Source organism: Nocardia higoensis NBRC 100133 (genome assembly GCF_000308595.1).
Classification (GTDB): Bacteria; Actinomycetota; Actinomycetes; order Mycobacteriales; family Mycobacteriaceae; genus Nocardia; species Nocardia higoensis.
Map to the genome: position 1 here is coordinate 1 of NZ_BAGA01000006.1, position 57,671 is coordinate 57,671.

The 57,671-nt window shown below is 69.8% G+C and carries 52 protein-coding genes, 1 tRNA gene and 1 pseudogene (1 of these 54 running past the window's edge); 31 read left to right on the top strand and 23 right to left on the bottom strand.

Annotated elements, in window-relative coordinates:
* The 5 genes from ON26_RS00960 to ON26_RS00980 all read left to right on the top strand — a co-directional run.
* Nucleotides 1–545: neutral zinc metallopeptidase (locus tag ON26_RS00960; RefSeq protein WP_040794013.1), on the top strand; the 545-nt coding region annotated here is incomplete at its 5' end.
* A gap of 72 nt (nt 546–617) precedes the next feature.
* On the top strand, nt 618–3,413 hold the full coding sequence (locus ON26_RS34005) for a DNA polymerase III subunit gamma and tau (RefSeq protein WP_040794014.1): 2,796 nt from the start codon (nt 618–620) through the stop codon (nt 3,411–3,413).
* A 256-nt stretch (nt 3,414–3,669) separates the two neighbouring features.
* On the top strand, nt 3,670–4,884 hold the full coding sequence (locus ON26_RS00970; protein WP_040794015.1) for an acetyl-CoA C-acetyltransferase: 1,215 nt from the start codon (nt 3,670–3,672) through the stop codon (nt 4,882–4,884).
* A 39-nt stretch (nt 4,885–4,923) separates the two neighbouring features.
* Nucleotides 4,924–7,077 (top strand): 3-hydroxyacyl-CoA dehydrogenase NAD-binding domain-containing protein, encoded by a 2,154-nt coding sequence (locus ON26_RS00975; RefSeq protein ID WP_040794016.1) that lies wholly within the window; start codon nt 4,924–4,926, stop codon nt 7,075–7,077.
* Nucleotides 7,078–7,268: 191 nt separating this feature from the next.
* Entirely contained in the window at nt 7,269–11,132 is a 3,864-nt protein-coding gene (locus ON26_RS00980; RefSeq protein ID WP_373280915.1) for a protein kinase domain-containing protein, read from the top strand.
* A gap of 14 nt (nt 11,133–11,146) precedes the next feature.
* Here the strand turns inward: ON26_RS00980 and ON26_RS00985 are convergent, their stop codons facing one another.
* Both ON26_RS00985 and ON26_RS00990 read right to left on the bottom strand, forming a co-directional pair.
* Nucleotides 11,147–12,463, bottom strand: coding sequence for a class I SAM-dependent methyltransferase (locus ON26_RS00985; RefSeq protein WP_040794017.1), 1,317 nt, complete (start codon nt 12,461–12,463; stop codon nt 11,147–11,149).
* The gene (locus ON26_RS00990) at nt 12,460–13,911 is read right to left on the bottom strand and encodes an FAD-binding oxidoreductase (protein WP_051026462.1); all 1,452 of its coding nucleotides are present in this window, start codon (nt 13,909–13,911) and stop codon (nt 12,460–12,462) included. Before ON26_RS00990 ends, ON26_RS00985 begins: the two co-directional genes overlap by 4 nt.
* Before the next feature lie 143 nt (nt 13,912–14,054).
* On the opposite strand from ON26_RS00990, the gene ON26_RS00995 reads away from it, so the two are divergent.
* Nucleotides 14,055–14,489, top strand: a complete 435-nt coding sequence (locus ON26_RS00995; RefSeq protein ID WP_040794018.1) for an SRPBCC family protein — start codon at nt 14,055–14,057, stop codon at nt 14,487–14,489.
* 71 nt (nt 14,490–14,560) lie between these two features.
* On the opposite strand, the gene ON26_RS01000 is transcribed toward ON26_RS00995, so the two are convergent.
* Nucleotides 14,561–14,911, bottom strand: coding sequence for a VOC family protein (locus ON26_RS01000; protein ID WP_040794019.1), 351 nt, complete (start codon nt 14,909–14,911; stop codon nt 14,561–14,563).
* Between the two features lie 65 nt (nt 14,912–14,976).
* Nucleotides 14,977–15,804 carry a MerR family transcriptional regulator gene (locus tag ON26_RS01005; protein ID WP_040794020.1) on the bottom strand — a complete coding sequence of 276 codons (828 nt, stop codon included), beginning with the start codon at nt 15,802–15,804 and terminating at the stop codon, nt 14,977–14,979.
* 145 nt (nt 15,805–15,949) lie between these two features.
* Here ON26_RS01005 and ON26_RS01010 point away from each other — a divergent pair, with 145 nt between their 5' ends.
* Nucleotides 15,950–16,282, top strand: a complete 333-nt coding sequence (locus ON26_RS01010; protein ID WP_040794021.1) for a YbaB/EbfC family nucleoid-associated protein — start codon at nt 15,950–15,952, stop codon at nt 16,280–16,282.
* Nucleotides 16,283–16,297: 15 nt separating this feature from the next.
* Nucleotides 16,298–16,906: a recombination mediator RecR gene (recR, locus tag ON26_RS01015; protein ID WP_040794022.1), complete on the top strand. Its 609-nt coding sequence runs from the start codon at nt 16,298–16,300 to the stop codon at nt 16,904–16,906.
* A gap of 12 nt (nt 16,907–16,918) precedes the next feature.
* On the opposite strand, the gene ON26_RS01020 is transcribed toward recR, so the two are convergent.
* The 6 genes from ON26_RS01020 to ON26_RS01050 form a co-directional block, all read right to left on the bottom strand.
* A complete protein-coding gene (locus ON26_RS01020) occupies nt 16,919–17,566 on the bottom strand; it encodes a hypothetical protein (protein ID WP_040794023.1) in 648 nt (215 codons plus the stop codon).
* Between the two features lie 62 nt (nt 17,567–17,628).
* Nucleotides 17,629–17,835 (bottom strand): hypothetical protein, encoded by a 207-nt coding sequence (locus ON26_RS01025; protein ID WP_040794024.1) that lies wholly within the window; start codon nt 17,833–17,835, stop codon nt 17,629–17,631.
* Nucleotides 17,836–18,119: 284 nt separating this feature from the next.
* Nucleotides 18,120–18,830, bottom strand: a complete 711-nt coding sequence (locus tag ON26_RS01035) for a type 1 glutamine amidotransferase (RefSeq protein ID WP_040794026.1) — start codon at nt 18,828–18,830, stop codon at nt 18,120–18,122.
* Between the two features lie 46 nt (nt 18,831–18,876).
* The gene (locus ON26_RS01040; RefSeq protein ID WP_040794027.1) at nt 18,877–20,109 is read right to left on the bottom strand and encodes a MurT ligase domain-containing protein; all 1,233 of its coding nucleotides are present in this window, start codon (nt 20,107–20,109) and stop codon (nt 18,877–18,879) included.
* 143 nt (nt 20,110–20,252) lie between these two features.
* Nucleotides 20,253–21,941 (bottom strand): hydroxysqualene dehydroxylase, encoded by a 1,689-nt coding sequence (locus ON26_RS01045; RefSeq protein WP_245545679.1) that lies wholly within the window; start codon nt 21,939–21,941, stop codon nt 20,253–20,255.
* 133 nt (nt 21,942–22,074) lie between these two features.
* A complete protein-coding gene (locus ON26_RS01050; protein WP_051026463.1) occupies nt 22,075–23,118 on the bottom strand; it encodes an EamA family transporter in 1,044 nt (347 codons plus the stop codon).
* Nucleotides 23,119–23,247: 129 nt separating this feature from the next.
* Between ON26_RS01050 and ON26_RS01055 the strand changes: the two genes are divergently transcribed.
* Nucleotides 23,248–24,144, top strand: a complete 897-nt coding sequence (locus tag ON26_RS01055) for a LysR family transcriptional regulator (RefSeq protein WP_040794029.1) — start codon at nt 23,248–23,250, stop codon at nt 24,142–24,144.
* Between the two features lie 132 nt (nt 24,145–24,276).
* Here the strand turns inward: ON26_RS01055 and ON26_RS01060 are convergent, their stop codons facing one another.
* Both ON26_RS01060 and leuA read right to left on the bottom strand, forming a co-directional pair.
* A complete protein-coding gene (locus tag ON26_RS01060; RefSeq protein ID WP_085998925.1) occupies nt 24,277–26,049 on the bottom strand; it encodes a MinD/ParA family ATP-binding protein in 1,773 nt (590 codons plus the stop codon).
* 218 nt (nt 26,050–26,267) lie between these two features.
* Nucleotides 26,268–28,061 carry a 2-isopropylmalate synthase gene (gene leuA, locus ON26_RS01065; RefSeq protein ID WP_040794030.1) on the bottom strand — a complete coding sequence of 598 codons (1,794 nt, stop codon included), beginning with the start codon at nt 28,059–28,061 and terminating at the stop codon, nt 26,268–26,270.
* A gap of 212 nt (nt 28,062–28,273) precedes the next feature.
* Between leuA and ON26_RS01070 the strand changes: the two genes are divergently transcribed.
* The 4 genes from ON26_RS01070 to ON26_RS01085 all read left to right on the top strand — a co-directional run bounded on the left by ON26_RS01070 (nt 28,274) and on the right by ON26_RS01085 (nt 33,618).
* Nucleotides 28,274–29,041, top strand: a complete 768-nt coding sequence (locus tag ON26_RS01070; protein WP_040794031.1) for a sulfite exporter TauE/SafE family protein — start codon at nt 28,274–28,276, stop codon at nt 29,039–29,041.
* A gap of 75 nt (nt 29,042–29,116) precedes the next feature.
* On the top strand, nt 29,117–30,928 hold the full coding sequence (locus tag ON26_RS01075) for an alpha/beta hydrolase (protein ID WP_245545680.1): 1,812 nt from the start codon (nt 29,117–29,119) through the stop codon (nt 30,926–30,928).
* A 91-nt stretch (nt 30,929–31,019) separates the two neighbouring features.
* Entirely contained in the window at nt 31,020–32,639 is a 1,620-nt protein-coding gene (locus tag ON26_RS01080; protein WP_040794033.1) for a GMC oxidoreductase, read from the top strand.
* Between the two features lie 94 nt (nt 32,640–32,733).
* Entirely contained in the window at nt 32,734–33,618 is an 885-nt protein-coding gene (locus ON26_RS01085) for a hypothetical protein (protein ID WP_051026478.1), read from the top strand.
* 13 nt (nt 33,619–33,631) lie between these two features.
* Here ON26_RS01085 and ON26_RS01090 read toward each other — a convergent pair whose 3' ends face one another.
* On the bottom strand, nt 33,632–34,087 hold the full coding sequence (locus ON26_RS01090; RefSeq protein WP_040794034.1) for an SRPBCC family protein: 456 nt from the start codon (nt 34,085–34,087) through the stop codon (nt 33,632–33,634).
* Between the two features lie 315 nt (nt 34,088–34,402).
* Nucleotides 34,403–34,816, bottom strand: coding sequence for a secondary thiamine-phosphate synthase enzyme YjbQ (locus ON26_RS01095; protein ID WP_040794069.1), 414 nt, complete (start codon nt 34,814–34,816; stop codon nt 34,403–34,405).
* Nucleotides 34,817–34,987: 171 nt separating this feature from the next.
* Between ON26_RS01095 and ON26_RS01100 the strand changes: the two genes are divergently transcribed.
* The 6 genes from ON26_RS01100 (at nt 34,988) to ON26_RS01125 (ending at nt 41,069) form a co-directional block, all read left to right on the top strand.
* On the top strand, nt 34,988–35,974 hold the full coding sequence (locus ON26_RS01100) for an alpha/beta hydrolase (protein ID WP_083883643.1): 987 nt from the start codon (nt 34,988–34,990) through the stop codon (nt 35,972–35,974).
* A 45-nt stretch (nt 35,975–36,019) separates the two neighbouring features.
* Nucleotides 36,020–36,847 (top strand): SDR family NAD(P)-dependent oxidoreductase, encoded by an 828-nt coding sequence (locus ON26_RS01105; RefSeq protein ID WP_040794035.1) that lies wholly within the window; start codon nt 36,020–36,022, stop codon nt 36,845–36,847.
* 45 nt (nt 36,848–36,892) lie between these two features.
* On the top strand, nt 36,893–37,651 hold the full coding sequence (locus ON26_RS01110; protein ID WP_040794036.1) for a hypothetical protein: 759 nt from the start codon (nt 36,893–36,895) through the stop codon (nt 37,649–37,651).
* 112 nt (nt 37,652–37,763) lie between these two features.
* A complete protein-coding gene (locus tag ON26_RS01115; RefSeq protein WP_040794037.1) occupies nt 37,764–39,029 on the top strand; it encodes an aspartate kinase in 1,266 nt (421 codons plus the stop codon).
* Nucleotides 39,030–39,032: 3 nt separating this feature from the next.
* On the top strand, nt 39,033–40,067 hold the full coding sequence (locus ON26_RS01120) for an aspartate-semialdehyde dehydrogenase (protein ID WP_040794038.1): 1,035 nt from the start codon (nt 39,033–39,035) through the stop codon (nt 40,065–40,067).
* Between the two features lie 87 nt (nt 40,068–40,154).
* The gene (locus ON26_RS01125; protein WP_040794039.1) at nt 40,155–41,069 is read left to right on the top strand and encodes an aminotransferase class IV; all 915 of its coding nucleotides are present in this window, start codon (nt 40,155–40,157) and stop codon (nt 41,067–41,069) included.
* A 115-nt stretch (nt 41,070–41,184) separates the two neighbouring features.
* Here ON26_RS01125 and ON26_RS01130 read toward each other — a convergent pair whose 3' ends face one another.
* Together ON26_RS01130 and ON26_RS01135 are read right to left on the bottom strand one after the other, a co-directional pair.
* Nucleotides 41,185–42,537, bottom strand: coding sequence for a serine hydrolase domain-containing protein (locus tag ON26_RS01130; RefSeq protein ID WP_040794040.1), 1,353 nt, complete (start codon nt 42,535–42,537; stop codon nt 41,185–41,187).
* A 94-nt stretch (nt 42,538–42,631) separates the two neighbouring features.
* A complete protein-coding gene (locus ON26_RS01135) occupies nt 42,632–43,906 on the bottom strand; it encodes an APC family permease (protein ID WP_040794041.1) in 1,275 nt (424 codons plus the stop codon).
* Nucleotides 43,907–44,221: 315 nt separating this feature from the next.
* On the opposite strand from ON26_RS01135, the gene ON26_RS01140 reads away from it, so the two are divergent.
* The 9 genes and pseudogenes from ON26_RS01140 (at nt 44,222) to ON26_RS01180 (ending at nt 48,888) form a co-directional block, all read left to right on the top strand.
* The gene (locus tag ON26_RS01140; RefSeq protein WP_040794042.1) at nt 44,222–44,653 is read left to right on the top strand and encodes a Fur family transcriptional regulator; all 432 of its coding nucleotides are present in this window, start codon (nt 44,222–44,224) and stop codon (nt 44,651–44,653) included.
* A gap of 458 nt (nt 44,654–45,111) precedes the next feature.
* Nucleotides 45,112–45,872, top strand: a pseudogene (locus tag ON26_RS35205) (DUF6670 family protein).
* Nucleotides 45,873–46,064: 192 nt separating this feature from the next.
* Complete coding sequence (locus tag ON26_RS01150) at nt 46,065–46,517, top strand: Asp23/Gls24 family envelope stress response protein (RefSeq protein WP_040794043.1); 453 nt, start codon at nt 46,065–46,067, stop codon at nt 46,515–46,517.
* Nucleotide 46,518: 1 nt separating this feature from the next.
* Entirely contained in the window at nt 46,519–46,845 is a 327-nt protein-coding gene (locus tag ON26_RS01155) for an Asp23/Gls24 family envelope stress response protein (protein ID WP_051026470.1), read from the top strand.
* Nucleotides 46,845–47,117: a hypothetical protein gene (locus ON26_RS01160; protein WP_040794072.1), complete on the top strand. Its 273-nt coding sequence runs from the start codon at nt 46,845–46,847 to the stop codon at nt 47,115–47,117. The genes ON26_RS01155 and ON26_RS01160 overlap by 1 nt, the downstream gene beginning before the upstream one ends.
* Nucleotides 47,118–47,141: 24 nt before the next feature.
* Nucleotides 47,142–47,321 (top strand): hypothetical protein, encoded by a 180-nt coding sequence (locus ON26_RS01165; protein WP_040794044.1) that lies wholly within the window; start codon nt 47,142–47,144, stop codon nt 47,319–47,321.
* Nucleotides 47,314–47,748, top strand: a complete 435-nt coding sequence (locus ON26_RS01170) for an Asp23/Gls24 family envelope stress response protein (RefSeq protein ID WP_157171740.1) — start codon at nt 47,314–47,316, stop codon at nt 47,746–47,748. The genes ON26_RS01165 and ON26_RS01170 overlap by 8 nt, the downstream gene beginning before the upstream one ends.
* Entirely contained in the window at nt 47,745–48,314 is a 570-nt protein-coding gene (locus ON26_RS01175; protein WP_040794045.1) for a DUF6286 domain-containing protein, read from the top strand. The genes ON26_RS01170 and ON26_RS01175 overlap by 4 nt, the downstream gene beginning before the upstream one ends.
* A gap of 1 nt (nt 48,315) precedes the next feature.
* Complete coding sequence (locus ON26_RS01180) at nt 48,316–48,888, top strand: hypothetical protein (protein WP_051026475.1); 573 nt, start codon at nt 48,316–48,318, stop codon at nt 48,886–48,888.
* Nucleotides 48,889–48,933: 45 nt separating this feature from the next.
* Here the strand turns inward: ON26_RS01180 and ON26_RS01185 are convergent, their stop codons facing one another.
* From ON26_RS01185 to ON26_RS01200, 4 genes are all read right to left on the bottom strand, one after another.
* Nucleotides 48,934–49,146 (bottom strand): DUF4287 domain-containing protein, encoded by a 213-nt coding sequence (locus ON26_RS01185; protein WP_040794046.1) that lies wholly within the window; start codon nt 49,144–49,146, stop codon nt 48,934–48,936.
* Nucleotides 49,147–49,288: 142 nt separating this feature from the next.
* Nucleotides 49,289–49,362: transfer RNA gene (locus tag ON26_RS01190), tRNA-Pro, on the bottom strand.
* A gap of 60 nt (nt 49,363–49,422) precedes the next feature.
* Nucleotides 49,423–50,355, bottom strand: coding sequence for a DUF8017 domain-containing protein (locus ON26_RS01195; protein ID WP_157171741.1), 933 nt, complete (start codon nt 50,353–50,355; stop codon nt 49,423–49,425).
* Nucleotides 50,356–50,505: 150 nt separating this feature from the next.
* Nucleotides 50,506–51,483: a metallophosphoesterase gene (locus ON26_RS01200; protein ID WP_040794048.1), complete on the bottom strand. Its 978-nt coding sequence runs from the start codon at nt 51,481–51,483 to the stop codon at nt 50,506–50,508.
* Nucleotides 51,484–51,677: 194 nt separating this feature from the next.
* Here ON26_RS01200 and ON26_RS01205 point away from each other — a divergent pair, with 194 nt between their 5' ends.
* On the top strand, nt 51,678–52,142 hold the full coding sequence (locus ON26_RS01205) for a GatB/YqeY domain-containing protein (protein ID WP_040794049.1): 465 nt from the start codon (nt 51,678–51,680) through the stop codon (nt 52,140–52,142).
* Between the two features lie 6 nt (nt 52,143–52,148).
* On the opposite strand, the gene ON26_RS01210 is transcribed toward ON26_RS01205, so the two are convergent.
* Nucleotides 52,149–54,506 (bottom strand): penicillin-binding protein, encoded by a 2,358-nt coding sequence (locus ON26_RS01210; protein WP_040794050.1) that lies wholly within the window; start codon nt 54,504–54,506, stop codon nt 52,149–52,151.
* Nucleotides 54,507–54,880: 374 nt separating this feature from the next.
* On the opposite strand from ON26_RS01210, the gene ON26_RS01215 reads away from it, so the two are divergent.
* Entirely contained in the window at nt 54,881–55,204 is a 324-nt protein-coding gene (locus ON26_RS01215) for a WhiB family transcriptional regulator (RefSeq protein ID WP_011206869.1), read from the top strand.
* Between the two features lie 83 nt (nt 55,205–55,287).
* Here the strand turns inward: ON26_RS01215 and bagB are convergent, their stop codons facing one another.
* Nucleotides 55,288–56,400, bottom strand: a complete 1,113-nt coding sequence (gene bagB, locus ON26_RS01220) for an ATPase BagB (protein WP_040794051.1) — start codon at nt 56,398–56,400, stop codon at nt 55,288–55,290.
* A complete protein-coding gene (gene bagA, locus ON26_RS01225; protein WP_040794052.1) occupies nt 56,397–57,434 on the bottom strand; it encodes an ATPase BagA in 1,038 nt (345 codons plus the stop codon). Before bagA ends, bagB begins: the two co-directional genes overlap by 4 nt.
* Before the next feature lie 106 nt (nt 57,435–57,540).
* Here bagA and sp36 point away from each other — a divergent pair, with 106 nt between their 5' ends.
* A protein-coding gene (sp36, locus tag ON26_RS32830) for a Sp36 family protein (RefSeq protein WP_085998926.1) crosses the window boundary here: on the top strand, nt 57,541–57,671 show its 5' portion. It continues 25 nt past the right edge of the window; the window shows 131 of its 156 coding nt (coding positions 1–131); its start codon is at nt 57,541–57,543; its stop codon lies off the right edge, out of view.

A 57,671-nucleotide genomic window follows, 5' to 3' on the forward strand; every position in this document is an offset into this window, starting at 1 on the left:
ATCTGTCGTTCGCGCCGCCCACACTGGAGGTCAGCGCGACCACCGCGGGCATCACCACCCCGTGCACCGGCACGACCACCAACTTCGCGGCCTTCTACTGCCCGGCGAACAAGACCATCTACATGCCGATCAGCCAGTTGCAGACCGACCTGTTCGGGGACAACTGGGTGGTGTACCTCTCGGTGTTCGCCCATGAGTACGGCCACCACGTCCAGGCCATGTCGGGGATCCTCACCAAGGCCAACCGCGAGCGGGTGGAGGCGGGCGCGCGCAGCGATCGCGGCCTCGAGCTCTCGCGCCGGATCGAGTTGCAGGCGCAGTGCTTCGACGGCATGTATCTCGGGTCGTCGCAGGAAGCCGGCGCGCTGAGCAGCTCGCAGATCAGCCTGGCGATCCGCGACGCGAACGGCCGCGGCGACGGGCCGACCGACTCGCCCGACCACGGCAGCTCGGAGAACAGCGGCAGCTGGTTCGAGATCGGTGTGGACCACAACCGCACCGCGCAGTGCAACACCTTCGCCGCCCCGGCCGAAGCCGTGAGCTGAGCAGCTGAGCGGGTTCGGTCCGAACACCCGGCTCCTCCCTACCGCGTCGGGCCTCGGCAGTAGTCTCGGGCTGTGGCTCTGTACCGGAAATACCGACCGGCGACATTCGCGGAAGTGGTGGGGCAGGAGCACGTCACCGAACCGCTGAGTACCGCGCTGGACACCGGCCGGATCAATCACGCCTATCTGTTCTCCGGGCCACGTGGTTGCGGCAAGACGTCTTCGGCCCGCATCCTGGCCCGCTCGCTCAACTGCGAGCAGGGTCCCACGGCGAACCCGTGCGGGACGTGCGAGTCGTGTGTGGCGCTCGCGCCGGGCGGACCCGGCAATCTCGACGTGATCGAACTCGACGCCGCCAGCCACGGCGGCGTCGACGACACCCGTGAACTGCGCGACCGCGCCTTCTACGCGCCCGCCACCTCGCGCTACCGGGTGTTCATCGTCGACGAGGCGCACATGGTCACCACGGCGGGCTTCAACGCGCTGCTCAAGATCGTCGAGGAGCCGCCCGCTCACCTGATCTTCATCTTCGCCACCACCGAACCGGACAAGGTGCTGCCGACGATCCGCTCGCGCACCCACCACTACCCGTTCCGGCTGCTGCCGCCCGCCACCATGCGCGGCCTGCTCGGGCGGATCTGCGAACAGGAGCACGTCGCCGTCGAGGAGGCGGTGTATCCGCTGGTCATCCGGGCGGGCGGCGGCTCGCCCCGCGACAGCCTCAGCGTGCTCGACCAGTTGCTCGCCGGCGCGGGCGACGAAGGCGTCACCTACCACCGCGCGGTCTCCCTGCTCGGCGTCACCGACGTGGCCCTGATCGACGACGCCGTGGCGGCGCTGGCCGGTGCCGACGGCGCCGCCCTGTTCGGGACCGTCGACCGGGTGATGGAGGCCGGGCACGATCCGCGCCGCTTCGCCGTCGACCTGCTCGAGCGCTTCCGCGACCTCATCCTGCTGCAAGCCGTGCCCGACGCCGTCGAGCGCGGCCTGGTCTCCGGCCCAGGCGACGTGCTCGACCGGATGCGGGAACAGGCCGAGGGCATCGGCCCGGCCGGGCTCACCCGTTACGCCGAACTGCTGCACGAGGGACTCGGCGAAATGCGCGGGGCCACCGCGCCCCGGTTGCTGCTCGAGGTCGTGTGCGCGCGGATGCTGCTGCCCGCGGCCTCCGACAGCGAGGCGGCCACCCTGCAGCGGCTGGAACGGCTCGAGCGCAGCCTGGCGAGCGGGACTCCGCTGCCCGCCGCGCCGGTCGCGGGCGCGGAATCCGCTGCCGCGCCGGTGGTCACCCGGCCGGGTGCCGGTGATCCGTCGCGGCGGCGTGGGGCCGAAGCGCTGGCCGCCGTGATGCAGAGCAAGGGCAAGGATGCCGCTCGGTCCTCGGGCGACGCGGAGGCGGAGCGCCCGGCCCGCAGCGCGCCGACATCAGCTGCGCCCACGTCGGCGGGACCACCCGCGACCCCTTCGGCCGGACCATCTGCTGCGCCGACCTCGGCCGGACAGCCCGCTGCTGCGGCCGCCTCGATTGCGTCGCCTGCGGCCGGCCCCTCGGCGTCGGCGTCGGCCTCGACTGTGCCGGCCTCGACTGTGCCGGGATCGGGTGTGCCGGGATCGGGTGTGCCGGGATCGGGTGTGCCGGGATCGGGTGGGTCGGCGGCGGGAGAGGCCGCCGCGCCGATCGCCACGGACGGCGATGTGGCCGGAGGGCAGCAGGGCGGGCAGTCCGGCACGACGCGGCGGATCGACTCGGAGGAGGCCGGCTCCCACGCTCAGGCCGGGGGCAGCCGCTACCCGGCGGAGGACGCGACCCCGCACGCCGCCGGGTACGAGTCCGGAGCACGCGATGCCGACCGCGCCGAGATCTCGCGCGAGGAGCTTCGGCCGGTTCCCGGCCGAGCGGGCAGCGGCGGGATGGGCCCCGGCCCGGCGGGCAGTGGGCGGCCCGAGTCCGACGAGGCGGGCAGTGGACGACCGGAGCCCGGACTTGCGGGTAGCGGGCGGATGCAGCCCGAACCGGCGGTGAGCGGGCGGGTCGAGCCCCCTGCGGGACAGGCCGCTGTCGCGAACGCGGCGCCGGAGCCGGGAGGTGCGGTCGCGGGACCGGTGCGGTCGGCCGAGGAGGTGCTGCAGGCGGTCGACGGCGCGTGGACGCAGATCCGCGCGAAGGTCCGCGAGTACGGGTCCGCGGCGATTCCGGCCATGCTGTCGGGGGCGTCGGTGGTCCGGGTGGACGGGGAGGCGATCGTCTTCGCGCACCCGACCGCGGTGCTGGTCGGGCGGCTGTCGGAACCGCGCAATGTCGAGGCGATCCGGTCGGCGATCCGGGAGGTGCTCGGCATCGATTACGAGGTCCGCTGGGAAGGCGGATCCGGGGCCCGGCCGCAGGCGCAGGCGGCGCGGCCGAAACAGGTTGCGGTGCAAGGTAATCGCACCGACAAGGGCGGCGCGCAGCAGGGGCGGGGCGGACAGGCCGCGCCCGCGCAGGCCAAGGCGGGCAGGCAAGGGGGGTTGCCGCAGTTCTCGCGGCCGAGTCAGGCCGGCGCGGCGGCCGCGGGCGGGTCCGAGAACGCGCGCCCGAAGCGGTTCGCGCCGGTCGGGGACGACGACATTCCGCCGCCGGATTTCCCTGACCTTCCCGATGATCCCGGCCCCGGCGACTTCTCCCCGCCGGACCCGGCGCAATTCGAGACCTCGGGGTCTGCCGAGTACGCCCCGCCCGCGGTGCCGGGACCGCTGACAGCCGAGGAAGAGCAGGAGATGCTCGCCGAGGCCGCGAAGCCCGTGGCGCCGGAGGATCGGCGCGACCCGGATGAGGTCGCTCTGGAATTGCTCCGCGCGGAGCTGGGCGCCACCAGGATGGATGGTTGACAACCCCCGTCCCGACGACGTTAAGTTAACGGGAGTTCGCACACCGGCGCTACTATGAACGGGTGCCCGCGAGCTCCGACGCGACGAGGTTCTATGGTATGCCCAGACGTGCGGGCGGCCAGAGCGTGCGTCTGTCGGTGCGTGCCGAGTTTTGTACAGCGTTAGGACGGTCGGTCGCACGGCCGGTCGGCGAGGTTATCCGCGCCTGCACCGCATACCGCGGTGCGGGGGCACCTTAAGGAAGGAACACTCCGATATGACCACAGAGGCCTACATTTACGAGGCCATCCGCACTCCGCGCGGCCGCGGCAAGAAGAACGGTTCGCTGCATTCGGTCAAGCCGATCGACCTGACTGTTGGTCTGATCCAGGAGCTGCGCAACCGCTTCCCCAACCTCGACGAGGACCGGATCTCCGACCTGATCCTCGGCTGCGTCGGTCCGGTGGGCGATCAGGGCGCCGATATCGCGCGCACCGCGGTCACCGTGGCGAAGCTGCCCGACACCGTCGGCGGCTTCCAGCTGAACCGGTTCTGTGCCTCCGGCCTCGAAGCGGTCAACCTGGCCGCCCAGAAGGTGCGCTCGGGCTTCGACGACCTGGTCATCGCCGGTGGTGTCGAGTCCATGTCCCGGGTGCCGATGGGCTCCGACGGCGGCGCCTGGGCGCTGGACCCGGCTACCAATTACGACTCCTACTTCGTCCCGCAGGGCGTCTCCGCCGACCTGATCGCGACCATCGAGGGCTTCACCCGCGAGATCGTCGACGGCTACGCGGTGCGCTCGCAGGAGCTGGCCGCCAAGGCCACCACCGGCGGCTACTTCGCCAAGTCGCTCGTGCCGGTCAAGGACCAGAACGGCCTGATCGTGCTCGACAACGACGAGCACATGCGCCCGGGCACCACCCTCGAGGACCTCGCCAAGCTGCAGCCCTCGTTCTCCGTGATCGGTGAGATGGGCGGCTTCGACGCGGTGGCGCTGCAGAAGTACCACTTCGTGGAGAAGATCGACCACGTCCACCACGGCGGCAACAGCTCGGGCATCGTCGACGGCGCCGCCCTGGTGCTGGTCGGCTCCGAGGAGGCCGGCAAGGCCTCGGGCCTGACCCCGCGCGCCCGCGTCGTCGCGACCGCCACCAGCGGCGCCGACTCCACCATCATGCTGACCGGCCCGACGCCGGCCACCAAGAAGGTGCTCGACAAGGCCGGCCTGACCGTCGACGACATCGACCTGTTCGAGATCAACGAGGCGTTCGCCTCCGTGGTGCTCAAGTTCCAGAAGGACCTGAACATCCCGGACGAGAAGCTGAACGTCAACGGCGGTGCCATCGCCATGGGCCACCCGCTGGGCGCCACCGGCGCCATGATCACCGGCATCATGGTCGACGAGCTGGAGCGCCGCAACGGCCGCTACGCGCTGCTCACCCTGTGCATCGGCGGCGGCATGGGCGTGGCCACCATCATCGAGCGGGTCTGATCCCCACCGGTCACTGATTCAACAAGGAGACACAGAGCTGTGAGCGAAACCAACATGATCGGTTGGGAGAAGGATTCGGACGGCATCGTCGTACTGACGATGGACGACCCGAACCAGGGCGCCAACACGATGAACGAGCTGTACAAGAAGTCGATGACCGAGACGGTCGACCGGCTCGTGGCCGAGAAGGACGACATCACCGGTGTTGTGCTGACCTCGGCGAAGAAGACCTTCTTTGCCGGCGGCGACCTGAAGAACATGATGAAGGTCGGCCCGGACGACGCGCAGGCCCTCATGGAGGAACTGACCGAGATCAAGGCCGCCCTGCGCAAGCTGGAGACCCTCGGCAAGCCGGTCGTCGCCGCCATCAACGGCGCCGCCCTCGGCGGTGGCCTGGAGATCGCGCTGGCCACCCACCACCGCATCGCCGCCGATGTCCGCGGTTCGCAGATCGGCCTGCCCGAGGCGACCCTCGGCCTGCTGCCCGCCGGTGGCGGCATCATCCGCACCGTGCGCATGCTCGGCCTGCAGCAGGCGCTCATGGGCGTGCTGCTCCAGGGTCAGCGCAACTCCCCGGCCAAGGCCAAGGAGATCGGCCTGGTCGACGAGCTGGTCGGCTCGGTCGAGGAACTGGTCCCGGCCGCCAAGGCGTGGATCAAGGCCAACCCCGAGGGCGGCGTGCAGCCCTGGGACAAGAAGGGCTTCAAGATCCCCGGCGGCACCCCGGCCAGCCCGGCGTTCGCGGCCAACCTGCCCGCCTTCCCGGCGAACCTGCGCAAGCAGCTCAAGGGCGCCAACATGCCGGCTCCGCGCGCCATCATGGCCGCGGCGGTCGAGGGCTCGCAGGTCGACATCGACAACGCCTCGCTGATCGAGTCGCGCTACTTCGTGCACCTGCTGACCGGCCCGGTCGCCAAGAACATGATCCAGGCCTTCTTCTTCGACCTGCAGTCGATCAACAACGGCGGCTCGCGTCCCAAGGACGTGCCGAAGAAGGAGATCAAGAAGGTCGGCGTGCTCGGCGCGGGCATGATGGGCGCGGGCATCGCCTACGTCTCGGCCAAGGCCGGCTACGAGGTCGTGCTCAAGGACGTCACCACCGAGGCGGCCGAGCGCGGCAAGAACTACTCGGAGAAGATCGAGGCCAAGGCCCTCTCCCGTGGCAAGACCACCGAGGAGAAGTCCAAGGCGCTGCTCGACCGGATCAAGCCGACCGCGGACGCGGCCGACTTCGCCGGCGTCGACTTCGTGATCGAGGCCGTCTTCGAGAACACCGAGCTCAAGCACAAGGTGTTCCAGGAGATCGAGGACATCGTCACCCCGGACGCTCTGCTGGGCTCCAACACCTCCACCCTGCCGATCACCGGTCTCGCGACCGGCGTGAAGCGCCAGGAGGACTTCATCGGCATCCACTTCTTCTCGCCTGTCGACAAGATGCCGCTGGTGGAGATCATCAAGGGTGAGAAGACCTCCGACGAGGCGCTGGCCCGGGTGTACGACTACACCCTCGCCATCAAGAAGACCCCGATCGTGGTCAACGACAGCCGTGGCTTCTTCACCTCGCGCGTGATCGGCACCTTCGTCAACGAGGCGATCGCCATGCTGGGTGAGGGCATCGAGCCCGCCACCATCGAGCAGGCCGGTTCGCAGGCGGGCTACCCGGCTCCGCCGCTGCAGCTGACCGACGAGCTGAACATGAAGCTCATGCAGAAGATCGCTCGCGAGACCGAAGAGGCGATCAAGGCGGGCGATGTGAAGCTCGGCACCGAGCGTCACCCGGCCATCGACGTCATCGACTGGATGGTCGAGCAGGGTCGTCCGGGCCGCCTGGAGAAGGCCGGCTTCTACGAGTACGACGAGAACGGCAAGCGCCTGGGCATCTGGCAGGGCGTGCGGGATCACTACAAGACCGTGGCGACCCTGGACGTCCCGCTGCAGGATCTGATCGACCGCATGCTGTTCGCCGAGGCGATCGAGACCCAGAAGTGCTTCGACGAGGGTGTGCTCGAGACCACCGCCGACGCCAACATCGGCTCGATCTTCGGCATCGGGTTCCCGGCCTGGACCGGTGGCGTGCACCAGTTCATCGTGGGTTACCCGGGCGGCGGCCAGGAGGCCTTCGTGGCCCGCGCCGACGAGCTGGCCGCGAAGTACGGCAATCGCTTCGAGGTTCCGGCCTCGCTGCGCAAGTGACGCGCGCCACATGAAGTATCGGGTGAGCTGACGTTCGCCGGGTGAAGCCCGCCACCGCATCCACGCGGTGGCGGGCTTCCGCCGTTTCTCCACCAAACCGCGACTCTGCCGCGCTACGTTGGATATGCGCAGGCAAGAAGGACTCGCGGTTCGTCCGCCGGTCCGGCTGTCGTCGGCACGAGGTGGTCCAGGTGAAGCATCAGCCGCGTTCGGACGGGTCCGAACAGGATTCCGCCCAGGTCGATCCGAGCGACCGGCCGGGCGCCGGGGAGAGGCGTGCCCCGAGCACGGGCGAACCCACCCAGCGTCACGCCCCGATCGGCATCGCCGACGAATTGGCGGCGGCCGGGCTGTCGGGTGCGGTGGAAATCGGGCACGGCGGGTTCGGCGTGGTGTATCGGTGCCTGCAGACCGCGCTCGAGCGGGTCGTCGCGGTCAAGGTGCTCTCACCGGACATGGACACCGAGAGCCGGGAGCGGTTCCTGCGCGAGGAGCAGGCGATGGGCCGGGTGTCCGGGCATCCGAATATCGTCGACATCCTGCAGGTCGACGTCACCGCCGCCGGTCTGCCGTTCATCGTGATGCCGTTCTGCGCGCACGGTTCACTCGAGCGGCTCATCGTCGAGCAGGGACCGCTGAGCTGGGCCGACACCCTGCGGGTCGGGGTGAAACTGGCGGGCGCCATCGAGAGCGCGCACCGCGCCAGGATCCTGCATCGCGACGTGAAACCCGGCAACGTGCTGCTCAGCGCCTATGGCGAACCGCAGCTCACCGACTTCGGGATCGCCCGCATCCCGGGCGGGTTCCGCACCTCGAGCAGCCTGATCACCGGCTCGCCCGCCTTCACCGCCCCCGAGGTGCTCAAGGGCGAGGAGCCGTCGATCCGCTCGGATGTCTACGGCCTGGGCGCGACGCTGTTCGCGCTGCTCACCGGGCATGCGGCGTTCGAACGGCAGGCCGGTGAGCGGGTGGTCGCCCAATTCCTGCGAATCACCACCCAGCCGGTTCCGGATCTGCGCGACCAGGAGATCCCGGCACCGGTGGCCGAGGCCATCGAGGCCGCCATGTCGCCGGAGGTCGATCGGCGTCCGGCCTCGGCCTACGCGTTCGGCGAGATGCTGCGCGAGGCCCAGCGCGCGCTCGGCCAGGTGCCCGACGAGATGGCCCTGCTCGATCCCGTCGCACACGATCAGGACATCGGGGAGGTCGCCGTCGAGACCGAGGATCAGCAGGCCACACAACGGTCTGTCCCGTCGGTTCCGGCGGTCGCCTCGCGGCGCAGCTGGCCGTTGACGCTGCGACCGAACGTGTCGAGGCACCCCAACGGGGCGGGTGAGTCCGGCGTGCGGGCGGGCGCGTCGAAAACCCTGGCGCAGGCCGGATGGTCGACCACCGGGTCCTCGGCCGCGCCACCGCCCGCCGCGGCGACCAAGTTCCGGCCGCCCACTCCCGCCAAGGAACCGCTGGCCCGGCCGCGCCTGCTCGAGATCTTGCGCGCGGGCGGGCGGCGCAGGCTCGCCCTCATCCACGCGCCCGCGGGCTTCGGTAAGAGCACGATCGCCGCGCAATGGCGGACCGAGCTCACCGAGCGCGGAATACCGGTGGCCTGGATCAGCCTGGATCGCTACGACGACACCGAGGTGTGGTTCCTCGCCCATCTGCTGCAAGCCATCCACCGGGTGCGCCCGGATATCGGCATCGGGCTGGACCAGGTGCTCGAGGAAGAGCTCGACGACGCGGTGCCCTATGTGATCAGCACGTTGATCGACGAGGTGCACAGCGGCGGCGAGACGATCGTGGTGGTGGTCGAGAACTTGCACCGCATCAGCGATCCAGGGGCGCTGCGCGCGATGGACACCCTGCTCACCAACGGCTGCCATCACCTGCGTTTCGTGGTGACCAGCCGAGACCAGTCCGGGCTGCCGTTGAGCGCGATGCGAGTCGACGACGAACTGGTCGAGATCGGTTCGGCGCAACTGCGGCTCACCCTCGCCGAGACCTCCCGGATCCTGGTGGAGCGCAACGGGTTCGACCTCACCGACAAGCAGGTCGAGCAGATCCACCGGTCCACCGACGGCTGGCCGGCCGCCGTGCAGCTGATCAGCCTGGCGCTGCGCGGTAACAACGATCCGCAGCGACTGCTGGCCTCCAGCCCGGAGAGCGGGCACATCCGCGAGTACCTGGCCGAGAACGTGCTCGACACGCTGGAACGGCGGATGCTCGACTTCCTGACCGCCATCGCGGTCACCGAGCGGGTGAACGCCGATCTGGCGGCCGCGCTGTCGGGGGACAGCGAGGCCGAGCTGCTGCTGGCCCAGGCCGAACAGCGGGAGCTGTTCATGCGCCGCATCGACTACGACCCCGGCTGGTACCGGATGCAAGCGCTGTTCGCCGAGCATCTGCGCGCCCGGCTCGAGCGCACCGATCAGCCGAAATTGCGTGCGCTGCACCGCAAGGCCTCCCGCTGGTACGCCGAGCACCAGTTCCTGCGCAAATCCGTCGACCACGCGCTCGCGGCGACCGACCTGAAGATGGCGCTGGATCTGGTCGAGGGCGGCGGCATGGATCTCATCGACGGTTCCCGGCTGGCCACTCTGCTCGGCACGGTCTCGAAACTGCCGTTGCAGCAGGTGACCTCACGTTCCAAGCTGCTGATGGCCGTGGCCAGGGCGAATGTGAATCTGCAGCAATCCGACGCGGCGCGTTCGGCGCTGGGCAAGCTGACGAACATGCTGCCCGGCGGTGCGGGTGAGGAGAGCGAGGCGCGCAACCAGCGCCGCGAGGCCGCCGTGATCGCCGCCGCGGACGCGGTCACCCGCGATCAGACCGAGGGCGTGCTCGAACAGGTCGCCGATGTGCTCGACGATCCGGGCGACCTGCCCACCTGGGCGGTGTCGACGGCGGCGAACGTGGCCGCCTACGCCCGGCTGTGCGCCTTCGATTTCGCCGGGGCGATCGAGATCCAGGACTGGGCCGCGCCCTATCACGAGAAGTCGAGGTACCAGCTCGGCCCGGTGTTCGGCCTGCTTGCCCGGGGTGCGGCCGCCTACGAACAGCTCGATGTGCAGGCGGCGCTGGACAGCTTCGACGCGGCGTGTGAGACCGCCCGCCGGCTGTCCGGGCCGCGCTCGCACGGGGTGCGGGTGGTCTCGGCGATGCTGGGCGAACTGAAATACCGGGCGGGGGACCTGGCGAGTGCCGACCAGCTGCTCGACGAGAGCCATCAACTGGTGGCCCGGGTCGGCACCGTCGACGTGCTGCTCGCGACGTTCGTGATCGGCGCGCGGGTGAAGGCGCTGATCGGCGACATGCGCGCCGCGACGGCACGGCTGGACGAGGGCGGACGTGTCGCCGCGGATGTCGGCCTGCCCCGGCTGGCCGCGTCTGTCCGCGCCGAGCGGCTGCGCCTCGGCCTGCCGGTCGAGCCGCTGGCCACCGCGGATCTGCTCGGCGGCCGGGGCGTGCGGCGAGTGCGGGGCGCGGACGCGCTGATCGCCGAGGCCGAGGAGATCGCCGCTATTCGCGCCATGCTGGCCGGCGTCGTCCCCGGGTATACCGAGGAAGCGGCGGTGCGCCATGCCCGCGCGTTGCACGGCCGGGCCGTCGAGCAGGGCCGCCCGCGCGCCGAACTCGATACCGGTCTGCTGCTGGCCGAATGCCTCGCCGCCGCGGGCTGGGTCGGCGAGGCGGCCGGGCTGCTCGTGCCCGCCGCCGAGACCTGCGCCCGGCTCGGCTGGCCGCGACCGCTGCTCGATGCCGGGCCGCGGGTGGTCGCGATCCTGCGGGTGCTGCGCAGTGAAGCCGGCCCGGCCGCCGCGGAGGTGCACCGCGAGGACCGGGCCGCGAGCGACGCGACCGCCGTGGATCCGGCCGCTGTGGATCCGGCCGCTGTGAATCCGGCCGCCGAAGTACGGGCCGCCGGCGGCTCGGTCGTCGGCGGCCCGGTCGAGGGTGGACGGATCGGGGAGAATCCGGCCGTGGGCGGCTCGGCCACCGGCGAACCGGACGCCCTGCCCCCGCTACCGGGAGAGTTCCTCGACGAGGTGCTCGGCTGAACGGACCCGGCGGATCAGGGCTGCCACCACGGGCGCAGCGGAACGGTCCAGCTGCCGTCGGCGGGCAGTTTGACGCCGAGCACCTGGTGCAGCTGCACCACATTGCGCTGGAAGCCCAGCCGCGAGCCCGCCATGTACAGACCCCACACCTTCGCCGTGCCCTCACCGACATCCGCGACGCAGGCATCCCAGTTCTCGACCAGGTTCTTGCACCATTCGTGCAACGTCAGCGCGTAGTGCTCGCGCAGGTTCTCCTCGTGCAGCACCTCGAGGCCGACGTTCTGGATCTCGGTGATGATGCGCCCGGAACCGATCAGCTCCCCGTCGGGGAAGACGTAGCGGTCGATGAAATCGCCCGCCCTGGTGGTGCGGGTGTTGTCCGGCCGGGTGATGCAGTGGTTGAGGAACAAGCCGCCCTCGCGCAGCTTGTCGCGCATGTAGCCGAAGTAGAACGGGTAGTTGTGCACGCCGATGTGCTCGGTGAGCCCGATGGAGGACACCGCGTCGAAGTCGGTCTCCGGCACATCGCGGTAATCGCAGTGGCGCACCTCGGCCAGCTCGCTCAGGCCCTCCTCGGCGATCTTCTCGCGCGCCCACGCGGCCTGCTCGGCGGACAGGGTCGCGCCGATGACCCGCACGCCGCGTGCCGCCGCGTAACGCACCATGCCGCCCCAGCCGCAGCCGATGTCGAGCAGCCGGTCGCCCGCCTTCAGCCTCAGCTTCTCGAACACCAGGCGGTACTTGTTCTCCTGGGCCTGCTCCAGCGTCCAGTCCGGTTCGCCGTAGGCGGCGCAGGTGTAGGTCATCGACGGGCCGAGCACGTACTCGTAGAACTCGTTGGACACGTCGTAGTGGTGATGGATGGCCTCGGCGTCGCGAGCCTTGGTGTGGCGCAGGCCCTCCAAAGCGATACGCCGCCAGCGCGGGAGTGTCTCCTGCGGTGGCGGCGCGATCGGCTTGAGCCTCTCCCAGCCCAGTGACCGTGCGATGGTCACCAGCGCCAGTGCCGAGGGACGCCGGAATTTCAACCCCTGCATCGCCTTCAGCGCCTCGTAGGGATCGCCGGGATGCACACCGGTGACTGTCATGTCGCCGGAGATGTAGGCGCGTGCCATGCCGAGATCGCCCGGTGCGGTGGCCAGGTAGTTGATGCCGCGCGGGTTCCCGATGTGCAGGGTGTAAGGAGCATCCTCCGGGCCCGTGGCGCTACCGTCGTAGGCGGTCAGCCGGATCGGGCTCGTGCCCTCGATGAGGGTGTCGAAGACTTCGGCAATGGTGAGCTTGGTTCCGAGATCGGCGAAGACGTCGGAACGGTCCTTGAAAGTCGTCATCTGCGTTGCACCGCCTTCGAATACAGGTCCAGCAAGCGCTGGTCCGGGTCGTAGCGTTTTTTGAGTTTCGAGTAGATTTCACCGCCGTACAGCGCCGCGAACTCGTCCTCGCGGTAGTAGGAATCCGAGTACAGCGATTTGTGGCCGTCGAATTCGGTCACGGTCTTTTCGATCGCGCGGTTGGCCGCGCCCTCCGGTTGCCCGGGGACGGTCGGCACGGCCGACCAGAATCCGACGTTCACATAGGTGCGTTCGCGCTCGAGCGGATACAGCGGCCAGCCCCGCGTTCCGCTGACGCCGCGCACGGCGGGCCCGTCCTCGCGCAACCGCAACGGGCACAGCCAGATCGGCTCGATCGGGATCTCGCGCAGGAACCACTCCACGAAATCGGCGGTGCGCTCGACCGGCACCTCGATGTCCTGCACCACCCGCTCGCGCGGCGGGTTGCCCTTGCGCGCCTCGATCTTGTCGCCGATGTGGTACTTGTGGTCGAGCGCCACGAGCTTCCAGTAGAAACTGCTGCGGCGGTAGCGCTTCGGCCAGAAACGGCGGATGCGGGGGTTCTGGGTGCCGAAGGCGCGTGAGCACCAGAACCAGTCGGTGTCCCAGCGCCACAGGTAGTCGTGGATGGTCAGCCGGTCACGTTTCGGCGTGGCCGAATCGTGCTGGATGGAGCGGTAATAGATGTCCATCCCGGTGTAGTCGGAGACCGGGCCCGGCTCGTCGGTCTGCCTGCCGAGGGTCAGGTAGCTCTCGTCGGCGGTGAAGACGACACCGTCGAGGTAGTCGACCCGTTCGCCGTCGTAGCTCTGCTCGTCGACGACGGTGGCGAGAACGGCTTCGAGTTCGCGCAGGTCGTGGAAGCGCACGTGCCGCAGCGCAACGTAGGGCAGCACCGGCTCGAGCTCGATCTTCAGCCGGACGGTGTAGCCGAGCGTGCCGTAGGAGTTGGGGAAACCGCGGAACAGCTCGGCGTGCTCGCCGTCGGGTGTGGCGGTGAGGATTTCGCCCGCCCCGGTCAGCACGTCCATCTCCAGCACCGACTCGTGCGGCAGGCCGTTGCGGAAGGAGGTGGACTCGATGCCGAGACCGGTGACCGCGCCGCCGAGGGTGATGGTCTTGAGCTGAGGCACCACCAGCGGGGCCAGACCGTAGGGCAGCGTGGCCGCGACCAGGTCCTCGTAGGTGGTCATGCCCGCGACGTCGGCGGTGCGTGCTTCCGGGTCGACGGCGATGACACGGGTCAGGCCCGACACGTCCAGTCCGGGCGCGGGGTTGGCCGCTCTGGCCCGGAACAGGTTCGAGGTCTTCTTCGCCAGGCGCACGTTCGCGCCGGGGGGAATGGCGCGGTAGCTCGCCAGCAGTCGATCGACGCCCGCTCGATGCGCGGCGAACCCTGATTCACGTGTGGCCGGGGTGTGACCGGCCTTGCCCAGACTCACTGCCACCCTGACGACGCTAATACCCGCGGGTCGGGTCGGCCACCAGAAGGGTGTGATGTCGTTGTAAATCTCGAGGGCGCGCGGGGCTGCTGCGCCGCCACAGGGCAGGATTGGGGGAGTCGATCGACAACCGGGACAAGGAGTTCACAGTGGGACAGGTCAGCGCCAGCAGTTCGATCACCGTTGCGGCCGATCCGAAGCGCGCGCTCGAAGCCGTGGCGGACTACGTGACGGTGCGACCGCGCATCCTCTCCGCGCACTACCGGGACTACAGGGTCGTCGAGGGCGGCCAGGGCGAGGGCACCGTCGCCGAATGGATCCTGCAGGCCACCGAGAGCAGGCAGCGCAATGTGCGCGCCACCGTCTCGGTCGCGGGCAACACGGTCACCGAGACCGACGCCAACTCCTCGCTCGTCACCACCTGGACGATCGCGCCGGAAGGTGCGGGGTCCACGGTCACCCAGACGACCACCTGGCAGGGCGCGGGCGGTGTCAAGGGCATCTTCGAGGGGATCTTCGCCCCGCTCGGCCTGAAGAAGATCCAGGCCGAGGTGCTCGGCAACCTGCAGCGCGAACTGGCCTGAGCCGGAACGCCCGGCCGCGCTGCTCTCGGGCGCGTCCGGGCGTCGGTGGATGCTCGGTGGGTGCGGCGCGGTCAGCCTTCGGCGATGTCGAACAGGTTGCCCTCGGGGTCGGCCAGCGTGGTCCACACGACGCCGTATTCGTCGAAATCGCCCCGGTGTTCGGCGCCGAGGGCGATCGCCCGGTCGACCTCGGCCTGCCGGTCGGGGGCGTGCAGGTCCAGATGGACCTTGTTCTTTCCGGGCTCGCGGTCGCCGACCTTCAGGAACATCAGCGTCGGGGATTCGCCGGCCGCGCGGCCGATGGCGGCGAAGAACTCGTTCGCCTCCGGATCGACGGCGCGGCCGAGCAGTTCGCCCCAGAAGCGGGCCTGAGCGGCGGCGTCGTCGCAGTCGAAGGTGACGGCGGCGATGGACAGGGTCATCTCGTTCTCCTCTTACCTGGTGATGGGTGCCCGGTGATGCGATATCGGGCGGGGTCCGGCGGAGGTCACGCCGGGCTCGCGATGGGCCAGCAGACCTCGGTGCGGTAGTCGGCCGGATCGGCGGCATCGCCCGGACCGACGAGGTAGATCTCGCGCACCGGCTCGGCCAGCGCGTGATCGTGTTCGGCCACATGACTTCCGAGCGCGCCGTAGGTGCGGTCGAGCTCGCCGAACGAGCCGCGGTGCAGCGCGATCGCGACGTGCCGGGCGGGCAGGTCGACCAGCTCCAGGCCGGGGGACAGGGCAGCGCCCGCCGCCGCGTCGGCCGCGGGCACGGGGACATAGGCGAGCACTTCGCCCGCGTCGTCGGTGAAATAGTCCAGCGGATAGGTCGCGCCCGCGGGTCCGGCCGGTGTGGATCCGGCCTGAGCGATCGCCCGGTAGAGCCGGGGGTAGGCGGCCGCGCACCAGCGGTCGATGTCGTTCCTGCCGACGACTTCCCGGACGGCCAGCGCGCGGGTCTCGGGCAACGCGCGGTACTGCACCGGCACCGGAGCGGCCGGGGTGAGCAGGGCCCGCAGCGAAGCCACCACCTCTCCGGTCCGGCGCAGCTGCTCTTCCATGCGCTCCAGATGCGCGCGCAGCGCGGCGTCGCGGGCCGCGGTGTCGGGAGCCGCCAGTACGCCCTTGACCTCGGGCAGCGGCATGTCGAGCAGGCGCAGCCTGCGGATCAGCAGCGCCTGCTCGACCTGATCGGTGCGGTAACGGCGGTAGCCCGACCCCGGGTCGACCTCGGCTGGGGCGAGCAGACCGATGTCGTGGTAGTACCGCAGGGTTTTGACGCTGAGGTTCGAGAGCCGGGCGAACTCCCCGATGGCGACGGTCGCGGTCATGGGAGACAGCGAACACCCTCCAGTACGGGGAGAGTCAACTCGGCGTCCTCGTGTCCGCGGAGGGCAGACGTGGCCGGGTGTGCCGCGGTCCGGGCGCGACGGCGACTAGGCTGAACCGTGACAATCCCGCCAGAGAGGACGTGCCGTGCAGCCCGGTGGTCAGTTCGACATGCAGCAGTTACTCGCCCAGGCACAACAGATGCAGGAAGCGGTGATGCAGGCGCAGGCCGAGATCGCGGCCGCCGAGGTGACCGGCCAGGCGGGGAACGGGCTGGTCACCGTCACCCTCAAGGCCAGCGGTGAGGTCGTCGCGCTGACGATCGACCCGAAGGTCGTCGACCCCGAGGACGTGGAGGGTCTGCAGGACCTGATCATCGGCGCGGTCAACGACGCCTCCGCGCGCGCCCAGCAGCTCGCCGCCGAGCGTCTCGGACCGCTGGCAGGCGGCGGTTCGCTGCCCGGCCTGCCCGGTTTCTGATCGAGGACGCGTCGGTTGTACGAGGGGCCGGTACAGGATCTGATCGACGAACTGGGCAAACTGCCCGGCGTCGGTCCCAAGAGCGCGCAGCGCATCGCCTTCCACCTGCTGCAGGTCGAGCCGCCGGAGATCGACCGGTTGCAGGCCGCGCTGCAGAAGGTGCGTGACGGCGTGCGCTTCTGCGCGGTGTGCGGCACCGTCGCCGACGGGGAGCTGTGCAGGCTGTGCGCCGATCCGCGCCGGGACCGCACGATGATCTGCGTCGTCGAGGAACCCAAGGACGTGCAGGCCATCGAGCGGACCAGGGAGTTCCGCGGCCGCTACCACGTGCTCGGCGGCGCGCTCGACCCGCTCAGCGGCATCGGCCCCGACCAGTTGCGGATCAGGGAACTGCTGGCGCGTATCGGCAATCAGGAAGACGGGGTCGACGTCACCGAGGTCATCATCGCCACCGACCCGAACACCGAGGGCGAGGCGACCGCCACCTATCTCGTGCGGATGCTGCGCGATTTCCCCGGGCTGTCGGTCACCCGGCTGGCGTCGGGGCTGCCGATGGGCGGTGACCTGGAGTTCGCCGACGAGCTGACGCTGGGGCGGGCGTTGTCGGGACGCCGGGCGCTCTGAGAGCCGGGCGGCTCAGAACTCGACCCGTTCCCAGGTCCGTGCGTCGACGGTCGCCTGATCGCCGCGAGCCCAGGCCCAGATGAGTGCGGCGACGTCGCGGGGCTCGGTCAGCGTGAGGGCGTAGTGCCGGTCCGGCCCGCCGTCGCGGTACTCGACGGCGAATTCGCCGGGCGCGGTGCGGTAGGTCTGGATGTAGTGCTGCGGCTCCCGCTCGGCGATGAGATACGGGTTGGGCTCGGCGAGCTCGGGCACCCACTGGTGGATGAGCGTCTCGGTCAGATAGGGGAATTCCCCCGCCCCGCCGTGGCTCACGGTGACCTCCACCCGGTCGGCCGGGTCGATCAGCCAGGCCAGCTGCGGATCGTAGAGGGCGTAGCCGCGCGGCGTGCCGATCTCGAACAGCAGCGCGCGCACATGCCCGATCGCGTCGTACGGGCAGGCCACGTGCAGGACCGATCCGGTCGCGCTGCCGCCGACCTCGGCATTGTCGGCGAGAAAGGAATCCTCCTCCGGCAGCGCCGCATTGCGCTCGTCGACGATCGCGGCCATGGCGGTGACGGCCTCGGTCTGCGGCAGACCCTGCTGCGCGGTCAGGTAGTCGTCCACCTCGGACGGGGTGCGGGCGACACCGGAGGGCAACAGCACGTGGTCGTAGTTCACCCGGCCAGCCTAGTGAGGCACCGGCCGCGCGCCGCGCCCGCCGGTCGCACGAGGGCCCGCGATCACGCGCTGTACCGCTGCTCCTTCACCCCGGCGCAGGCGCAACCGCCCGCCACATCCGCGCAGTCGACGACGAAGGTGTGCCTGGCCCGATCGACGTCCACGCAGTCCGGCTCGGTGCACTCCGCCGACCAGTCCTCGTGCACGACCAACGTCCCGTGACAGTGGTCGACCCCGGTGTCGCATCCCCCGCAACCCGGTGCGCGCATGTGTCCTCCTGACTGGAAAATCGGTTCGTCGGTCGACCTAGATGACAACACATGCCACCGACACGCAGCGGCACCGGCACGCAGTGGACTCAGTTCTCAGCGGGCCGGCGTGGGTCGCCGCGCCGATTCGCCACGAGCATGCCGTGACCGCGGAGCGGCCGTCCTCCATTCATCGGGACCTGTTCGAGCGGATGTTGGTCGCCCAGGCGCGGTGCGAGGGTTCGACCCTGGTCACGGCCGACCCGAGGTGCCAGAAGTACGAAACTCCACTTCCGTCGTTGTGATCAGGCGCGGAGGCGTTCGCGGCGCAGCTGCTCCACCTCGGGGAGATCCAGGGGTGACAGGGACTCCACGCCGAGGGCTCGGGCGATGAGGAGGTCGGCGAGTTCGGGATTGCGGGCCAGGGCGGGACCGTGCATATAGGTGCCGAAGACCGAGCCCTGGACGACGCCTTCCATGCCGTCCCCGACGCCGTTGCCGACGCCGCGGGTGACGCGGGCCAGGCCCTTCGCATCGGGGCCGAGAGTTGTTCCGCCACGATGGTTTTCGAAGCCGGTGAGCGGTGCGCGCAGGCCGGGGACGACGGGGGAGGTGACGACCTCGCCGATGGCGCGCTCGTCCTGGGGGGAGGTGGTGACGTCGAGGAGGCCGACGCCCTCCACGCGCTCGCCCGAGGAGGTCTCGTACCAGTTGCCCAGCACCTGGATGGCGGCGCAGATGGCGAGCACCGGCGCGCCGTTCGCGGCGGCCTGCTGGAGGCCGGGGTACCGGCGCAGGTGGCGGGTGGCCAGGCGCTGGGCGGAGTCCTCGGCGCCGCCGAGGGTGTAGATGTCCAGCGATTCGGGCACCGGGTCGGTGAGGTTGATCTCCACGATCTCCGCGTCGTGGCCGCGCATGCGCAGACGCTGGCGCAGGACGAGCGCATTGCCGCCGTCGCCGTAGGTGCCCATCACGTCGGGCAGCACCAGCCCGATCCGTACCGTCGACTCACTCATGCTTCGTTCCCCGTGCTCCCCGTGCTGCCTGCTGCTGCGCGCGTGTTCACCGCGACTCCAGGTCCCGGTTCAGGTCGCGGAAGGCCGTGTAGTTGGCCAGCACCTCGACCTGCCCCGGCGGGCAGGAGGCGATGGCGCGCAACGGGTTCGCGACCGTGGTGTGCTCCACACCCGCGTAGGTGAGGCGCACCGCGAGGTCGGTGGCGCGTTCGCCGGCGGCCACCACCTTGACGTCCTCGAAGTGCTCGAACCGCACGTCCCACAACCAGGACAGGTCCTCGCCGTCGGGAACCTGGCCGTTCACCGCGATCACCAGCCCGGCCGCGGAGTGGTCGATCATCGACAGCGCTTCCTGCCAGCCCGCCGGGTTCTTCGCCAGCAGCAGCCGGGCGGAGTGCTCGCCCACCTGCACCGTCTTGTAGCGGCCCGCGATCTCACGCACGGTGCCCGCGGCGACCGCCGCCTTGGCCGGTTCGGCGCCGAGCGCGACCGCCGCCGCGACTGCCTGCGCCGCATTGCCGCGATTGGCACGGCCGGGCAGCGCCAGGTGCAGCGGGTAGCGGGTGCTGTCCGGGCCGACCAGGTCCTCGCCTTCCAGCGACCAATCCGGTTCGGGCCGTTCGAAATCCGCGCCGGTGCTCTTCCAGTGCGTGCCTTCCCAGATGATCGGCTCGCCGCTGCGCGGGCAACTGGTGGCGTCCATCGCCCAGCCGCTGCCCGCCGCCACCCAGACGACATTCGGGTGGTCGTAGGCGATGGAGGTCATCAGCACGTCGTCGCAGTTGGCGACGACCACCGCGTCGGGATGGCGGGCCAGGCCCGCGCGCAGCTTGCGCTCGATCATGTTGATCTCACCGACCCGGTCGAGCTGGTCACGGCTGAGGTTGAGCAGCACGATCGCGGCGGGGTTCAGCGCATCGGAGACGTGCGGCAGGTGCAGCTCGTCCACTTCGATGGCGGCCAGCGGCACGCCGGGGTGCTGACTCAGGGCGGCGACGATGCCCGCGTCCATGTTCGCGCCGTCGGCCTGGGTGGCGACCGAGCCCAGCGTGCTGAGGGCGGCGGTGGTCATCCTGGTGGTGGTCGACTTGCCGTTGGTGCCGGTGATGAGCACGGTCCGGCGTCCGCGGCCGAGCTGCTGCATGATCGTCGGCTCGATCTTCAGCGCGATCAGGCCGCCGATCATCGAGCCGTTGCCGCGACCGGCGCGCCGCGATGCCCACGACGCGGCCGCCGCGGCCCGCAGGGCGATCCGCCCGCGTATCGAAATGTCCGCCACGCAGGCGAGTGTATGTGCGATCGGCGCGACGGGCGCGCTCCGGGTCGGCGGGCGGATCCGGCCCGGGCTCGTATCCCGCGTCACCACGGCGTCGACGTAATCAGCGTCACTGCGCGACCGGTGCGCGAACGTCGGCACGCGCCTCAGACGTCGAGGGCGTTGGGCAGGCCCGCGGCGAATCGGTCGGCATCGATGCGGCGCAACGGCTCCAGCTCGGCGGCGCGGTGCAGGGTGTACATCGTGCACCGCGCCGCGTTCGAGCCGGTCGTGTCGAGCAGGGCGTTCACCGCGGCGCGCGCGGACTCGTTGGCGCCCTCCATGGTCGCCAGGTCCACATTGGTGCGCACGTAATCGCCTGCGAGGAAGAGGTTCTCGATCGCACCGTGCGGTTCCGGCCGCAGGTCCCAGGAGCCCGCGGTGTTGATGAGTAGCGGATCGGCGTTGGTGTTGCGGCCGGACTGCGCCTGCCAGACGATCGCCGGGTCGAGGAACCAGGAGTGCAGATCGCCGTCGCGCAGCAGTTCGGTTCGGTCGTTGAGGTGCGCGAGCATCTGGGCCCACACCTCGCGAGCGATCTCCTCGTGCGTGCAGTCGGTGGCGGGCTTGCCGTAGAGGATGCCGGGAGTGTGCCAGTCGGAGATGTCGACCGAGAGGCAGTCCTGCACGCTGCCGTCGCCGTACTCGGGCAGTTTGCGCGCCCAGAGAGTGTTCTGGCTGATGGAGGTCAGCGACCACGGCGAGTCGATGTAGGCGGTGTGACCGGGGGAGATGTCGACCGATCTGCGCAGGTAGAACTGGATGCCGGTCATCCAGTCGACGACGAGGCGGTGCATGCCCTCGAGTTCGGGACGGACCGCGAGCACCTCGGGCGACCACAGCGTGCGCGCCTGCTCGGCGGCCATGGCGACCACCACGTGATCGGCTTCCACGGTGCGTGCCGTTCCGGACTCGTCCACGATGCGGACCCCGGTGACGCGCTTGTCGCGCATCTCCAGTCCGCGCACCTCGGTCCCGAGGGCGAACCGCACACCGAGCTCACGCATCCGCTGGGTCCACGGGTCGATCCAGGTCAGGTTGGTCGGGCCGTTGAGCACCCGGTCGAGCGCGCCGTCGTTGCCGATGCCGAACGGGTTGCCCAGGAACTGCTCACCCATATTGCCGATGGTGCGCACGCTGGCCATGCTGTCCTTGGCGGCGACCATGATGCTGGTGAGCGTGCGCGAGAGCAGTGCGCGGAATTCGTGCGAGCGATCGTGCCCGCGGACGAACTCCAGCCAGGGCATGTACTCCCACTGCTGGAATCGACGCGCGTCGCAACTGGTGTTGAACACCATCAGCCGGTTGGCGAAGAACAGGCCCTCGGCGGGGGTGATCTTCAGCGCGGTCGACAGGGTGGCGCCAAGGGTTTCGGCGAAGCCGGGATGGCTCGGATCGGGCGGCGCCGCGAAGTCCAGTGCCACCCGGAAGTCGTCGCCGTCGCGGCGGGAGAACCGCGCCTCCGGCACCGCGACCAGGTTGTTCCACACCCCGTCCGGGTTCGAGCCGAACGGGATGCGCCGCATGGTGTCGGGGATGTGCTGGTAGAAGCCGGGGAAGAAGCGGAACCCGTGCTCGCCCGGCAGTTCCGGCCGGCCGCCGGACGCGCTGCCGGGGACCGGGATGCTGCGTGCCTTGCCGCCCAGCGCGCGGCGCTCGTAGACGGTCACCTCGAAACCACGCTCGGCGAGTTCGTGTGCGGCGGTGAGCCCGGCGACCCCGCCGCCGAGGACCGCGACCCGCCTGCCCTCCGCCGCGGCGGCATATCCGGCCCGCCAACCCGCCCCCGCTGTCATCGCGCCTACCGCAACCGCTCCGCGAAGAACTGTCCTCCGGGATACGGCCCACCGCTGATCCGCCATTCGCAATTCGCTGCCCAGCCTCGTCAACCTGCACCGTCGCACACACTGTAGGGATTCGGACCAGGGGCTATCCCACCCGCCCCCGCAACGGCCCGCGCTCGCCGACACCGATCACGGGACCATCGCCCGGGCGTCGCGCGTTGTCGGGGACACTACCGGGCGCCGGTGTCGCGCGCGCACTTTCCTCGATCCGCTCGGTGCTTTCCTCCCGCCGCGAAGATCGCCGCGACGTCGACACAGTGACGAACGCCCCCGCGATCACCACGACCGCGCCGAGCAGTTCGGCGGGCGTGGGGGTTTCGTCCAGGACCAACCAGGCGGCCGCGATGCCGACCACCGGGACCAGCAGGGACAGCGGTGCGACGGTGCCCGCCGGATAGCGGCTCATCAGGTACGTCCACAGCCCGGAGCCGGCGACCGTGCCGAGGGTGACCAGGTAGACGAGGCCGAAGAGCGCGCCCGGCGCGGTCGGGGCGGTGAAATCGGTCAGCGCGCGCAGGCCGGTGGTGGGGCCCTCGGTCACGGCCGACAGGACGAACAGCGGCACCGGCGGGATCACCGTCATCCACAGCGTCAGATGCAGCGGGTTGACCGGCGGTCCGGACGCGGGTGTGGCGGTGGTGGCCAGCCGCGAGCCGATATTGCCCAGCGCCCAGCCGAATCCGCCCGCGAGCGTGAGCAGCATCGGCAGCAGGGCGGCCTCGCCCATCCGGTCGGCGGCGATCACCGCGATGCCCGCCGAGGCGACGGCCAGGCCGATCAGCTGACGCGGGCGCAACCGTTCGCGTAGCAGCAGTGCGCCGAGCACCACGGTGAACGGCGCGGATGTCTGCAATACCAGCGAGGCGAGGCCGGTCGGCATGCCCGCGCGCATGCCGGTGAACAGGAATGCGAACTGCAGGATGCCGAAACCGATGCCGTAGAGCAGCAGCCAGCGCAGCGGCACCCGTGGGCGCGGCACGAAGATCAGCACCGGGATCGCGAGCACGGCGAAGCGCAGGGCCGCGTAGAACAGGGCGGGGAAATGGTCGAGTCCGGCGCGGATGGCCAGGAAGTTCAGGCCCCAGAGAACGACGACGGTGAGGCCGAGAATGCGGTCGCGAGTGGTCACCCGGTGATCGTGGGCCGGGTCGATTGATCAGGACAATCGAATAATTATGGATGAATACTGTAGTAATGCTTCACTTGCGAGGTAGCGGTGCCGATGTCCGATGACGGTGTGGCGGGGCTTACGCCCGGGATGTCTCTGGAGCGGCTGCGCGTGCTTCGGGCCTTCGCCGACCGCGGCACGGTCGCGGGCGCGGCGGACGCGCTGTCGATGACGCCTTCGGCGGTCTCGCAACAGCTGAAGGTGCTGGCCAGGGAGGCGGGTGTCGCCCTGCTGGAACCGGACGGCAGGCGGGTGCGACTCACCGACGCCGGACACGCGCTCGTGGTGCGCGCCGACGAGGTGCTGGCCGCGATGGACCGAGCCGTCGCCGAGATGGCGCACTACCGCCGGTCCCCGCGCGGCCGGGTGCGGCTGGCGCTGTTCCCCTCCGGCGCGGCGCTGCTGCTGCCGCTGGTGTTGCCCGCGCTGGCCGGCGGTGCGATCGATGTGGTGGCCCGCGACGAGGACGTGCCGCCGAGCGAGGTGCCGCGGCTGCTGGCCGACTACGACATCGTGCTCACCCATCGCGACGAACGCGCGCGGCCGCTGACCGGGCCGCGGGTGACGAGCCGGTTCCTCATGCGCGAACCCATCGATGTGGTCGTCGCGCCGGGCCACCGGCTCGCCGGGCAACGCGCGGTCACCCCGGCCGAACTGGCCGAGGAGAGCTGGCTCAGCGTGCGCGGCGGCTTCCCGGTCGACGACGTGCTCGAATCCATCGCCACCGTCACCGGCGTGCAGCCGCGGATAATCCAGCGCATCAACGACTTCCGGGCGATCGAAGCGCTGGTCGCGGTCGGGTACGGGGTCGCGCTGATGCCCAGGTTCGCGGTCACGAATCCGGGCCTGGTGGTGCTGCGGCTTTCCGGGGTGCGGGCAGCGCGGCACTACGACCTGGTCACCCGGCCGCGCGCCGAGGACCAGCTCGCGGTGGCGACCGTCCTCGCGGCCTTCGAACGGGCGGCGCGGCAGATCACCGCGGAGTGAGCTGATCCCGGTGCCGCGCAGCCTGGCCGACTGCGCCGGCCACGTTCGCGACCGTGTCGCCGACGGTGATCCACCGGCCGGACGCGGCGTGGCGGGTTCGGACGACGGCGCCGCCCGTGTCGCGGCCCCTGCTCAGTACTGGTGCGGTGGCGGGCCCGGGTACTGGTACTGCTGCGCGCCCTGGTACCCGAAGTCGTCGGCGACCATGGCGGCCAGCTCCAGCAGGGCGCGCCGGGTCGGCTTGCTCACCAGTTCCAGATCGATCTCGGCGCCCTCGGCGAGGTGGTCGTCGAACGGGACGATCTGCACCGCGCGGGTGCGGTCCAGGAACAGCTTGCGCAACTGATCCAGGTCGACGGTCGACGCGCCACGGCGGGATGCGTTGACCACCACGACGGTTCGCTCGACGAGCTTGCCGTAGCCGTGGTGCTCGAGCCAGTCCAGCGTGGCCGAGGCGCTGCGCGCGCCGTCGATGGCGGGGGAGGTCACCAGCACCAGCGAGCTGGCCATGTCGAGCACGCCCGCCATCGCCGAATGCATCAAACCGGTACCGCAGTCGGTGAGGATGATGTTGTAGAACGACTGCAGGATGCTGATGGCCTTGCGATAGTCGGCCTCGCTGAAGGCCTCCGAGACCGCCGGATCCTGTTCGGAGGCCAGCACTTCCAACCGGCTCGGCGCCTGCGAGGTGTGCGCGCGCACGTCCGAGTACCGCGAGATGTGCTGGTCCTCGAGCAGATTGCGCACCGTGGAGCGGGTCTGGCGCGGCACCCGGTGGGCCAGTGTGCCCAGGTCGGGATTGGCGTCGATGGCGATCACCCGGTCGCCGCGCAGCGAGGCGAAGGTGGAGCCGAGGCCCACGGTCGTGGTGGTCTTGCCGACGCCGCCCTTGAGCGAGAGGATCGCGATCCGGTAGTCGCCGCGCACCGGCTGATTGACGCGTTCGACCAGATCGCGGTGGACGATGTCGGCCGCGGACTCGCCGGGATTGATCATGCCGCCGGAGGCCTTGTGCATGGCCCGGCGCCAGCCGCTGCGCGGGGCGCGACGGGCGCGCTTGAGCAGGTTCAGATCGTTGACCGAGCTGCCGGGGGTTGGCATCTGGCCGTATCCCTGCGGTCCGGCGGGCTGCTGGCCGAAGTGACCCGGCTGACCGAATTGCTGCGGCGCGCCGAAACCTTGGGGTCCGGCGGGCGGCTGCTGCCCGAACTGCTCGGGCTGCTGGTGCGGTTGCCCCGGCAGCGGCTGACCGGGTTGTGGCTGCCCCGGCTGCGGCCGGTCCGGCTGGCCGAACTGCTGTTGATTCGGATCGAACTGCTGCGGCGGGTTCGGATCGAACTGCTGCTGAGGCTGTTCGAACTGCTGGGGCGGCTGTTCGAACTGCTGGGGAGCCTGCCCGAAATGCGGTTGCTGGAACTGCTGCGGGCCGTTCTGCCACGGCGGGGGCGGCGCATCCGGGGCGAAACCGGGTGGCGCGAAACCCTGTTGGGGCGGCGCGGACGGCGGCGGCGGGGGCGCCCAGCTGTAGATCGGATCGCCGTTTCCTTCCGGGGCGCCGCTCGGCGAGGGCGCTCCCGGCGGTGGCGGGGGCGTGAAGCCACCGGCCTCCGGAGCGGGGGCGTGCGCGAATCGACCACTGCCGTAGGCATCGAACTGCCCGGGGGCGGCCGCCTCGGGGCCGGGGGCGGCCACCGCGTGACCACCGGTGTTCGCCGGCGCGCTCGGCTCACCCGGCTCGACGGGACGCGAAGCGGCCGAGAAGTCGCCGCGCTCAGCGGATTCCGAGTCCGGGCCCGTCTGCTCGCGCTCGTCCTGTGCCGTCGGCGACGCGGAGGCTTCGGCCGTATCCGCCGAATGGCCCTGGAGCCAGGGCGGAGAGGTCGGATTGTGGTCGTTGTTTGTCACAGGTTCCCCCATCTGCTCAGGAAATTCGAGCAGAGAGCTCGGCGCTTGCGTGCGAATCAACGCTAGCAGGTGCGACCGGCTGTCCGCAGAGCGTGCCCTGGTCCCCTTCGGATGCCCTGGCCTGCTGATTCTCCGGGGTTACGGGCATTCGAACGCAGGGTTGCGCAGACACCGACGGCCGGGATCGCAGCGATTCCGGCCGTCGGTGCCGAAGTCGGTCAGCTGGCCCGGTTGACCGCCGAGACCACCGCGCGCAGCGAGGCGGTGGTGATGGAGGTCGCGATGCCGACGCCCCAGACCACCTTGTCGCCGATCGCGCACTCCACGTAGGCGGCGGCCTGCGCGTCGTCGCCCGCGGACATGGCGTGCTCGGAGTAGTCCAGCACCCGCACGTCGAAGCCGACGGCGGCGATGGCGTCCACGAACGCGGCCAGCGGGCCGTTGCCCTGGCCGGAGACCTCCTGCTCGACGCCGTCGACCTTGACCACCGCGGTGATCGAGTCGACGCCGCCGTCGGTCTCCGACGCGGTCACCTTCTGCCGGATGCGCTCCAGCGGGCGGATCGGGGCCAGGTACTCCTCGTGGAAGACGTCCCACATCTCCTTCGGGGTGACCTCGCCGCCCTCGCCGTCGGTGATCCGCTGCACCGACTGGGAGAATTCGATCTGCAGCCTGCGCGGCAGCACCAAGCCGTGGTCGGTCTTCATGATGTAGGCGACGCCACCCTTGCCCGACTGCGAGTTGACCCGGATGACGGCCTCGTAGGTGCGGCCCACGTCCTTCGGGTCGATCGGCAGGTAGGGCACCTCCCAGGTGATGTCGTCGACGTCGGCGTTCTGTGCGTCGGCGGCGGCCTTCATCGCGTCCAGGCCCTTGTTGATGGCGTCCTGGTGGCTGCCGGAGAAGGCGGTGTAGACCAGGTCGCCGCCGTAGGGATGGCGCTCGTGCACGGGCAGCTGGTTGCAGTACTCGACCGTGCGGCGGATCTCGTCGATATCGGAGAAGTTGATCTGCGGGTCGATGCCGCGGGAGAACATGTTCATGCCCAGGGTCACCAGGCAGACGTTGCCGGTGCGCTCGCCGTTGCCGAACAGGCAGCCCTCGATGCGGTCGGCGCCCGCCTGGTAGCCCAGCTCGGCGGCGGCCACCGCGGTGCCGCGGTCGTTGTGCGGGTGCAGCGACAGCACGATCGATTCACGGCGGGCAAGGTTGCGGCTCATCCACTCGATCGAGTCGGCGTAGACATTGGGTGTGGCCATCTCGACGGTGGCGGGCAGGTTGATGATCAGCGGCTTGTCCGGCGTCGGGGCGATGATCTCCGAGACCGCGTCGCAGACCTCCAGCGCGTAGCCCAGCTCGGTGCCGGTGTAGGACTCCGGGCTGTACTCGTAGCGCCAGTTGGTGTCGGGGTAGCGCTTCTCGATCTCCAGGCACAGCTTCGCCGCGTCGGTGGCGATCTTCTTGACCTGCTCGCGGTCGGCGCGGAAGACCACCCGGCGCTGCAGGATGGAGGTGGAGTTGTAGAAGTGCACGATCACGTTGGACGCGCCCGCGCAGGCCTCGAAGGTGCGCTCGATCAGTTCCGGGCGCGACTGGGTCAGCACCTGGATGGTCACGTCGTCGGGGATCGCGCCGTCCTCGATGATCTCGCGGACGAAGTCGAAATCGGTCTGGCTGGCCGAGGGGAAGCCGACCTCGATCTCCTTGTAACCCATCCGCACCAGCAGGTCGAACATGCGGCGCTTACGGGCCGGGCTCATCGGATCGATCAGCGCCTGGTTGCCGTCCCGCAGGTCCACCGCACACCAGCCGGGAGCGCGGTCGATGACCTTGTCCGGCCAGGTGCGGTCGGGCAGCGTGACGGGCTCGACCTCCTCGGCGAAGGGCCGGTAGCGGTAGGTCGGCATGGACGAGTTCTTCTGCGCGTTCCAGGCGGGCTGGTCGGCAGGAGCCTGCTTCGAGGGCGCGGTGATGGTGCGCGAGCCGGATACGAAGACGTCAGCGGGTGACATGCAATTCTCCAGGGTTGGTGGAATCCCAATGGGTGGGTCGACCGGCGCGGCGAAACCCCGCGACGGGAGCCGGTCCGATCAGAACCCGTCGCGGCGGCCGAGAAGAAGAGCCCGCTGCATGATGGGAGCCAGTTTAACGTTCGTTGCGGCGGCGGGTAAGGCCGGGTGCCGATTGCCACAGGTGAACTCACCAGCCGATAGCCTCCACGATCATGACCTGGCTCGAACAACTGGCGATCCTGGCGGCCGGTGTGGCCGCGGGTGGCATCAACACCATCGTCGGGTCGGGCACCTTGATCACCTTCCCGGCCCTGCTCGCCTTCGGGCTGCCGCCGGTCACCGCGAACGTGTCCAACACCATCGGCCTGGTACCCGGTTCGATCAGCGGCGTGATCGGGTACCGGCGCGAACTCAGCGGCCAGCGCGACCGGCTGCTGCGGCTGGGCACGGCCTCGCTGCTCGGCGGCATCACCGGCGCGCTGCTGTTGTTGTGGCTGCCCTCGGACGCCTTCGACGCGATCGTGCCGGTGCTGATCATCCTGGCGTTGATCCTGGTGGTGGTGCAGCCGCGGCTGGCCGCGTGGGTGAAGCGGCGGCGCGAGGAAGGAACCGTCGAAGCGCCCGAACACGGCGGGCTGACCCTGTGGGGCGCGGTCTACTGCACCGGCATCTACGGCGGGTATTTCGGCGCGGCCCAGGGCGTGCTGCTGCTCGGCCTGCTCGGCGTGCTCGTGCACGAGGACATCCAGCGGCTCAATGCCGTGAAGAACGTGCTGGCGCTGCTGGTGAACGCGGTCGCCGCGGCCATCTTCATCATGGTGGCCGAGGTGAACTGGCAGGCCGTCGCGCTGATCGCGGCCGGATCGATCGTCGGCGGACAGCTGGGCGCGCGGGTCGGGCGGAGGATGCCGCCGAATGTGCTGCGCGCGGTCATCGTCGTGGTGGGCACCATCGCGGTCGTGCGACTGTTGACCACATGAGCTCGACAGGACACGAACCGGATCTCCGCATCGAGGATGACGACATCCGCGGCTGTCACAGCGCAGGATGTGCACGTGCGTAGGTGGAAGATCGCGCTGGTGGTCCTTGCCGTGCTCGTCGCGCCCGCACTGGCGGCCGGATGCGCGCAGTCCGCGCGCGAACTCACGGTGCCGGCCAGGCTGGCCGCGGCGGCCGACGCGGCGCCGACCCCGCAGCTCGACTGGACCGATTGCGAGGACGAGCGGCTCGGAGGGTACCGCTGCGCACTCGCGACCGTCCCGCTCGACTACAGCAGGTTCGACGGGCCGACCATCGAGATCGCAGTGGTCAAGCAGCCCGCCACCGATCCGGACCGCCGCGTCGGGACACTGTTCGCGGCAGCGGGCGGGCCGGGTGATTCCGGCCTGGACTGGGCGCGGCGCGGACCGATGTTCACCGGGGAGATCAGCCGTCGCTTCGACATCGTGACCTTCGACCAGCGCGGCGTCGGGGCCAGCGCGCCGGTGCGCTGTTTCGCCGACGCCGCCGAGCAGGAACGGTTCTGGCGAACCGTGGTGCTGCCGCCGCTCACCGAGGAACAGCAGCGCGCGTCCGCCCGGGCGAGTCGGGCCTACGCCGAGGGCTGCGCGCGCTACAGCGGGGAGCTGTTGCCGCATCTGACCACCGTCGACGCCGCGCGGGACCTGGATCTGCTGCGCCGGGCCGTGGGCGAGGACCAGCTCACCTTCACCGGCGGTTCCTACGCCAGCTATCTCGGTCAGGTCTACGGCGCGCTGTTCGGCGAGCGGGTCCGCGCGCTGCACCTGACCTCGCTGATCGATCCGCAGGCCTACAGCGTCGACACCGCCACCCAGGTGGCGACCACGGCGGCGGGCACGCACGAGGTGTTCGAGGAGTTCCTGCGGCTGTGCGCGCAGACCGGCGGCGACGGATGCGCGTTCGCCGCCGGCGCCGAGCGCAGCGACCTGACCGGGGCCGCGCCGTCCGACTCGCCCGGTCCCGGCTCCGGACAGCCCGACCCGGGGCAACCGAGCACCGCAGTGCCCGGCAGCGGATCGCCGGGTTCCGAGCGGCCCGGTGATGATCAGCCCAGCACCCCGCCGACGAGCAGCGCAGCTCCCGGTGCCGGAAAGGCGGGCGGCTCCGGGGGCGCGCGCGTGACCACCACCCTCGAGACGGCGGTGGCCGACGAGGCCGCAGACCGCCTGCGCGAGCGCGACGCCGCGTTGTTCGACCGGCTGCGGGCAGGTCCGATCGTGGTCGGCGCGGGCGAGCGCGCGGTCCCGGTCGACTACGCGCAGGCGGTGCGGGCGCACGCGCTGCTGCTCTACGACGCCCGCCAGGGCTGGCCCGCGCTGGCGGGGCTGCTCGCCGAATTGGAGCGCGGCCCGGTCGGCGATCCGGAGATCGTGCGCCAGGCTCTGGCCGCGGACATCATCGACGCGAGCTTCCTCGATTCCTTCGTAGCTATCTCCTGTGCCGACACCGCGCTACCCCGTGATCCGGACCTCTGGCCGGAGTTGGTCGCCCGGGAACCGGACCGCACACCACCGTTCGGGGCCTTCTGGCTCTATGCCCGTCAGCCGTGCGGGGCGTGGACCGCTCCGGAAGACGATCCGCGCCGTGGTCTGACCCCGTGGACGCTCATATCGGACAAACCGGCGCTGCTGGTCAGCAATGAATTCGATCCGGCGACACCGCTGTCCGCCGCCGAGCGGGCACAGCAGGAAATGGTCAACGCCCGGCTTGTCGTGGTCGAAGAAGGCTACGGGCACCAGCCCACCGGCGACTGTGTCCGCAACCTGCGCGAGCGCTACCTGATCGACCTCCGCCTGCCCGCACCCGGCGCGACCTGCTCGACCCAGCAGCTTCCTTTCAGCTACTGAGCCCCTGGTCACACCCCGGATTCCGCGGTTCCACCCCGACATGTCGCGCGCTATCCTGCCTGCGCCATGCGTGATTGATGGAGGTGGCCCGGTGCGCAGACGCGCCCTGTTCAAGGCGGCCGGTGTGGCGGCATTGTTCGCCGGAGCGAGTTCGATCTCGGGAGTGCGACCCGCCGCCGCGGAGCCGTTCTGGTACGACCTGTTCCGCGAGTGGGTTCCGGAGATCTTCCAGCCCCTTCCGGTCCCGCCCGGACACTCCACCGCCCTGGTCATCGGTTCCGGTTTCGGCGCGTCGGTGACCGCGTTGCGCCTGGCGCAGGCCGGGATCCAGACCTCCGTGCTCGAACGCGGCTCGCGCTGGCCCAACGATCCGTGGCGGGAGATCTTCACCGGCGACGATCTGCCGGACGGTCGCGGCTTCTGGCATCGCACCAGCTTCACCGGCGTCACCAAGGTGCCGATGAGCTTCTCCTCCTTCGGCGGCGTGCTCGACTGCACCGAGTATCCGGGCATCGACGTCTGGCGCGCGGCGGCGGTCGGCGGCGGCTCGGTGATCTTCAGCGGCGTGATGGTCGCCCCGCCGCGCAAGCTGTTCGACGCGGTGTTCGGCGGCCTCGTCGATTACGGCGAACTCGACCGCGTCTATTACCCGCGGGTCCGGCAGCTGCTGCGGCTGAGCCCCATGCCCGCCGACATCTACGAATCCGCGCCGTTCGCGCATTCGCGCGCCTGGGATCAGCAGGTGCGCGCGGCCGGCTACGAGCCCCAGCCGAACGACTCGATCTTCGACTGGGACATCGTGCGCGCCGAGTTGGCCGGCGCGGTGCGGGCCTCGGCGACGGTGGCCCGCAGCAACCTCGGCAACTCCAACGGGGCCAAGTTCGACCTGAACAAGAACTATCTGAAATACGCCGAGGACACCGGCAAGGCCGCGGTCTATCCGGGGCAGCGGGTCGACGCGATCGCCCGTGAATCCGGCGGCCGGTACGCGGTCACCGTCACGACTTTGGATCCGACCGGCGCCGAATTGGGCACCCGCACGCTGACCTGCGACAAACTCTTCCTCGGCGCGGGCTCGATCGGCACCTCCGAACTCCTGGTCCGGGCGCGGGCCACCGGCGCGCTGCCCGATCTGAACGAGCACATCGGTGATGGCTGGGGCACCAACGGCGACGTGGTGCTGGCCAGGGGCGTGAGCAGTCTGGACGGGTTCGGTCAGGGCGTGCCCAGCGCGAGCCGTGTGCACGACGACTCGGACGTACCGCTGACCCTGGAGAACTGGTACATCCCGGGCATCCCGGTGGAGACCGGCGCGCTCGCCTCGCTCGGCATGGTGCTCGACTCGGCGCGCACCCGGCTCCACTACGACCCGGCCACCGACGCGGTCGGCCTGAACTGGAACCCCGCCGACCGGGAGCGGGTGGTCGATATCGCGCGCACCGTGGACGAGCGGATCGCCGCGAAGTCCGGCTCGCTGCTCGGCTTCCGCTCGCTGGGCTACGACGCCAACGGGCTGTTCACCGCGCACCCGCTCGGCGGCGCGGTGCTGGGCCGGGCCACCGACGAGTACGGCCGCGTGCACGGCCACCCCGGGCTGTATGTGGTGGACGGGGCGATGATCCCCGGCAGCACCGCCACGGTGAATCCCTCGCTGACCATCGCCGCCCTCGCCGAGCGCAATATCGAGCGGATCCTGCGGGACGGTCGCTGAGCGGGACGAGAGTGCTTCCGGCGGGCGCGGGTTCGTCCGTTTCGAGAGGGTGCGCCGGTTACCCTCGATCGGGACCGGCGTCGAAGGGAACATCGTGGTAGCGAGCACCGCCAACTCGGAATACGGCGCCGCGCCGGAGCCGGAGTCCGGGGAGTACCCGCGCAAGCCGCCCGCGTTCGCGATCGATTTCGCGATGCTGGGACTGGCGCTGGTCTCGGTGGTGCTGGTGGTCTGGATCAGCTTCTTCGACGTCCCCGAGAACACCTACCGCACCGTCGTGGCCGTGGACTACGCGATCTGCGCGATCTTCGCCGCGGAGTTCCTGTGGCGCTGGCACCGGGCGGGCTGGCCGTGGACGTTCCCACTGATCTACTGGTACGAAGTGCTCGGCATGATCCCGGTGGCCAGCCCGATCTTCCGCAGTCTGCGGCTGCTGCGCATCGTGGTGATCCTGGTGCGCCTGGCCAGGGTCGCCGACCGCGCGTTCGGCGACCGGGTGACCGCCGCGGTGGTCGGTCGGTTCGTGCGCACCATCGTCGATGTCATCAAGCGCCCGATGACCATCGCGGTGCTCGACGAGGTGGCGCACGTGCTGCGTACCGGGCACTACACCCGCAACATCGCGGCCGCGTTGGAGGAGAACCGCGCGGAGATGGACGAGATGATCGTCGAACTCATCAAGAAGGATCCGCAGGCGGGCAAGGTCCGCTACATCCCGTTCCACGACGAGATCATCCGGCTGATCGCCGACACCACGTTCCGCATCGTCTTCCAGGTGCTGGCCGATCCACGCACCGATGAACTGGTCTCGGACATGATCAGGGAGAACGTCGACCAGATCCGCGGCGCGGTGCGCGACGGGGTGCGGGTCGCGCCCGCGGCGTACGGGGTCACACACCATCACGAGACGGCGCGGCACAATCTCGGCAACTGCGAACCCGGCGAATGCGCCGACGACCGTATCCCGCCGGTGCGTTGATTATTCGATTTCGCTATATCGTGTGGTAGTTCTCGGATTCCGGGAAGCTCTCGGCGAATTCGGCGAAATTCTGTGCCGCCGTTTCGTGCCAGCGCTGCACCGTGCGTTTCATCAGCAGCCCGGGCAACGGCATCCGGGACTGTAATTCCAGGTGGTACCAGACCTGGGTGCCGCCGGAGTTCGCGGCCACTTCGAACCAGCCGCCGCCGCCGATGCCGCGCGAGCTGTCGACCACCTGCCAGGCGGCGCGATTACCGGTCCACTCGTATTCGAGGACCTGGAGATCGGAGCTGCCGAGGACGTCGGCTGTGACATAGACCCGGTGCGGCCTGCCGTCCTCGTGCCGTGTCGCCACCCGGGCATCGCTGTACATCGACCATTCCGGAAGCATTTCGATCGCCGCCACGAGGTCGAGGATGTGCTCGGGTCCGGCGTCGACCGTGAAGCGGATATCGGTTTTCGTGCGCATAGCGGGTACCTCCGCCCCCCGGTGGATCGATCTCGGCCGATTCTGCACAGCGCCGTTCCGATCCGTCAACCACGGGTTTTGCGCCGATTCGGGGCTACTCGCGAGTACGGCCGCGGGGCCGATTCCGGGGGTAGTGGCGGGCGGATGTGTGTAACTGCCGATAGAAGCGCTCGGCGGCCTTCCGCGTGAGCAATTTCGCTATCTTCGCGCGCCGCGTATTCCGGTGACTTTTATCACAGTTTGATCACGGAGTGATCACTGTTCCGAGATCGATCGCGGGCGAGTCGGAGGGACGCCCTGTCCGGGGCCGGTGGGTCAGGACGGATCGGCCAAGAACGACAGTCGCACCTGCCGGTCCGGATTGTCGACATTGAGGTCGACCAATGCGATCGACTGCCAGGTGCCCAGCGCGAGGCGGCCGTCGAGTACCGGCACCGTCGCGTACGGCGCGATCAGCGCGGGCATCACATGCGAGCGGCCGTGTCCCCGCGAGCCGTGCGCGTGCCGCCAGCGGTCGTCGGGGGGCAGCAGGTCGCGCAGCGACGCCAGCAGGTCGTCGTCGCTGCGGGCGCCGAGTTCGAGTACCGCGATGCCCGCGGTGGCGTGTGGAACGAAGACGTGCAGCAGTCCGTCGCCGCCGGTGTCGGCGGCGAACTTCGCGCACTCGGGGGTCAGGTCGTGCACCACTTCGGACCGGCCGGTGTGCACGTCGATCACGATGCTCTTCATGGGCATCATGTTCGTCGCGCGTGGCGCGGTCATCAAGGCGGCGGGCGGCTGTGCCCGACGCTGTTGACATCACCTGATGCAACATGAATCATGTGATTCACATGATGGTCCGTTCCGGGCCCGCCGCGACGCGCCGTGCGGTGGCCGGGGCGTAGCCGGAGAGGCGAAGCAATGACGCTCACCCCCGAACCCCGCCACCATCCGGACCGGGGCAGGCCGAGTCTGCAGTCGGCGATAGCGACCCGGCTGGTGCGCGAACTGGTGCGCCCGGTGCTTCGGCACGCGCCGGTCACCCCGCCGGTGCTGCGGGCGGCCGCTCCGCTGATCGACCTCGCCGCCCGGCTGTTGCCGGTGCGCACCGAGTTCGATGTGCAGACCCTTCGCGAGCAGGGGGTGCACTGCGAGATCGTCCGGGCCGAGGGCGTGGCGAGAGACTTCGCCCACGGCGCCGTCCTCTACTTCCACGGCGGCGGCTTCGTCGCGGGCGGCTTCCACACCCATCGCCGGCTGGCGGCCGCCCTGTCGGAGCGGACCCGCCTGCCGGTGATCCAGGTGCGCTATCGCTATCTGCCCGACGCCACGGTGCCGGAGTCGATGCGCGACTGCCTGGACGCCTACCGCTGGCTCCTCGGCCGGGGCGCCGCAGCCGAGTCGGTGGTGTTCGCGGGCGACTCGGCGGGCGGCTTCCTCGCGCTGAGCACCGCCCTCGGCACGGCGGCGGCGACACTGCCCGCGCCGGGTGCGGTGGTCGCGGTCAGCCCCTGGCTCGATCTGGATACGGCCGGGAAACTGGCCCACCGCAATGTGGCCACCGAGGCGTACCTGCCCGCCGCCGTCTTCACCCGCATCGCCGAACTCGGCTGCTACGTCGACGGTCGTCTCGACCCGGCGCTGTCGCCGGTCAACGGCGATATCGCCGCCCTGCCGCCGACCCTGCTGCTGGCCTGCGAGGACGAGTTCTTGCGGCTGGACTCCGAGGTCATGGCGGCCCGGCTGGCCGCCGCGGGTGTGCCGCACGAACTGCACATCTGGCGCGGGCAGATCCACGCCTTCCCCGCGGTGTTCCCCTACCTGCCCGAGAGCAGGGAGGTCACCGAGGTGATCGCCCGTTTCGTCCACGAGCACGTGCGCACCGCGGTCGCCGACTCGGCGGCCTGAACGCCTGCAGCCACCACCCACGCCTCGACCCACCAGGGGGAAACAATGTCAGAGCACTACCGGGGCCACGTCGCCGTCGTCACCGGCGCGGCCTCCGGAATGGGCCGCGAACTCGCCGTCGAGCTGGCCAGGCGCGGTGCGCGGCTGGCGCTGTGCGATGTCGACGCGGCCGGGCTCGCCGAGACCGCGGCCCGCTGCCGGGTGCAGCGCGCCGAGGTGCTGACCGAGGTCGTCGACGTCTCGCAGTTCGACCAGGTGCGGCGCTTCGCCGACGCCGTGGTCGAGCGCTACGGCGTGGTGAACGACCTGTTCAACAATGCGGGCATCGGCTTCGTCGGCACCGTGGAGCGCAGCGAGCTGAAGGACATCGCCCGCGTCGTCGACATCGACTTCTGGGGCGTCGTGCACGGTGTCAAAGCGTTCCTGCCGCATCTGATCGCCTCCGGCGCGGGGCGCATCGCCAACACCTCGAGCGTATTCGGGCTGTTCTCCGCGCCCAGTCAAAGTGCTTACAACGCCGCGAAATTCGCGGTGCGCGGCTTCACCGAATCGCTGCGCCAAGAGATGCAGATCGCCGGGCATCCGGTCAGCGTCAGCGTCGTCCATCCCGGCGGAGTTCGCACCCCCATCGCCAGGAACGCGACCGGCGTGGACGACGCCGAGCTGGCGAACCTGGCCGCGTTGTTCGAGCGCAATGCGATGACCAGCCCCGAGCGCGCCGCGCGGATCATCCTGGACGGCACCGCCGCCGGGAAAACCAAGATCCTGGTCGGCCCCGACGCCAAGGCGGCCGACCTGCTGGTGCGCGTGCTCGGCGGCTCCTATGCGGGTCTGCTCGCCAAGGCGAGCGCTCGCCTGTTCAACGGCCGATAGCGGCATCACACCCATCACAAGCGTCACCACCGACGAGGGAGCGTCATGTTCACCGAGGAGAATTTCCAGCGGGCGTTGCGCACGCCCCGCCTGGCCCGTCCCGTGCCGGAATTCCTGAACTCCAACCGGGGCGTGCCGGTGCGCGCGATCCCCGAGCACGAACTGCAGGCCACCACCAAGGCCTGGTTCGACGACTTCGAGCGCAAGATCGATTTCTACCGCAAGCTCGACGTCGATCTGTCCTGGCTGATGGACTGGGCCAAGAAGTACTGGTGGAGCTGGATCGACCGGGACATGAGCTACAACCACGAGCTCTACGCCGCCGACATGCGCTACACCGACGTCACCACCTTCGGGCGCACCATCGTCGGCATCGATGATTTCGTCACCTACAACATGGCCTTCTTCGCCGCCATCCCCGACTGGCGCTACGACCCGCTGCCCGGCCAGATCTACATCGACGTCACCCCGGAGGGCCGCGTCCGCACGGTCATCCGCTATATCGGCAGCGGCCACTGGAGCGGCCCGCTGCGGCTGTACCCCTACGACGAGACCGCGCCGGTCCTCTACGGCACCGGCCGTTTCATCCAGTGCAGCGCCGTCGATCGCTACCACTTCGATGAACACGGCCTGATGGAAGAGGGCGAAACGCTCTACGACTTCCTCGACGCCACCCAGCGCGCCGGAGTCCTTCCGCGCGATGACAGCTGGCAGTTCAAGGCCCTGTTCGCCGCCTCCAAACTGCCCGCGCTGGCCGACGATCTGCGCACGCGACTGCCGCTGCCCGGATGGGCCAAACTCTGATCGCCGCAGCGTGGCGCGGGTCACGCCGGAGGAGGTAGCCACCGGTTCCAGGGTGACCGGCCGGTAGTCTGGTCTGCTGTCAGCAGCCGCAAGCGATCTGGGAGGACCTGCCGTGGCTCTCGTTGTTCAGAAGTACGGAGGGTCGTCGGTGGCCACCGCCGAACGCATCCGGCGCGTCGCTGAACGGATCGTCGAGACCAAGAAGCAGGGGCACGATGTGGTCGTCGTCTGCTCCGCGATGGGCGACACCACCGACGAACTCCTCGACCTCGCCGAGCAGGTGGCACCCGCGCCGCCCGCGCGTGAGATGGACATGCTGCTCACCTCGGGTGAGCGCATCTCCAACGCGCTGGTCGCGATGGCGATCCACTCCCTCGGCGCGCAGGCCCGCTCCTTCACCGGCTCGCAGGCAGGCGTCATCACCACCGGGGCGCACGGCAACGCCAAGATCATCGACGTGACCCCGGGCAGGCTGCGCGAGGCGCTGGACGAGGGCACCATCGTGCTGGTCGCCGGCTTCCAGGGCGTCAGCCAGGACAGCAAGGACGTGACCACGCTCGGCCGCGGCGGCTCCGACACCACCGCCGTCGCGCTGGCCGCCGCGCTGGAGGCCGACGTCTGCGAGATCTACACCGACGTCGACGGCGTGTTCACCGCCGATCCGCGCATCGTCCCCGACGCGCAGCGCCTCGAGCAGGTCTCCTACGAGGAGATGCTGGAGATGGCGGCCTGCGGTTCCAAAGTTCTGATGCTGCGCTGCGTCGAGTACGCGCGCCGCTACAACGTGCCTGTGCATGTCCGCTCGTCCTACACCGACAAGCCGGGCACCTATGTCTACGGATCGATGGAGGACATCCCCTTGGAGAAAGCAATCCTCACCGGTGTCGCGCACGATCGCAGCGAAGCCAAGGTGACCGTCGTCGGTCTGCCGGACGAGCCGGGTTACGCCGCCAAGGTGTTCCGCGCCGTCGCCGACGCCGAGGTCAACATCGACATGGTGCTGCAGAACATCTCCAAGGTGGAGACCGGCAAGACCGACATCACCTTCACCCTGCCCAAGGCCGACGGCGCCCGCGCGGTCGAGCTGCTCACCAAGCGGCAGGGCGAGATCGGCTTCTCGCAGGTGCTCTACGACGACCTGATCGGCAAGGTCTCCCTGGTCGGCGCGGGTATGAAGAGCCATCCCGGCGTCACGGCCACGTTCTGCGAGGCGCTGGCCGAGGCGGGCATCAACATCGATCTCATTTCGACCTCCGAGATCCGGATCTCGGTCCTGGTCAAGGACACCGAGCTGGACGACGCCGTGAAGGTGCTGCACCGCGCCTTCGATCTCGGCGGTGACGAGGTGGCCGTGGTGCACGCGGGAACGGGGCGATAAGCAATGGGTGTACGTCTTGGTGTCGTCGGCGCGACCGGTCAGGTCGGCGCCGTCATGCGCAAGCTGCTCGAGGAGCGGAATTTCCCGGCCGACGAGGTGCGGTTCTTCGCCTCGGCGCGCTCGGCGGGCAAGACCCTGCCCTGGCGCGGCGGCGAGGTCGTGGTCGAGGACAGCGAGACCGCCGATCCGGCAGGCCTGGACATCGCGCTGTTCTCCGCGGGCGCGACCATGTCCCGGGTACAGGCCCCGCGTTTCGCGGCGGCGGGCGTCACGGTCATCGACAACTCCTCGGCCTGGCGCAAGGATCCCGAGGTGCCGCTGGTGGTCTCCGAGGTGAACCCGGAGGCCACCCGCAACCTGCCCAAGGGCATCATCGCCAACCCGAACTGCACCACCATGGCGGCCATGCCGGTGCTCAAGCCGCTGCACGACGCGGCGGGTCTGCAGCGCCTGATCGTCTCCAGCTACCAGGCGGTCTCCGGTAGCGGCTTGGCGGGTGTGGAAGAACTGGCCTCCCAGGTGCGGGCCGTGGCGGACGAGGCCGAGAAGCTGGTGCACGATGGCAGCGCCGTGCGGTTCCCCGCGCCGAACAAGTACGTCGCGCCGATCGCCTTCGACGTGATCCCGCTGGCCGGCTCGCTCGTCGACGACGGCAGCGGCGAGACCGACGAGGACCAGAAGCTGCGCAACGAGAGCCGCAAGATCCTCGGCCTGCCCGATCTGCTGGTCAGCGGCACCTGCGTGCGCGTCCCGGTCTTCACCGGTCACTCGCTGTCGATCAACGCGGAGTTCGCCGATCCGTTGTCGGTCGAGCGTGCCCAGGAACTGCTGGCCAAGGCTCCCGGCGTGAAGCTCGTCGACGTGCCCACCCCGCTGCAGGCGGCGGGCATCGACGAGTCGCTGGTCGGACGTATCCGCCAGGATCCGGGTGTGCCCGACGGCCGCGGCCTCGCGCTGTTCATCTCGGGCGACAACCTCCGGAAGGGCGCCGCCCTCAACACCATCCAGATCGCCGAGGTCTTGCTCAGCCGGCGCTGAGACCTCCGTGATCGAATACCGACGGGTGCGCCCGGTGCGAGAAATAAGGGGTTCTCTCGCACCGGGCGCTCCTGTTAGCCTGCGCCGGTGGCGAATCCTCATGCTCAGGTCTTTCTCGGTGATCGGCTCGTAGCGGCCGAAGACGCGCACGTGGGGGTCGCCTCTTCGGCAGTGCTGTACGGCCTCAGCGTGTACACGGTGTTCCCGGTGCACGTGGACGGCTCGGCCCGCACCGCCTTCCGGCTCCAGGATCACTTCCGGCGGCTCGAGGAGTCCTGCAAGATCATCGGCATCGACCGGTTCGCCGCGGAGTGGGACTACCCGCGCTTCGTCGCGACCGTGCGCGAACTGATCGCCGCCGATGCCCCGTCCACCGAGGTGTTCGTGCGGGCGACGGTCCACGTCTCGGCCTCGATCCCCGGCACCCGGGTGCGCGGCTGCGAGATCACCGTGAGCATGTTCGTCTACGACGCGGTGCCGATCGTTCCCCAGGACGGCATGCGCCTGAAATCCTCTCCGTGGCGGCGCATTCCGGACAATGCGATTCCCTCGCGCGCGAAAGTCAACGGCGCTTACGTGAATTCGGTGCTGGCCAAGCAGGATGCCATCGACAGCGGTTACGACGACTGCATCTTTCTCGACGGCAACGGGCACGTCTGCGAACTCAGCGCCGCCAATATCTTCCTCGTCCGCGGCGGCACCCTCATCACCCCTGATGTCTCCTGCGACATTCTCGACGGCATCAACCGCCGCACCATCCTCACCCTCGCCGCCGAGGACGGCATTCCGGTCGTCGAGCGCACGGTCGACCTGACCGAGTTGTACATCGCCGACGAGGTTTTCGTCACCGGCACCTCCGCGGGCGTCGCGCCCGTGACCGAGGTGGACGGCCGGATCATCGCCGACGGCAAGCCGGGGCCGCTCGCCGCGGCGCTGCGCAAGCGTCACGCGGAAGCTCTTCGCGCCGACGACGCGCACGGGTGGATCACCGCGCTCGACTGACCGCCGGCGCCTCGACCGCGCGCTGATCGGCCGGTTCCGGATCGGGTCGGCGACTGCCGTGTATGCCCACCGCATCCATCGGTGGCCGACCGACCCGCCCCGGAGACCGGACGGGTCAGCGGATTCCGGGAGTGCGGGGATCGGTGCCCAGGCAGGTCAGCAGGAAACAGCCGGGCGGCGCGTCGGCGAACGGCGCGGCCAGCTGATAGTCGAGGCAGGAGAACACGGTGCAGTTCTCGTAGGCGGCGGGCCCGAAGCCGAAGACCGAGGTCAGCAGGTCGGTGTCGAGGTAGCGGGCCGGGTTCGTGTTCAGCGGCGGCTCCACATAGGGGGCGGGTTCGCCGAGCGGGCGGTCGGGCATCGCGGCGGCCAGCCTGCGGAAGAACTCGTGCGGCAGTTCGCGGAAGTTCTGCAGCACCCCCTGCGGGCCCTGACTGCTCACATTGCCGAACACGCCCGTCCACACCACCACCAGATCCAGGCTCGGCACGATGAACACGTTCTGCATCCCGAGCCCCGACATCGCGTAGGTGTCGGGCGGCATGAACTCCGGAATGTCGGTGCAGCCGCTGCCCCGCCAGAACAGGTAGCCGTAGCAACTGTTGGCGGGGGAGGGGGCACGGGCCTCGCGCAGATACCCGGCCGAGACGATCTGCCGGTCACCCCACCGGCCGTCGTTCGCGACGAGCAGGCCGAGTTTCGCGAAATCGTCCGGCGGGATCATCAGGTGCGCGTACCCGTAGGTATTACCCGAACGGTCCCGCGCCCAGTAATAGTCGCTGCGCTGAATTCCCAGCGGGCCGAACAATTCCCGCTGCGCGAACTGCTGCAGCGGTTCACCCACCGCCAGTTCGACGACATAGGCGAGCAGATCCACATTGCGCTGGCTGTAGCTGAACACCGTGCCCGGCTCGCTCACCAGCGGCACGCCCAGCGCCTGCACCGCGCTGTTCGGGTCGATCGGGATGGCGCCGGTGATCCCCTCGGTGAGCACGGCGGCCTTCATTCCGGAGGTCTCGGTGAGCAGGTTGTGCACGGTGATGGCGCGATGTTCGGCGTCACCGAGCCCGGCCGGCAGATATCGATCGATGGGAGCGTGCAATTCGAGCACGCCGCGATCGATCGCCATCCCCGCGAGCAGCGAGACCACGCTCTTGGTGGAACTCCACACATTCCACGGGACGCGTCCGGTCTCCGCGTTGTCCGGTCCCTCACCGACCAGGCAGTTGTTCCGGAAGATCTGCACATTGAACCGATTTCGCCCGGCCGCGAAACGCAGTGCCGCGTCGAGCGCGTCGGCGTCGAACCCCGCGGACTCCGGAGTCGCGCGCTGCGGCGTCCGGCCGGAATCGACCGTGCATGCCGCGCGCGGCTGCGCCTGCGCCACACCGGAAATCGCTCCGGAGGCCACCGCCGTCCCCGCGACCACAGCCATCGTCGCCACTGCGGCCAGGAATCCGCGCACCATAGGTCGGGAGGTTACCGGTAAGTACGCCCGGTCGCCGCCGTCTCGGGGTGAACCGTCGACTTCACGACGAGCCCGTATCCGTTCGCCCGGGTTTCTACACGCCATGTGCCTGATCCGAATGCCGTCCGCCGGTCGCGCGCAACGCGTACCAGCCCGCACCTACCGCCAGTACCGCCGCTCCGGTCAGCACCGAGGGCAGCGGCAGGGCCGACGCCACCACGGCGCATCCGCCCGCCCCGACCACCGGAATCCACCGGGCGGGCCGTCCTTCCTCGGCTCCCAGGGTGCCGGCCGAGACATTCGCGACCAGGTAATAGATCAGCACGGTGAACGAGGAGAACCCGATCGCCGCTCGCAGGTCGAACAACAGCACCGCCCCCGCGACCACCGCGCCCACCACCAGCTCCGCCCGATGCGGTACCCCGAAGCGCGGATGCACCGCCGACAGCGCCGCGGGCAGATACGCGTCCCGTGCCATCGCCAGCGTCGTGCGCGAGACGCCGAGCAGAAGGGCCAGCAGTGAACCGCCCGCGGCCAGCACGGCCCCTGCCCGCACCAGCGGCGCAAGCCCCGGCGCCCCCGCCGCGGTCACGACCTGCGCCAGCGGATCGGCGGACCCGGCCAGCCCGGCCGAACCCAGCGTCAGCAGCGCCGCCACCGCAACCAGCAGATAGACCCCCAGCGCGATGGCGAGGGCGATCAGCACGGCGCGGGGGATGGTCCGTTCGGGCGCGCGGACCTCCTCGCCGAGCGTGGCGATCCTGGCGTATCCGGCGAACGCGAAGAACAACAGCCCGGCGGCCTCGAGCACGCCGCCCGGCCCGATCCGCTCCGTCACTCCGGCCGCGCTCGTATGCCCTCCGGCGAGCCCGGTCACCACGACGACGGTGAGCACGCTCAGCGTCGCACCCACCAGAATCCGCGTGGCCAGTGCCGACTTGTGCACCCCGGTGTAGTTCAGCGCGGTGATCGCCACGACCGAGGCCACCGCCACCGCCCGCGCGTATTCGGGCCAGGCGTAGTGCCCGACCGTCAGCGCCATCGCCGCGCAGGAGGCGGTCTTGCCGACGACGAACCCCCACCCGGCCAGATATCCCCAGAACGGTCCGAGCCGCTCCCGCCCGTACACATAGGCCCCGCCGGAAACCGGATAGCGAGCGGCCAGCCGGGCGGTGGAGGTGGCGTTGCAATAGGCCAGCAGCGCGGCCACCGCGAGGGCGAGCAACAGCCACGGCCCCGCCGCACCCGCCGCCGGTGCGAGCGCGGCGAAGATGCCCGCGCCGAGCATGGAGCCCAGTCCGATGGTCACCGAATCGGCGAGGCCGAGTCTGCGGTGCAGGGCATCGCCCCTGCCGGACGCCGAAGTCATAGGTGCATCCTGGCCCCCGACGGCAACCTGTTCGTGCCGAACAGGCGAACAACAGGCGCCGCGGACAGCGAAACGCCGCCAGTTCCGGGGGGTGGACCTGGCGGCGCTTCGGTGTCGACGCCCCACAAGCGCCTCTCGGCGAGTGGTCGCACGCAGCGACAGAAGGGTTGAGGCCCGGGGCTGTCCGGACGCCGACAGCTGCTACAACCGGCCACCTCGCACGGGCATTCCGGCCGCAGGTCGTGGCCTATCTCACCCCGCGATGTGCGCCACCTTTACTTGATCGATTCCAATTGAATGCCCAAATATGGAGGAATGCACACCGACACCGTCGACCCCCGCGAGTGGCTGCGCGCCGCCGGCCTGCGCGTGACCGCTCCGCGTATCGCGGTGCTCGAGGCCGTCGTCGCCCGCCCGCATGCCGATGCCGACACCATCGCCGCCGACGTGCGCGCGGCCATCGGCTCGGTCTCCACCCAGGGCATCTACGACGTCCTGCACGCCTGTGTCGGCGCCGGACTGCTGCGCCGCATCGAGCCCGCGGGTTCGCCCGCGCTGTTCGAGGCCCGCATCGGCGACAACCATCACCACCTCGTCTGCCGCCGCTGCAGCGCGGTCGCGGACGTGGATTGCGCGATCGGCCCGGCCCCCTGCCTGGACCCCTCGGAGACACACGGCTACGCCGTCGACGAAGCCGAAGTCGTGTTCTGGGGACTGTGTCCGCAGTGCCGAGCCGTAGTGAACTGACGATCTTCCCGTCCGGCCGACCAAGGGGCCGCCGGACCCAACGGGCGAGTGCGCATCACGCACTCGCCCGTTTTTCTTGCTAGAGCAGGCCCCACCAATACAGGAGACAGGCCGCCAGCCAGACCACCAAGGTTTGCATCGTCACTCCCATCGTCATCGCGCATCTCAATCATCGTCCGCGTTGCCACCACTTGTTAGCAGAACGGTGGCCGCCGACCCATTCGGCCGTACAAGGTCTTCTTAAGAGCCTGTCAAGAAGCAGGCCGCATTGTCATACCCAACACCGGGCCACCCGGAACCGGTGCCGAGGTCACAAAGACCTCCACAGACCACCACCGCGGTGGGAACCCCAGGCGCGACCTGTCTTTTCGAGGGGTGGCAGGTCGTTGCCTCGGCGGTGCAACCGGCCGGGTCGGTCCACGAGGGGTGACCGACCCGGCCGGTCCATTTCACCGGCGATGGCGCTTCCCGGAGCTCGCGGCGGCGTGCCGCTGCCGACGGTAACCACGCTGCCGCACCGAACCCACCGACCCCGGGCGGGCCGGTTCACGAGGGGTGACCGGCCCGCCCGCGAGGTGAGCGAAGAGCCCCCGGCCGGCGTCGGCGATACTCCGGCCGGGGCCCGATGTGCTTGCGGAACCGCCCGCCGAGCATGCCCCGTCTACAAACACCTGGGCCTGCTCTCCCGCTACGAAGGCCACATCACCCTCGCCGGCGAGCGCCAGGACGTCGAAGGCCTGTGCTCCTTCGAATACGGCGCCTGCCCCAGCGCCCACCTGCTGCGCGATGCCCCGCTGCCCGCCACCCTCGAGGCGCCCCTCGACCACTTCGTCACCACATCGTCAACCTCGACGACGCGAATCAGGTCCTGCTGAGCAGGTATTCGATCGGCGGCCGCCCTCTGATGACCTTCGCCCTGCATCGCGGCCTCGACAGCTACACCACCGCTTACCACGACACCACCTTCGAAGTCGTCGAGTACGCCGACGAGCCGACGCCCATCGCCGCGGGCCCCGCGATGCGCCTGCCCCGCCGCACCCGGTTCACCGTCCGTGACCGGGGCCGGGTCTGGCTCGTCGTCGAGGCCGACATGGACAGCCCGTTCACCTACGGCCTGGGCAGCGGCTTCGTCAGCGGCTTCGGCTACAGCGGCGAATGGCGGGGCGCCGCCCTCACCGGTCGCGGATACGTCGAATACATCGACCGCCGCAACGGCTGACCGGCAGCAGACCCGCCCGCGAGCAGCTCCCTCGCCGACGGACCTCGGAAGATAACCGTCACCGGAGGGATTATTCGGCGAATTTTTGGCAATCACAGAGGTGCTGCATGTCGCCGAGACGGGTGTTCGCACGACCTGCGGTCCTTGAGCGGAATCCGTGCACCAACCGAACACGAGGAAATGAGGGACGCGATGACGAGCACGCAGCCGACCAAGTCCACGGGCGCCGGGGGCGAGGAGACGTCGCTCCTGGTGAGTTCGCAGGGCACGACGACCGTCGCCGACACGGTCGTATCCAAGATCGCCGGTATCGCGACGCGCGAGGTCAGTGGCGTGCACGCCCTCGGCGGCGGGGCGCAGCGCATGGTCGGCGCGTTGCGCGAGCGCATTCCCGGCGCGAGCGTCAATCAGTCGCAGGGCGTCTCGGTGGAGGTCGGCGAGAAGCAGACCGCGATCGACATCGATATCGTCGCCGACTACGGCGTGTCCATCACCGATCTGGCGACGGGTATCCGGCGCAACGTGATCGCGGCCATCGAGCGGATGACCGGCCTCGAGGTCACGGAGGTCAACATCACCGTGCACGACGTGTACCTGCCGCAGCCCGAGGACGAGTCCAAGGTAGTCCCGCCGCGGGTGCAGTGACATGCCCGCCGCTGCGGAGCCGGCGGCCGGCCGGGACGACGCGGGCGGGCGCGCGGATCGCATCGCCGCGGCGGTGACGGCTGTCCCCGGCGTCGCCGGTCTGCACCCGGGCATGTTCGGTGAGGCCGCCACGTACCTGCCCGGCCGTCGCGTCGCCGGGATCCGCGTCGGGGAGCGCGGCGTCGACATCCATGTGAGCGTGCGATTCGGGGTCCCGATCGCGCAGGTGGCGGAGCGGATACGGGCCGCTGTCGCCGCGATCGACGCAGGCCCGGTCAGCATCATGGTCGAAGACGTGTTGCCCGCGGGCGCCGACGGCGGTGCGTGATGCCGCAGTGGGAGCGCTACGCCGGTCGCACCTCCGCCCGCAGAGCGGCGGCCCGGCAGTTGCACCCGGACCGTGGTGGCGATCCGGCCGAGTTCGTCGCCGCCCTCGCCTCGATCGACCGGGCGTTTCCCGGTGAGTCGCCTGCGCGCGCCGCGACGGTGGTCACGGTGCGCCACACCACGGCAGGCACCTGGAAAGTGCGGATGCGCCGGGTCCGCGACAGGGCGCGGCGCACCCCGCGTGTGTGTAGACGGCGGTACGTCACGCTCTGACCCGCCCGGACTACGGAGGTAGCAATGACAACATCGTCTCTCGGCCTGATCGCGGGTCTGCTCCTCGGCGTCGCCGCTGCCGCCGGTGGCTTCGGGGGATTCCTGATCGCCCTGCTGCTCGGCGCCGTCGGCTACGTGATCGGTGGACAGCGCGACGGTGAGATCGACCTGGCGGCCGCGTTCCGGGGTCGCGGCCGTGACTAGTCCCGCCCCCGGTCTCCGCACCGACGTGCGCGGGGAAGGCGACAGCGGCGAGTCATCGTCGAGGCCGGTCGGCGAGGACGACACCGCGAGTCACCGCGGGACCCTGGATATCCGGAGCCGGGCGGTCAAGCGGATCGCCGAGCACGCGGCACTGGAGACGCCGGGCGTCCTGGCACACGCGGGCGGTCTCGACCGGATCACCGGCCGTGACTTCCCGAGATCGCGGGCGGTGACCTCGGCCGATCGGGTCCGGGTGTGGCTGGAGATCGCTGTCGCCTGGCCGTCTCCGCTGGCCGAGCTGGCCCGCCAGGTGCAGCGCAATGTCGCGGTCGCGCTCGGTGATTACGCCGGACTCCGGGTCGACGGCGTCGAGGTCGTCGTCGCGCACGTGCTCGTCGCCGATACGCCGACAAGGAGCATCGAATGACCGTTCCCGCCTCGGACACCGAAACCGCCCGGGTCGCGCGTCCCGGCCCCCGTCCGCTCGCCGCTCCCGCCGTCGGTTATGCGGGAGCGCTGCTGGCGCTCGCGCTGCTGGGGATCGCCGTCGTCGCGCTGCGCGATGCCGCGGTCTCGGCGGGCTGGCTGAACGGGACACGCTGGGTGGATTCCGCGATCGAGTGGCTCGACGGCCTGTCCTTCGCCGGCTGGATGGTCCCGGTGGGTGTCGTCGCCGTCGTGGCCGGAGCGTGGTTGCTGCTGCTGGCCGCGTTGCCCCGGCGACAGAAGGCCGTGCAGGCCGACGCCCGCTCGTCGGTGTGGATCGAGTACAACGATCTCGCCCGGGCGGCCGCTCGCCTCGCGGTGCGGGTGCCCGGCGTGCTCTCCGCCAGGGCGACGGCGAGCAGACGCCGGATCACGGTGATAGCCGGGGTGACCGCCGACAGCGGATCCACGGCCGAGACCATCGACGACGCGGTGCGCAGCGGGCTGTCCGGAATCCTCGCGGAGGTACCCGCGGTACGGACACGAACACGGGCGGGAGGGCAGTGAGATGACTCGGCTGGCCGGCGCGATCGACCGCCTGATCGCCGCACTCGTCGGCGTGGTTCTGCTCGCCCTCGGCGCGGCGCTGTTGCTGTGGAACACCGCTGTCGGGGACAGCTTTCCCGACACGGTGACAGCGCCCGGCCTGGTGACCGCCACCACCACCGGTTGGTGGCCGTGGGCCCTGGCCGGCACAGGCCTGCTGTGCGCGCTCGTCGCCATCCGATGGCTGTTCAGCCACACGCCCGCCGCCGCTGCCGGAACCCTGCGCCTCGGCGATACCGACGGATTGGGCGGCATCGCCATAGATCTCGGCCCGGTGGCCGATGCCGTCGCCGCCCACCTCGCCGCCCGGCCGGAGGTCTTCTCGGCGAAAGGCAAGGCCGTGGTCGAGCGCGGCGTGCGAACCATCGAGCTGACCGTCACCGCTGTGTCCATCGACGACATGGAACCGCTCGTGGGAGTCGCCGACGACACCAGCGCCGAACTGGCCGGCAGCCTCGGCGACCCGTCGGTCGCCGTCCGCACCGTGCTCGGCCTCTCCAGCAAGCGAGGCAGCTCGGCCCGGCACGTGGAATGAATCGCTGAGGCGCGCCGACCTCGATCGGCCGAGCCGATCTCGGTATCAGGCCGCGGATCGCTCGGCGAGGGTGTGGGCGACGAGGGCGTTGGCATGCCCGTGGCCCAAGCCGTGTTCGGACTTCAGCCAGTGCACGAGTTCCATGTGCTTGGTCAGCGGCGAGGCCTGGATGAGGGCCTTCCACTCGGTGATCGGGCGACCGTACTTCTTCTCGATGGAGGGGAAGTAGGAGGCCGGGCCTTTGGCGGTCGTGGTCATGGCGTCGTCCTGTCCGTTCTGTGTTCTCGGGCTTCGCAGGTAGGACGGCGCGGGGGTCGCGAACTCATCGCCTGGGGGAACAAAACAGAGGCCCCGACCGGGCAAGCCGGTCAGGGCCTCTATCGTGTCTCAACCACACGAGTCGGGGTGACAGGATTTGAACCTGCGACCTCTTCGTCCCGAACGAAGCGCGCTACCAAGCTGCGCCACACCCCGTGGAGTGAACCTGAAGTAGCTTACAACAGGGCGGGCTCAGTCGATAAATCGGCTGGTCAATCAGGGTTTGTAGGGGCGGATGCTGGCGAAGACGCGGCGGGCGGTCGCCGGGTCGACGGCTTTGGGGACGCCGGTGTCGGCGGCGATGACCATGACGAGGCTGCCGGTGTCGGCGCTCGTGGCGAAGGTGTAGACGGAGAATTCGGGGGCGCAGCCGGGGGCGGGGGCGTCGATGCGGCCGCGGGCTTCGACGAAGGTGCCGTGCAGGGCGCCGTCGAGGGAGCTGAGCGGCTCGGTGGCGGTGGGGGCGGCCTCGATGGCATAGGCGATGCGGGCGGTTCGGGTGGCGGTGTCCAGGGCCGCCGCGGTGGAGTCGGTCTCGGGGGAGCCGGTCAGGAAGGAGACGGTACGGGTGGAGCCGGGGCAGTAGTCCTTGCCCTCGGAGGCGTAGCCCTTGCCGCCGATGGTGTTGGGGGAGAATCCGAAGCCGCCGGAATAGCCGGGGGAGGCGATGGTCCAGTCGGCGGGGACGTCATAGGCCGCGTCGCTGTCGGGGGCCACGACGGCGCGGTAGCCGGGGACGACGGCGGGGGCGGAGATGACCGGCTCCGCCGGCTCCTCGGCCCGGGAGTGGGCGGACTGGGTGAGGGCGCTCACCATGCCGGGGGTGTCGTCGGCCGCGGAGTCCGAACCGTTGGCCGAGATGGCGACGGCGGCTCCGGCGACGAGGGCAACGGCCGCCGCGCCCGCGCCGAGCCGGCGGTAGCCGCCGGAGTCGGGTTTGTAGAGGGCGCGGGCGGCTTCCATGTGGTCGAAGCCGGGCGTGGTGGTGAAAGGGGTTGCGGCGTAATCCGGTTGGTACGGAGCCGGTTGCGGCGCCGACGATGCGGCAGGCGAATCGAAGCTCGGATTCGCCTGTGGCGGTATGCGATCGCCGTGGATACCCGGCGGTGTCCGGTACGTGTGCGAGTCCCGAGTGAATCCAGTGCTCATCGTCGTCCCCTCCTACGACCGACGTTCGTTCCCGGCACGCGACCCTACCGACGAGTCGGCTCGATGCCTACTCGCCACCCCGGTCGAGCGGCCCGCGTGCTCGGGAAAGGCGCGTGAAATCGCCTTCGGCGGCGCCCCTTTCGCGCTTGTTCAGCCTGCTACCGACTGCGAGGAGGCCCGGCCCTCGCTGGTCTCGGTGATCGGGCGCTTCGGCGGCGCGGCGACCAGCGTGAGCAGGGTCGCCTCGGGCCGGCAGCAGAACCGGTACGGGGCCCAGGGCGAGGTGCCGATGCCCGCGGAGACGTGCAGCTGAGTGTGCGCACCCCAGCGGGAGGGGCCCTTGACCCGCGACCTGTCGATGCCGCAGTTGGTGACCAGCGCGCCGTAGCCGGGCAGCACCAGCTGGCCGCCGTGGGTGTGACCGGCCAGCACGAGGTCGTAGCCGTCCTCGGCGAAGCGGTCGAGCACGCGCGGCTCGGGGGAGTGGGTCAGGCCGATGCTGAGGTCGGCCAGCGGGTTGGGGGTGCCCGCGATGGTCTCGTAGCGGTCGCGGCGCAGGTGCGGATCGTCCACACCCGCGGTGGCGATGCGGATGCCCGCCACCTCCAGGTCGCGGCGCACGTGGGTCAGGTCCATCCACCCGCGCTCGTTGAACGCGGCGCGCAGATCCTTCCACGGCAGCGGGGCGCCGTAGACCCGACGGTGATCGGTCTTGAAGTACTTCAGCGGGTTCTTCGGCACCGGCGCGAAGTAGTCGTTGCTGCCGAAGACGAAAAGGCCGGGGCGGGAGAGCAATCCACCGAGGGACTGCACGACCGCGGGCACCGCCTTCTGGTGCGAGAGATTGTCGCCGGTGTTGACGACCAGATCGGGCTCGAGCCGATCCAGCTCGCGCAGCCACTGCTGCTTGAGCTTCTGACCGGGCATCATGTGCAGATCGCTGATGTGCAGGACCCGCAAGCTCGACGATCCGGGCGGCAGGACCGGCATGGTCGCCTCACGCAGGACGAACGCGTTGCGTTCTATCAGTGAGGCGTAGCCGATTCCGGCCACCGCGGCCCCGGTTGCTCCCAACGCGGTACGGCGGACCAACGCGGTTCGGCGGACAGAGGTCGAGATGACGGGCATTTGCCCAGCATAGGTGAGCACGAAGAAGATCGCTGAGTGTGTTTACGCACACGCTCGGCGAAATCGGGCATGACCGGGTGGTAACGCCGCCCGCGCGCGACCTCGGCCGCGCGCGAACCCCCAGGCAGGCCGAGGCGGCGGCACGGACGAAAACCGTAAGGGCGCGCGGCGGGTGAGCGACTACCGTGAGCCCCATGTCGGAACTCAAACAGCGTCTGCGCGCGGACATGACCGCGTCGATGAAAGCCAAGGACACCCTCCGCCTCGCGACCCTGCGCATGCTGCTGGCCGCGATCCAGAACGCCGAGGTCGCCGGGACCGAGGCGCGTGAGCTCTCCGACGCCGAAGTCGTCGCCGTCCTGCAGAAGGAGGCGAAGAAGCGACACGAGTCGGCCGAGGTCTACACCCAGGCCGGACGCGGCGAGCTGGCGGCCAACGAGCACGCCGAGGCGCACATCATCGACGAGTACCTGCCCACCCAGCTGACCGAAGCCGAGGTGGCCGATCTCGCCGACACCGCCATCGCCCAGGTCGCCGAGGAACTCGGGGAGCGGCCCGGCATGCGGCAGATGGGTCAGGTCATGAAGATCGCCACCGCGCTGGCCGAGGGCAAGGCCGACGGCTCGCGGATCTCCGCGGCCGTCAAAGCCCGCCTCTGACCATCCCTACCTGGGCCACCACGGGGGCAGCGGGAAGTTCGGCAGCGCCGGCGGCGGAGCGGGAGCTGCCGGCGTCGGCGCGCTGGGCGTCGGCACCTGGCGCTGGGTTCCGTCGCTGATGTAGATCGTGACGACGGACCCGGGGATCGCCGATCCGTTGGGAGCCATGCTGGTCACGCTGCCCTTCGGGGGCGGGCCCGCACCGTCCACGGCCGAGACCTGGAAGCCCGCCGAGGTGAGCGCGCGGGTCGCGTCGGCCTGCGACATGCCCACCACATCGGGGACCTGGGCGTTGTTCGCGCCGCGCACGTATTTGTCGTCCAGCGGCGGCAGCACCGGCGGCGGGAACTCGCCCGCGACGGCCTTCATCGCCGTGAACCAGGTGCGGGCGGGCTCGTTGCCGCCGAAGAGGTTGCCGTCACCGCAGTTGCGCAGCGGGAACGAGCAGATCTCGCCGGGCGTCGGGCTGTCGCCGTAGACGTAGGTGGCGGCGGCCAGCGAATTGGTGAAGCCGAGGAACGCCGAGGAGCGGTGGCTCTCGGTGGTGCCGGTCTTGCCCGCGACCGGCAGGTTCCAGCCCGCCGCCTGGGCCGCGCCGGCCGCGGTGCCCGAGGTGTCGTCCTTGCTCATCGCGTTGGCCAGGGTGTTGGCCAAGCCGGGCTCGACGACCTGTTCGCAGGCCTGCTCGGTGAGCGGGACCGGCTTGCCGTAGCGGTCGATGACCTCGTCGATCGGCGAGGGCGGGCACCAGCGGCCACCCGAGGCCAGCGTCGCGGCGACGTTGGACAGTTCGAGCGGGTTGATCGCGACCGGGCCGAGCGTGAACGAGCCGAGGTTCTGGTTCTTGACCATCTCGGCGACGCTCTGGTTGCCGAAGCCCGAGGTGGCGGGCTTGATGAACGAGCGCATGCCGAGCCGGATCGCCATGTCGACGGTCGGCGTGACGCCGACGTCCTGGATCAGCTTGACGAACGCGGTGTTCGGCGAGGTCGCCAGCGCCTCGGTCACCGACATCGGCGATTTGTAGGCGCCCGCGTTCTCGACGCAGTAGGTGGCGGGCGGGCAGCCGCGGGCGCCACCGTTGCCCATCCCCCTGGCCTCGTAGCGGCCCGGCACGTCGAGCTGGGAGTTGATGCCCATGCCCTTCTCCATCGCGGCCGCCGTCGTGAAGATCTTGAAGACCGAGCCCGCGCCGTCGCCGACCATGGAGAACGGCTGCGGCTGCACGGTCTCGTGGGCGTCCTGATCCAAGCCGTAGGTGCGGCTGCTCGCCATCGCCAGCACGCCGTGCGAATCCTGGCCGGGCGCGACCACCGACATCACCTCGGCGACATTCGGCAGATCGGGCTTGGCGTGATCGGTGATCGCGCGCTTGACCGCGTCCTGCACCTTCGGGTCGAGGGTGGTCCGGATGAGGTAGCCGCCCTTGTCGATCTGCTCGCGGCCGATGCCCGCGTCGGCCAGGTACTGCAGCGCGTAGTCGCAGAAGAAACCGCGGTCGTTGGCCGCGATGCAGCCGCGCGGCAGGCCCTTGGGCTCCGGCAGCACGCCCAGCGGCTCGGACATGGCGGCGCGGAACTCCTCGGCGCGGGCCGGGATGTTCTGCACCATCGTCTGCAGCACGGTGTTGCGGCGCTCCAGCACGCCCGCCTCGTTGGTGTACGGGTTGAGCTTGGAGCTGGACTGCACCATGCCGGCGAGCATCGCCGACTGCGCGACGTTCAGCTGGGCGGCGTCCACACCGAAGTAGGTCTGCGCGGCGTCCTGGATGCCGTAGGAGGAGTTGCCGAACGGGACCAGGTTCAGATACCTGGTCAGGATCTCGTCCTTGGTCAGTTCCTTGTCCAGGGTGAGCGCCATGCGGATCTCGCGGATCTTGCGCGCGGGGGTGGTCTCGATCGCGGCACGGCGCTCGGCGTCGGTCTTGGCGACCACGAGCAGCTGGAAGTTCTTCACGTACTGCTGATCGAGGGTCGAGGCGCCCTGCTGGACCTCACCGCTGCTGGTGTTGGTCAGGAAGGCGCGCACGGTGCCCTGCCAGTCGACACCGTCGTGGTCGGCGAAGCGCCTGTCCTCGATCGAGATGATCGCCAGCTTCATGTCGTTGGAGATCCGCTCGCTGGGCACCTCGAAGCGCCGCTGCTCGTAGAGCCAGGCGATCGGGTTGCCCTCCTTGTCGACCATCGTCGAGACCGCGGGGACGGTGCCCTCGACGAGCTCGGCGGAAACGTTGTCCACCGCGTCGGCGGCGCGGTTGGAGACGAATCCGAAACCACCGGCGAGAGGAAACAACAGTCCCGCCACTAGCACGGCGGCCAGCACGCAGCTTCCGGCGAGCTTGGCGAGCGTTTGTGTGATCGGCACGTTCGACACGGTGCCAAGACTACGGGGTGCTGCCGACGGGCTTGCGGGTGTGCTTGCAGCCCTTGGGCGTAATCGAACGGAATACGGCGAGTCTGCGTGTTCCCCTGGCGTGTCCGGCGTGTCCTCTCGGCGTGTCGAATCCATCAACCGACCGACCGGTCCGATCTGAGTGAATGCATGGACGGGCGTACCAAAAGATCACGCAACGGTCTTGCGCTCGACCCATACCTTTACCTAGATTGAGACCCAGTGTGATGGAGCTAACACTCAAAGTGGAATGTGGTTCAGTCCGCAGCAAGGGACGGGTAGCTGCGACTGGCACGCGATTCTGGAGCGCCGGCAACCGGTGTTCGGACTGCAAAGGGGCACACCAAATGCATATGACAACCCCCATCGCTCGATTGGACGTGGAGCAGGCCGAAGCACGAATCGCCTGGGTTTCCCAGGCCCGATGCAAGGAAGTCGATCCCGACCAGTTGTTCGTCCGAGGCGCGGCGCAGCGCAAGGCGGCCACCATCTGCAGGCACTGCCCGGTGCTCATGCAGTGCGGAGCCGACGCTCTCGACAATCGAGTGGAATTCGGTGTGTGGGGCGGCATGACCGAACGGCAGCGGCGCGCACTGCTCAAGCAGCATCCGGAGGTCACCTCCTGGGCCGACTTCTTCCAGGCCCAGCGCCAGCATCAGGTGGCCATGTGAGCCGTCGACGCTAGATTCACACAACGACCTCGAGCCCGCGAGCGATCGCGGGCTCGACGTCGTCCGGGGGCGTGAGCCCCCGGCTACACGGTCGCGGACGCGCCGGTGAGCTGATCGGCGACCGCGCGCAGGGCGGCGAGGTCGGCCACCTCGAACGGCAGCGCCGTGACCGCCGCGATCTTCACCCGCGGATGCGCGCCGGTGAACCGCACCAGCAGATGCCGCTCCCGCTTGGCCATGGCGACCCGGTCGGCGTGCACGCGCAGGACCGCCGTGGTCAGCGGATCCTCCTCGGCCAGGCGGTCGGCCGCGGTGAGCGCGTGATCGCCGGGCAGCGTGCTCAGCACCGGATGCGTCCGGTTGAGCACCAGACCGGCCAGCGGCATGCGCTCGGTGGAGAGCCGGTCGACGAAGAACGAGGCCTCGCGCAGCGCGTCCGGCTCGGGCGCGGCCACCACCAGGAAGTGCGTGCCCGGGGTGGAGAGCATGGCGTAGGTGCGATTCGCGCGCTCCTGGAACCCGCCGAACATCGACTCCAGCGACTGCAGGAAAGTCGATGCGTCCTTGAGCAGCTGCCCGCCCACGATCGTCGACACGCCGCGCATCGCCAGGCTCATCGCACCGGTCACGAACCGGCCGACCCCGCGGCCAGGCGCCATGATGAGCCGGATCATCTTGCCGTTCAGGAAGGTTCCCAGCCGCTTGGGCGCGTCGAGGAAGTCCAGCGCGTTGCGCGAGGGCGGGGTGTCCACGACGATCAGGTCCCATTCGCGACGGGACGCGAGCTGCCCCAGCTTCTCCATCGCCATGTACTCCTGCGTCCCGCCGAAGGACGAGGCCACCGTCTGGTAGATCGGGTTGGCGAAGATCTGCTCGGCCTTCTCCGGGCTGGTGTGCTCGAGCACCATGTCGTCGAAGGTGCGGCGCATGTTCAGCATCATCGCGTACAGCTCGCCCTTGGCCTCCGGCCCGAGCTTCACCCGTTGCGGGGCGTTGTCCAGATCGGCCACGCCCAGCGACTGGGCCAGCCTGCGCGCCGGATCGATGGTCAGCACGACCACCTTGCGACCCGCTTCGGCGGCGTGCAGCGCGATGGCCGCGGCGGTGGTGGTCTTGCCGACGCCACCGGACCCGCAGCAGACGATGACGCGGGCGGTGGGATCGGCGATGATCCCGGAGATGTCGAGGGTGTTCATCGCACTCCCTGCGCGCTCAGGTGCTCGGCCAGCTCGTAGAGAGCGCCCAGGTCGATGCCGTCGGTGAGGGCGGGCAGGTGCATTTGCGTGACACCGAGCTCGTTCAGTTCGGCCGCGCTGGCGTCCTGGGCCTGCAGCCGCGCCGCGTGCTCGACGGTCTCGGTGATCAAGCCGTCGAAATCGTCGTCGGAGAGGGTGATGCCCGCGCGGTCGAGCCCGGCGCGGATCGCGTCGCGGTCCAGCTCGCCCCTGGCGGCCCGGTCGCGGACCTCGACGGGCAGATGCCCCTCGCTGGCGCGATTGACGATGACCGCGCCGATGCGCAGATCGTTGGCGGTGAGTTCGGCGATCGCGTCGGCGGTCTCCTGTACCGGCAGCGCCTCGAGCAGAGTGACCAGGTGGATCATCGTCTGATCGGAATGCAGAAGTTGCGACACGCCCTCGGACTGGGCGGCGATCGGCCCGCCCCTGGCGATCTCGGCCATCGCCTTGGTGACGTCGAGGAAGCTGTTGATCCGGCCGGTCGGCGGGGCGTCGACCACGATCTCGTCGTAGGCGGGCCTGCCCGCTTTGTCCACGCGGACCGCGCACTCCTTGATCTTGCCGGTGAGGATCACATCACGCAGGCCGGGCGCGATGGTGGTGACGAACTCGATGGCGCCCATCCGGCGCATCGCCCGGCCCGCGAAGCCGAGGTTGTAGAACATGTCGAGGTATTCGAGGAAGGCGTGCTCGATGTCGAGCGCGAGGGCCACCACCTCGCCGCCACCGTCGGCTGTGGCGATCTTGGTCTCGGTCGGCGGCAGCGGCGGCAGGTCGAACAGCTGGGCGATGGACTGCCTGCTCTCCACCTCGACGAGCAACACCCGGCGTCCACCGGCGGCCAGCGCGAGCGCCAGCGCTGCGGCGACCGTGGACTTGCCGGTTCCGCCCTTGCCGGAGACGTAGTGCAGGCGGGCCTGTTCGGCCCGCTTCGGCCAGCCCTTGTCCGGCTTCGGCTCGGCCGAAACGGGATCAGCAGTTGGTACTCCCACGCTCGCGAGCCTATAACTCGCGGGAAGCGTGTGGCGTGAGGACGGCTGTGGCGGCGCGGAATCGCCCGGCCCCCGGGGTCGTGCCGGAGGTCAATACACTCGGCCCATGACGACATGGGAATACGCCACCGTGCCCTTGCTGACGCACGCCACCAAGCAGATCCTCGACCAGTGGGGAGCCGACGGGTGGGAGCTGGTGACGGTGCTGCCCGGCCCGACCGGTGAGCAGCACGTCGC

Bases quoted from the DNA above. Each gene is read 5' to 3' on its own strand.
- ON26_RS01130 (WP_040794040.1), bottom strand. From the start codon at position 42,537: ATGGTGCGCGGATTCCTGGCCGCAGTGGCGACGATGGCTGTGGTCGCG.
- ON26_RS01025 (WP_040794024.1), bottom strand. From the start codon at position 17,835: ATGCGCGCACCGGGTTGCGGGGGATGCGACACCGGGGTCGACCACTGT.
- ON26_RS01165 (WP_040794044.1), top strand. From the start codon at position 47,142: ATGACAACATCGTCTCTCGGCCTGATCGCGGGTCTGCTCCTCGGCGTC.
- bagB (WP_040794051.1), bottom strand. From the start codon at position 56,400: ATGAACACCCTCGACATCTCCGGGATCATCGCCGATCCCACCGCCCGC.
- ON26_RS00985 (WP_040794017.1), bottom strand. From the start codon at position 12,463: ATGACGACTTTCAAGGACCGTTCCGACGTCTTCGCCGATCTCGGAACC.
- ON26_RS01195 (WP_157171741.1), bottom strand. From the start codon at position 50,355: ATGAGCACTGGATTCACTCGGGACTCGCACACGTACCGGACACCGCCG.
- leuA (WP_040794030.1), bottom strand. From the start codon at position 28,061: ATGTCACCCGCTGACGTCTTCGTATCCGGCTCGCGCACCATCACCGCG.
- ON26_RS01045 (WP_245545679.1), bottom strand. From the start codon at position 21,941: ATGACAGCGGGGGCGGGTTGGCGGGCCGGATATGCCGCCGCGGCGGAG.
- ON26_RS01215 (WP_011206869.1), top strand. From the start codon at position 54,881: ATGCATATGACAACCCCCATCGCTCGATTGGACGTGGAGCAGGCCGAA.
- ON26_RS01150 (WP_040794043.1), top strand. From the start codon at position 46,065: ATGACGAGCACGCAGCCGACCAAGTCCACGGGCGCCGGGGGCGAGGAG.
- ON26_RS01155 (WP_051026470.1), top strand. From the start codon at position 46,519: ATGCCCGCCGCTGCGGAGCCGGCGGCCGGCCGGGACGACGCGGGCGGG.
- ON26_RS01090 (WP_040794034.1), bottom strand. From the start codon at position 34,087: ATGCGCACGAAAACCGATATCCGCTTCACGGTCGACGCCGGACCCGAG.
- ON26_RS01035 (WP_040794026.1), bottom strand. From the start codon at position 18,830: ATGAGTGAGTCGACGGTACGGATCGGGCTGGTGCTGCCCGACGTGATG.
- ON26_RS00970 (WP_040794015.1), top strand. From the start codon at position 3,670: ATGACCACAGAGGCCTACATTTACGAGGCCATCCGCACTCCGCGCGGC.
- ON26_RS01140 (WP_040794042.1), top strand. From the start codon at position 44,222: ATGCACACCGACACCGTCGACCCCCGCGAGTGGCTGCGCGCCGCCGGC.
- ON26_RS01135 (WP_040794041.1), bottom strand. From the start codon at position 43,906: ATGACTTCGGCGTCCGGCAGGGGCGATGCCCTGCACCGCAGACTCGGC.
- ON26_RS01055 (WP_040794029.1), top strand. From the start codon at position 23,248: ATGTCTCTGGAGCGGCTGCGCGTGCTTCGGGCCTTCGCCGACCGCGGC.
- ON26_RS01110 (WP_040794036.1), top strand. From the start codon at position 36,893: ATGTTCACCGAGGAGAATTTCCAGCGGGCGTTGCGCACGCCCCGCCTG.
- ON26_RS01000 (WP_040794019.1), bottom strand. From the start codon at position 14,911: ATGACCCTGTCCATCGCCGCCGTCACCTTCGACTGCGACGACGCCGCC.
- ON26_RS01070 (WP_040794031.1), top strand. From the start codon at position 28,274: ATGACCTGGCTCGAACAACTGGCGATCCTGGCGGCCGGTGTGGCCGCG.
- ON26_RS01095 (WP_040794069.1), bottom strand. From the start codon at position 34,816: ATGAAGAGCATCGTGATCGACGTGCACACCGGCCGGTCCGAAGTGGTG.
- ON26_RS01105 (WP_040794035.1), top strand. From the start codon at position 36,020: ATGTCAGAGCACTACCGGGGCCACGTCGCCGTCGTCACCGGCGCGGCC.
- ON26_RS01100 (WP_083883643.1), top strand. From the start codon at position 34,988: ATGACGCTCACCCCCGAACCCCGCCACCATCCGGACCGGGGCAGGCCG.
- ON26_RS01200 (WP_040794048.1), bottom strand. From the start codon at position 51,483: ATGCCCGTCATCTCGACCTCTGTCCGCCGAACCGCGTTGGTCCGCCGT.
- ON26_RS01185 (WP_040794046.1), bottom strand. From the start codon at position 49,146: ATGACCACGACCGCCAAAGGCCCGGCCTCCTACTTCCCCTCCATCGAG.
- ON26_RS01180 (WP_051026475.1), top strand. From the start codon at position 48,316: ATGACTCGGCTGGCCGGCGCGATCGACCGCCTGATCGCCGCACTCGTC.
- ON26_RS01160 (WP_040794072.1), top strand. From the start codon at position 46,845: ATGCCGCAGTGGGAGCGCTACGCCGGTCGCACCTCCGCCCGCAGAGCG.
- ON26_RS01005 (WP_040794020.1), bottom strand. From the start codon at position 15,804: ATGACCGCGACCGTCGCCATCGGGGAGTTCGCCCGGCTCTCGAACCTC.
- ON26_RS01120 (WP_040794038.1), top strand. From the start codon at position 39,033: ATGGGTGTACGTCTTGGTGTCGTCGGCGCGACCGGTCAGGTCGGCGCC.
- ON26_RS01175 (WP_040794045.1), top strand. From the start codon at position 47,745: ATGACCGTTCCCGCCTCGGACACCGAAACCGCCCGGGTCGCGCGTCCC.
- ON26_RS01205 (WP_040794049.1), top strand. From the start codon at position 51,678: ATGTCGGAACTCAAACAGCGTCTGCGCGCGGACATGACCGCGTCGATG.